This is a genomic window from Actinoplanes sp. NPDC049599 (genome assembly GCF_044465625.1).
Lineage (GTDB): Bacteria > Actinomycetota > Actinomycetes > Mycobacteriales > Micromonosporaceae > Actinoplanes.
Genome location: NZ_JBITLX010000028.1, coordinates 57,672 through 114,112, shown reverse-complemented (window position 1 = coordinate 114,112; position 56,441 = coordinate 57,672). Strand labels below are relative to the sequence as shown.

The window sequence follows — 56,441 nt, the reverse complement described above, 5'->3', positions numbered from 1 at the left end:
GCGGGCCGCGCTGGCCGGCCTCGCCGCGGCCGGGGTCGCCCTCGGCGTCGCCGAGATCGTCGCCGTCCTCACCGGCCCGCTCTCCTCGCCGCTGTTCGCGGTCGGCGGCGTGGTGGTCAACAACGTGCCCGCGCCGGTCAAGGACGCGGGCATCGCGATCTTCGGCACTCACGACAAGACCGCTTTGATCACTGGCACGGCGATCCTGCTGGCCTGTTACGCGGCGTTGCTGGGGGTGCTCGCGCTGCGCAGCCGGGCGGCGGCGCCAGTGGGCATCGCGGCGTTCGCGGTGATCGGCGTGACGGCGGCGGTGACGCGGAACGACGCGGGTGTCGCGGCGGCGTTGCCGACGGTGGTCGGTGCGGTCGCGGCGTTCTTCGCGCTCCGTCATCTCCTGCGCGCGGCGGTCGAGGCGGAGCCTGCGCCCGTGGGCGGGGTACGGCCCGCTTCTGTGGGCGGGGTAGGGCCCGCTTCTGTGGGCGGGGTAGGGCCCGCTCTTGCGGGCGGGGTCGCGCCCGCGGGCGCCGAGGCGTCCGGGTCTGCGTCTGCGTCTCCCTCTGCGTCTGTGGATCGGATCGGGTCCTTGTCTGCGGAAGGGGTTGGTGCTGCTTCTGCCGCCGGGGTTGGATCCGGATCAGGGGCGGGTTCCGGGGCCGGTGATGGTTCTGCCGGCGGCGTCGTGACGGTTCCGGCCGATGCCCGGCCGGCGGTCTCTCCGAGCGCTTACCGGGAGGGCGGGCGCCGGCGGTTTCTTGTCGGGCTCGGCGCCGCGGCCGGGGTCGCGGCCGTCGGCGGTTTCGGCGGGCGGCTGCTGACCTCCCGCCGGGCCGTGACCGCTGCCCGCAACGCCGTGGTGTTGCCGCCCGCCGCGCCGGCCGTTCCCGTTCCCGCCGGCGCCCAGGTCGACGGCGCGGTTCCCTACGTCACCTCGAACGCCGACTTCTACCGGATCGACACCGCGCTGTATCCGCCGCAGGTCGACCCGGCGAGCTGGGAGCTGCGGATCCACGGAATGGTGCGCAACCCGATCACCATCACCTGGGAGCAACTGCTGCAGCGGCCGATGGTGCAGCGATACGTCACCCTGGCCTGCGTCTCCAACGAGGTCGGCGGTGACCTGATCGGCAACGCGCTCTGGCTGGGCACGCCGATCAAGGACCTGCTCGACGAGGCGCAGCCGCTGCCCGACGCCGACCAGGTGGTGCAGCGCTCGACCGACGGCTGGACCTGCGGCACCCCCACCGCGGTGCTGCGCGACGGGCGGGACGCGCTGCTCGCGATCGGGATGAACGGCGAGCCGCTGCCGGTGCTGCACGGCTTCCCGGTGCGCATGGTCGTTCCCGGTCTTTACGGCTACGTCTCCGCCTGCAAGTGGATCACCGAGATCGAACTGACCCGGTTCTCCGACTACGACGCGTACTGGGTGCCGCGGGGGTGGTCCGCGCTCGGGCCGATCAAGACCGAGTCCCGCATCGACACCCCGCGCGACGGCGCCAAGCGCAAGGCGGGCCAGGTCACGGTGGCCGGGGTGGCCTGGGCGCAGCACCGGGGCATCACCAAGGTCGAGGTTCAGGTCGACAATGGCCCGTGGGCGCCGGCGACGCTCGCGCCGGTCGTCTCCCTCGACACGTGGGTGCAATGGTCGTATTCGTGGCCGGCGACCGCGGGGGAGCACACCCTGCGGGTGCGCGCCACCGACAAGGATGGTCAGACCCAGACCAGCACGCCCGCCCCGCCGGCGCCGGACGGTGCCACGGGATGGCATTCCGTGCAGGTCACGGTGGACTGAATCACGTCACGCGAAAGCCGCACTTCCCGTCCGACGACAGCGGCAAGTTCGCTCATACGGTGGCTTGCATGTCCACCAACGCGGCTCAACCGCCGCTGAACACACCGAAGCGGCTCCCCGCAGGGAACCGCTTCGGCACATGTGTGGTGATGCCGCGCTTCGTCCGGCGTCAGGCCGCCGGTGCTTGCCGTTGTGCAGGCACCGTCGACTTGTGGGGCCGGCCGAGGCGGGCTTCGAGCCGGGCCAGGTCGACGCGCCCGTGAGTCCGATCGGCAAGGTCCTCCCAGCCGACTGCGAGCAGCCGCAGCCGCTCCGCTTCGCTGAAACCTCCCCAGACGCCGTACGGCTCACGGACCGCCAGCGCGTGAGCAGCGCATTCCGCCCGGACCGGGCAGGCTCCGCACATCGTCTTGGCCTTCGCCTCACGACGATTGCGGGACGAGCCACGCTCACCGTCCGGGTGGAAGAACTGGGCGCTGTCACGCCCTCTGCACAGGCCGAGTCGCTGCCAGTCCCACAGGTCGGCGATGGGCCCGGGCAGTCTACGTACGTTCGACATCAACACCCTCCTCCCGCGCGGCACCGCGGAGTGTTGTCATGAGGGGCCTGGCTCAGGCCTGCCGCCGGTGTACCCAGGGGCAAGCCCGATCACACACGACTCGTCGATGTCTTCGTCAGCCGTATCCCATCGGTGCCACAAGCTGTGCCGATGTTTCCTATTTTTTCCATCTAAAGCGCGTAATGCTGCGGCCGTTGCGTGATCTCCTCTGAGAGAGAAGGAGGATCACTGTGCGTACCGTCCTCGTGTGCGTCCGAACCCCACTTGCGGCCCAGACCGTCGCCTCTACCGCGGCCCGGCTCGGCATGACCGGGGTCGTGCGGACGGCGGTCAGCGAGACCGAGGCCATGATCCGACTGGCTGAAAGGCCGGCCGAGGTTGTCCTGGCTGACACCGCCGTGACCCGTCCCGACAGCGTCGGTTTCACCCGCCGCGTCCTCGCCCGTGCCCCACAGGCACAGGTCGTCCTCTTCGGCGCCGAAGACCCCCGGGTCGCCGCTGCCGCCGTCGCCGCCGGCGCCCGTGGAGTCATCCGCGGCGTCGAGCATGATCTGGTCAGTGTCGTCGCCAAGGCGTTGCTGCTCCTGCTGCTGCCGGTGCGGCCGCAGGGCATGCCGATCAACGGCGCGAACGCCCAACCGGCAACGGTCGGTGGCGCCGGGCGCAACAACAACTCGGCAACGGCCCGCGGCCTGCACCGCGACGGGCTGGCCATGGCCGGCACGCCGAACGCGGCCGGCATGCCGGCGATGCTGCCGAACTCACCGATGGTCCCGGCCCAGCGCGGCGACGGGTCGGACATCGACCCGGCGACCGGGCGCCCGATGGTCTGGCCGGGCAACGACACCGGCCGAACCGACGGCGCCACGGGCCGGCGGCTCACGCTCACCGAGCGCGAACTGCAGGTCCTGCGAGGCATGGCCGACGGCAAGAGCAACGCGGAGATCGGCCGCGAACTCTTCGTCTCGGAAGACACGGTCAAGACCCACGCCCGCCGCCTCTTCCGCAAACTGGGCGCCCGCGACCGAGCGCACGCGGTAGCCGCCGGCTTCCGCGCCGGCCTGGTCGCCTGACCGGAACCGACAACGAAACGGCACAATCCGCGCGTGGTGCGCGTGGTGCGCGTGGTGCGCGTGGTGCGCGTGGTGCGCGTGGTGCGCGTGGTGCGCGTGGTGCGGGCGGGTGTGTATGAGGCGCATGCGCTACGTGGTGCGTGCGTTGCGCGTGGTGCCTGCGGGGTTCATGTGACGCATGCGCCGCGTGCGGCGCCAGCGCGGGTGCATGCGACTTGTGCGCTCCGCGTTGGTGCGTGCGCTGCGTGCGCTGACCGCAGTGCGCGTGGTGAGTCACCGGAGCCTGACGCACGTGCGCGTGACGCCAGTGAGGCACCGGACGTGCGTTGTGCCCGCGGAGCAGGCGGTGCTTCCGGCTGCGGTACAGATGATCGTGCGGTGCGCGTGAGGCGTGGTGCGGGTCATGCCGCGGTGTGCGTGATACGCGAAGGGCGACAAACACGGCCAGCCGCCCACCGGCCACGCCAACCCACCCTGCGAACTTCAGCCGACCGAGCCCGGCACCAGACATCTATCGGAACCAACAGCTTGAGGGCGGACTCGTTCAGCTCTGCTCGTCGTCGGTGCCCTCGGTGAGGGTGTCGTGCACACCGTCCGCATACCCGCGCGCGTATTCCCACGTCACGTAGTGGTCCGGGTCCGGGTCGTAGGCCGGCTCGTGCACCCGGGGCCGCCCGTTGCTCAGCAGATGGCGCAGGTTTCCCCGCAGCAGATCCCAGTCGAAGTAGTGCGGTTCGTGGCAGTCCTCACACTCGATCACCAGGCCACGGATCCCCGTCGGACTCAGCAGCGCCTGGTAGATCTCCAGGTCGGAGAGGTCCTCAAGAACGTCCTGCCGCTCGGCCTCGGTCAGCGGGTCGGTCTCGGCGTCCTCCGAGAGGTCGTCGAGTCCGGCGGCCGGGTCGGCGGGGTCGCCGTTGAACGGGTCGATCGGCTCTTCTTGCACGATGTCTACCGTACCCATGTCGGGGCACTGTGTGCTGGCCCGCACGCGCTGTCCGCCCGACAGATGCCCCTAGCTGGATGGGTAGGATGAAACACTCCGCCTCTTCGCTAGGGATGATCTGTGGATAACGAGTCCGCCCGCACGGTTCCGTTGGGTCTCACCTTCGACGACGTGCTCCTGCAGCCGGGCGAATCGGACGTCGTGCCGAGCCGCGTCAACACCATCACCCGGATGACCCGCAACGTCGAGCTGTCCATCCCGCTGCTCTCCAGCGCCATGGACACGGTCACCGAGGCGCGGATGGCGATCGCGATGGCCCGTCAGGGCGGCATCGGTGTGCTGCACCGCAACCTCTCGCTCGAGGATCAGGCTTCCCAGGTCGACCTCGTCAAGCGGTCCGAGTCCGGGATGATCACCAACCCGGTCACCTGCAGCCCCGACGACACCCTGCGTGAGGTCGACGCGCTCTGCGGCCGCTACCGCATCTCCGGCCTGCCGGTCGTCGACGCCGAGGGCGTACTGGTCGGCATCGTCACCAACCGTGACATGCGCTTCGTCACCGACCACAGCGTCAAGGTGCGTGAGGTCATGACGAAGATGCCGCTGATCTCCGCGCCGGTCGGCGTCAGCAAGGACGAGGCGCTGGCGCTGCTGCAGCGGCACAAGGTCGAGAAGCTGCCGCTGGTCGACGACTCCGGCCGGCTGCGCGGGCTGATCACGGTCAAGGACTTCACCAAGAGCGAGCAGTATCCGAACGCCGCCAAGGACCCGCAGGGCCGGCTCCGGGTCGCCGCCGCGGTCGGTGTCGGCGACGACGCCTACAAGCGGGCCCGGCTCCTGATCGACGCGGGCGTCGACGTGGTCATTGTGGACACCGCGCACGGTCACCAGCGTGCGGTGCTGGAGATGGTCGCGCGGCTCAAGAAGGACACCAGCACGGACATCGTGGGCGGCAACATCGCGACGTACGCGGGAGCCAAGGCCCTGGTCGAGGCCGGCGCCGACGCGGTCAAGGTGGGCGTGGGCCCCGGCGCGATCTGCACCACCCGGATCGTCGCGGGTGTCGGCGTGCCGCAGATCACCGCGGTGATGGAGGCCTCGCGGGCCTGCCGCCCGGCGGGGGTTCCGGTCATCGCCGACGGCGGCATCCAGTATTCGGGCGACATCGCCAAGGCGATCGTGGCCGGCGCCGACACCGTGATGCTCGGCGGGCTGCTGGCCGGTTCCGAGGAGAGCCCCGGCGACCTGATCTTCATCAACGGCAAGCAGTTCAAGACCTACCGCGGGATGGGCTCGCTGGGCGCCATGCAGTCCCGTGGCCAGGCGAAGTCGTACTCGAAGGACCGCTACTTCCAGCAGGACGTCACCGAGGACAAGCTGGTGCCGGAAGGCGTCGAGGGCCAGGTGCCGTACCGGGGTCCGCTCTCCCGGGTGGCCCACCAGCTGATCGGCGGGCTGCGCGCGGCGATGGGTTATGTCGGAGCCGAGACGATCCCGGACTTGCAGGACAAGGGCCAGCTCATCAGGATTACCGCTGCGGGTCTCAAGGAGAGCCACCCGCACGACATCCAGATGACCGTCGAGGCTCCCAACTACCACTCCCGTTAGAAGGATGATCCGACATGCGTGACGTGGTGGAAATCGGTCTCGGCAAGACCGCCCAGCGCGGGTACCACCTGGACGACATCGCGATCGTCCCGAGCCGGCGCACCCGCGACGTGGACGACGTGTCCACCGAGTGGAAGGTCGACGCGTACCCGTTCAAGATCCCCTGCGTCGCGCATCCGTCGGACGCCACGATGAGCCCGCACTCGGCGATCGCCCTGGGCCGCCTCGGCGGCCTGGGCGTGCTCAACGCCGAAGGCCTGTGGACCCGCTACGAGGACCCGACGAAGATCCTCGAGGAGCTCGCCGGGCTCGACGAGGAGGCGGACGCGACCAAGCGCCTGCAGGAGGTCTACTCGGAGCCGATCCGGCCGGAGCTGATCGCCGAGCGCGTCCGCACCATCCGCGAGGGCGGCGTCACGGTCGCCGTCCGGGTGTCACCGCAGCACACCCTCGCGCTGGCCCCGGTGATCCTCGACGCGGGCGTCGACCTGCTGGTCATCCAGGGCACGCTGGTCTCCGCCGAGCACGTGTCCACCACGGACGAGCCGCTCAACCTCAAGGAGTTCATCGCCGACCTGGACCTCCCGGTGATCGTCGGCGGCTGCACGGACTACAAGACCGCCCTGCACCTGATGCGCACCGGCGCGGCCGGCGTGATCGTCGGCATCGGCGCCGACGAGTGGTCCACAACGGACACGGTGCTCGGCATCCGCGTACCGATGGCAAGCGCGATCGCCGACGCGGCCGCCGCCCGCCGCGACTACCTGGACGAAACCGGCGGCCGCTACGTGCACCTGATCGCGGACGGCGGCATCCAGACCTCCGGCGACATCGCCAAGGCAATCGGCTGCGGCGCGGACGCGGTCATGCTGGGCGAGCCGCTGTCCTTGGCCGAGGGCGCCCCGGCCGGCGGCGCCTGGTGGCACTCGGCGGCAAGCCACCCGAAACTGCCCCGCGGCGGCTTCTGCATCGCCGGCGAGCCGGACGGCTCTCTCGAGGAGCTGCTCTACGGCCCGGCCCAGCGCCCGGACGGCCAGCTGAACCTCTTCGGCGGGCTGCGGCGCGCGATGGCCAAGTGTGGCTATCACGACGTCAAGGAATTCCAGAAGGTGTCGTTGGTCCTCGACCGCTGAGGATCAAAATCCAATTCCTGTCGTGCCTGGTTGCATGGTGCTGACCGTCGCTCCCGCCGAACGCGGGGTGGTTGCAGGGTGGGCTCGGGGCGCCCTTGCTGCCTTGCCGTAGGCCTGTGTCTCGTTGCACGGCCATTCTTGTGGCGCTGGGGCGCGCTGCGTCGCGTCGGCCGACGTCCGCTCTGTCACCGCTGCCCGGCCATGCCTCGCGCTGCGGTGGGTCTGCGGGGCGCCGGGATGCTCAGGTCGACGGTTGGTGGGTGGGTCGTCTTGGGGGTTTCTTTGGTGCGCGGCTTCGGGGGGCTTTCGCGTCGGGGACGTAACGTCGGTGCCGTGATGCACAGAGGGCGTATGCGCAGGGTGGGTGCCGCCGGTGCCGTGGTGATGGTGCTGGTTTCGGCGGGGTGTACCGGGGATGGGGATCCGGCGCCGGCGCCCTCGGTTTCGGTTGCGCCGCCAAGTTTTGCTCCGGGGGCCGGGGGAGCGGGTGATCCGTATTTTCCGACGTATGGCAATGGTGGGTATGACGTCGGGGGTTATGACCTCAAGCTGACCTATGCGCCGGCCTCCGGGCGGCTTGCGGGGACTGCGACCATCACGGCCACCGCCACCCAGGATCTGTCGGCGTTCAATCTGGACCTTGCGCATCTTGTCGCGAGCAAGGTGACGGTTGACGGGCAGGCCGCCACCAGCACGGCCGACGGGGATGAGCTGGTGGTCACCCCGGCGGCCGGGATCGTCAAGGGGCGGGCCTTCACCGTTGTTGTCGACTACGGCGGCAAGCCGCAGGCGCTCGACAACGAGACGCTGGGTGTCGGCGGGTGGCTGCGGACCGAGGACGGCGCTTTTGCCCTCGGGCAGCCCGAGTCCGCCAGCACCTGGTTCCCGGTCAACGACCATCCTTCCGACAAGGCCACCTTCGCGCTTTCGATGACCGTGCCGGACGGGCTTGAGGTGCTCAGCAACGGCGTGCCGGGTGAGCGGGTCACCGACGCCGGGAAGACCACCTGGCGGTGGGCCGAGAGCAAGCCGCTGGCCAGTTATCTCGCGTTTGTGGCGATCGGGCAGTACCGGGTGCGGACCGGCACGCACGACGGCAAGCCGATGATCATCGCTGTTCCGGACTCGCTTCCCGCCGACGGGCCGGCCGCCAAGTCGCTGGAGCGCACCGGTGAGGTTCAGGATTTCCTGGTGACCCAGTTCGGGCCGTATCCGTTCGACTCGTCCGGCGGGGTGGTGCTGGATGACGACCGGGTCAGCTATGCGCTGGAGACCCAGTCGCGGCCCGTGTACGGCAGCACCTTCTTCATCGGCCCGCCGAACGTCACGGTGGTCGCCCACGAGCTCGCGCACCAGTGGTACGGGGACAGCGTCGCCCTCGCCCGCTGGCAGGACATCTGGCTCAACGAGGGCTTCGCCACGTACGCGGAATGGCTCTGGCAGGAGCACGAGGGTGACCGGACCGCCCAGCAGTCCTTCGACCGGGTCTACTCGGGATTCAACTGGTCGGTGCCGACCGGCGACCCCGGCCCGCAGCGGCTCTTCGGCGACGCCGTCTACCAGCGCGGCGCCATGACGGTGCACGCCCTGCGCCGCACGATCGGTGATCCCGCGTTCTTCGCCCTGCTCAAGTCGTGGCCGGCCGAGCACCGCGACGGCAACGTCCGGACCGAGGACTTCGTCGCCGCCGCGGAACGGGCCGCCGGCAAGGATCTGGGTGACTTCTTCGAGGCGTGGCTCTTCGGCACGGAGAAGCCGCCGCTGCCCTGACCGTCCTATTTGTGCACGAGTTCGGGATGCTTGGCCAGGTACGCCGCCGGGTCGCCGTTCGCCACCGCGCGCAGGAAGCCGCGACCGGTCGCGTTGAGCTGCTCGCCGATGTAGCCGCCGCCGCTGTAGACGGCACCGCCGGGCAGGCCGACCATGGTCAGCTTGCCGGGGGCGAGGTTGCGCAGCGCGTACGCGTACTCGATCGGGGTGCGCTCCCCGCTGAAGACCAGGGTGTCGCCCAGCGCCGTCAGCACCGACTGCAGTTTGGCCTGGTCGGTCGCGAGACCGGCGTCCTCGGCCTTGGTCAGCAGCGCCTTGACGAGCTGGCGCTGGTGCCGCTGGCGGGTGTAGTCGCCGCCGGCCGTGTACCGCTGCCGGGCGTAGTCGATCGCCTGCCAGCCGACCAGCTCGCGGGTGCCGGGCAGGTAGGTGGCCTGCGGGCCGACGTATCCGCCGCCGCCCGAGCGCAGCGTGCGGGCCGTGCCGTCGGGGCGGCGGTGCTGGGAGACGACCTTCTGATCGATCTTGAGGGTGACCCCGCCGAGCGCGTCGGTCAGCTTGCTCAGGCCGTTGAAGGTGAGCACCGCGCCGGCGTCGAACTCCTTGATGCCGGTGTACTTCGAGATGGTCCGGGCGAGCAGTTCGTAGCCCTGCGCCACGTTCGGCTTGTCGGTGCCCCGGACCTTGGCGCCGTCGCTCATCGCCTCGGTGAGCTTGTGCCGGCCGCCGCCGTAGCCGTTCTTGGCGAACGCCGGCACGTCCACCCGCAGGTCCCGGGGCAGCGAGTAGAGGTAGCCGCGTTCCAGGCCGGCGTCGACGTGCAGCAGCATGATGGCGTCGGAGTGCGGCTGCCAGTCCGGGATGGACACCCGGGTGTCGACCCCGAGGATCAGCAGGTCGAGCGGGCCGGTGATGTCGGCGCCGGGGGACGGGGCCGGGCTCGCGGAGGTGGGCAGCGCCGAGGGCACCGCGCCGGGCTCGGCCGCCGGTGGGGGCTCGTCGGATCCGCCGCGCAGCGCCAGGACGACGCCCCCGGCCAGCAGCAGCACCACGACGACCCCCGCCGCTGCCCAGAGCAGCCTGTTAGTCCGCATGCTGGAACAGTAGGGGACGGTCACCACCAGCTCAACGCCCCGATGATCTCGCGTGATGGAACGGGGCATGGAAATATGGAAGATCGGCCGTACGCTGACCGCCGCGATTGCCGAGGCGGCGGTCGGACACGGGGAGGCACGGCCTAGATGAAGCACGTCACACGGCGGGTGACCGTCGGTGCGCTGTCAGCTGCGGTAGTAGCGACGATGGCGGGAGTATCGACGTGGGCGCTCGCGGGTGAGACCCCTGCCGACGCTCCGGTCCGGCTGATCGTCAGCACCAAGTCCGGTGCCGACACGACGGCGCCGCTGCGCACCGTCTCGTCCATGGGTGTCCGGGCGCTCGACACCGCCGGCCCGGCGCAGCAGGCGATGGCCACGCTGCGCGCGCAGACCCTCGAGGTCTCCCAGGCCCGCAGCGAGAAGGTCATCGCGGCGCTGCGCAGCGACCCCTCGGTGGCGTACGTCGAGGTGGACCACGTGCGCAAGGCCTCCGAGGTGAGCCCGAACGACCCGATGTACACCGACGGCCACCAGGGTGAGCTGGACCAGGTCCGGCTGCCCGCGGCGTGGGAGTCCGGCACCGGGGGCGCCATCAAGATCGCCGTGCTCGACACCGGCGTGACCGCGGCCCGCGACCTGAGCGGCGCGGTGATCGGTGGCTGGAACTACGTCGGCAACAGCAGCAACACCGCCGACGACTTCGGCCACGGCACCCGGGTCGCCTCGATCATCGCGGCCCGCGGCAACAACAACGCCGGGATGGCGGGCGGCTGCTGGTCCTGCGTGATCCTGCCGGTGAAGGTGCTGGACAAGAACGGCAGCGGCTACGACAGCAACGTCGCCAAGGGTGTCATCTACGCCGCCGACAAGGGCGCCAGCATCATCAACATGTCGCTCGGCGGCACCGCGTACAGCAAGACCCTCTCCGAGGCCGTCGCGTACGCGAACCGCAAGGGCGTGCTGGTCGTCGTCGCCGCCGGAAACGCGGGCCTGACCTCGGCCAAGAACACCAAGATGTACCCGGCGGCGCTGACCGACGTGCTCGCCGTGGGCGCCACCGCCAAGGGCTCCGACGAGCGCGCCGACTTCTCCAGCTTCAACAAGGCCGGCGACACCTGGGTGGACATGGCCGCCCCCGGCGTCATCACCGCCATGGACCCGGCCGGCGTCTACCACACCGACCAGGAGGGCACCTCGTTCGCGGCGCCGATGGTCGCCGGTGCGGCCGGTCTGATCAAGACGGCGCACCCGTCGTACACCGGCTGGTCGATGCAGCGCGCGCTGCTCTCGTCGGCCCGCCCGATCGCGTCCGACGGCTGGTCCAAGTACGGCATGCTCGACGCGGCGAAGGCCCTGACGATCGACACCGACGTCACCCCGCCGACCATCACGGGCGTGTCCTCGCCGGGCTCCGGCAGCCGCAACCACGGCACGATCACGGTCACCCCGACCGGGATCAAGGACAACGCGTCCGGCATCCGCAACGTCTACCTGTACGCCGACGGTGTCTACAAGGCGCAGGACTACACCGCGCCGTACTCGCTGAAGTACAACAGCGCGGGGCGCAACGGCACGGTCAACCTGCAGGTGCGGGTCTTTGACAAGGCCGGCAACCGGACCGACTTCGACCGCTCGATCATCGCCGACAACACCCTGCCCACGGTGAAGATCGCCAGCGGGCCGAAGAACAAGGCGAAGGTCAAGGGCACCGTCAAGATCACGGCGACCGCCTCCGACAAGTACGGGGTGCGCCGGGTCGAGCTGCTGATCCAGGGCAAGGTCATCCAGAAGGACGCCACCTCGCCGTACGCCTTCTCCTTCACGGCCTCGAAGTATCCGAAGACGATGAAGGTGCAGATCCGGGCGATCGACAACGCCGGCAACGTCAAGTACGACACGGCGCGCACCTACACGCGCTGACCCGTCCGTTCGGAAGCCCTCGCCGCGCTCGCGGCGGGGGCTTCCTGCTACCCGATCGCACCTGATCCGGTCCGGCGTTTCACCGTCGCGGCACCGACCGTGGTGACATGAATCTGCGTGCGCTGACTGTCGGTGTCCTGGTGGGTGGCATCACGCTGGCGGGCGGCTGCCCGGCCGGCGCGGCGCCGGCGGACCAGCCGGCGGACCAGCGGGCGGACCAGCCGGCGGTCTCGCTGGTCGTGGGCCTGCGCGCCGCCACCGACGTGGTCGCCACCCTGGAGCGCAGCGTCGACGTGATGGACAGCGAGCCGCTCGCCGGCGCGGTCACCGTCGATGTGCCGGCCGACCAGGTCGCCGAGGCCACCGATGTGCTGCGCGCCGATCCGGCCGTGGCCTACGTGGAGCGCGACGGGATCGCCCGGGCCGCCACGGTTACCCCGGACGACCCGGCCTTCGCCGCCCAGTGGGGCATCAAGAAGGCCGGCGTCGACACCGCCTGGGAGACCACCCGGGGCTCCGGCGCGATCATCGTCGCCGTGGTCGACACCGGCGTGAAGGTGCTGCCCGACCTCGCCGGCCGGGTGCTGCCCGGCCGCGACTTCGTCAACAAGGACAGCAACGCCACCGACGACCAGGGCCACGGCACCATGACCGCGGGCGTGATCGCGGCCCGTGGCGACAACGGCACCGGGATCGCCGGCATCTGCTGGACCTGCCAGATCCTGCCGGTCAAGGTGCTCGACGCCCAGGGCTCCGGGTCGTACAGCGACATCGCGGCGGGCATCCGCTGGTCGGCCGACCGGGGCGCGGACATCGTCAACCTCTCGCTGGGCGGCGACTCCGACAGCCGGTTGCTGCGCGACGCGGTGGCCTACGCGACCGGCAAGGGCGCGCTGGTGATCGCCGCCGCGGGCAACGAGGGCAGCGCGGTGCCGCACTTCCCGGCTGCCATCCCGGCCGTGCTGGCGGTGGGCGCCTCGACGACCTCCGACAGCCGCTACTCGTGGTCCAACTACGGCAGCAGCTGGGTCGACATCGCCGCGCCCGGCTGCAACCCGGCGCAGGCCCGCAACGGCGTCGTCGGCCAGTTCTGCGGCACGTCCTCGGCCACCCCGGTGGTCGCCGGCATCGCCGCGCTGCTCGCCTCGACCACCCCGACGCCGACCGCCGCGACCATGCGCACGGCGCTGACCAGCTCGGCCGACAAGATCTCCGGCAGCTGGGTGCCGACGTCGGCCGGCCGGGTCAATGCCGCGGCCGCGCTGGCCTCGCTGCCGGTCACCGACGACCACGTGTCGCCGGCCACCTCGTTCCTGGCGCCCAGCGGCAACGCGCTGGTGCGGGGCACGGTCGCCGTCTCGGCGTCGGCCACCGACGACATCGGTGTCGCCAAGGTGCTGCTGCTCGCCGACGGCGTGGTGGTCGGTACGGACCGGGTGGCGCCCTACGGGTTCGCCTGGAAGACGTCGGGCCGGGGCGGGTCGGTGACGCTCGGGCTGCGGACGTACGACCGGGGCGGCAACGTGATCAGCGCCACCCGCCAGGTCATGCTCGACAACTGGGGCCCCGCGATCCGCATCACCGGCCCGGCCAGCGGCACCCGGCACGTCCGCAAGACCCGGTACGTCGCCGCCACGGCCGCCGACACCCACGGCGTGACCCGGCTCGAGCTGCTGGTGGACGGCAAGGTGACCCAGCGGTACGTCGGCAGCACCCGCAGGTTCGCGGTGCAGACCTGGAAGCACGGCGCCGTCATGACCGTGCAGGTACGCGCCTACGACAAGGCCGGCAACGTGCGGTACGCCCCGGCCCGGAAGTGGTACCGCTGACGCCGGTAAACTCGCGCCTCATGAGCACACCCCGCCCGGTTCTCGTCGTCGACTTCGGTGCCCAGTACGCCCAGCTGATCGCCCGCCGGGTCCGCGAGGCCCGGGTCTACTCGGAGATCGTGCCGCACTCGATGCCGGTCGCGGAGATGCTCGCCAAGGACCCGGCGGCGATCATCCTGTCCGGCGGACCGTCCAGTGTGTACGAGCCCGGCGCCCCGTCGCTGGACCCGGCGATGTTCGACAACGAGGTCCCGGTCTTCGGCATCTGCTACGGCTTCCAGGCGATGGCCCAGGCGCTGGGCGGCACCGTCGCGCACACCGGTTCCCGGGAGTACGGCCGCACCCTGCTGTCCCCGGTCGCCGAGGCCGGCACCCTGCTCCGGGAGCTCCCCGCGGACCTGCCGGTCTGGATGTCGCACGGCGACTCGGTGACCGAGGCCCCGGCGGGCTTCGCGGTCACCGCCTCCTCGCTGGGCGCCCCGGTGGCCGCGTTCGAGGATCTGGTCACCCGGCGGGCCGGGGTGCAGTTCCACCCCGAGGTGGCGCACACCCAGCAGGGCCAGGAGATGCTCCAGCGCTTCCTGTACGACATCGCCGGGCTCGAGCCGACCTGGACCTCGTCCAACATCATCGACGACCAGGTGGCCGCGATCCGCGCCCAGGTCGGCGACAAGCAGGTCATCTGCGGGCTGAGCGGCGGCGTCGACTCGGCGGTCGCCGCGGCGCTCGTGCACAAGGCGATCGGCGACCAGCTCACCTGCATTTTCGTCGACCACGGCCTGCTGCGCGCCGGCGAGGCCGAGCAGGTCGAGAAGGACTACGTGGCGGCGACCGGCATCCGGCTCAAGGTGGTCGACGCCGCCGACCAGTTCCTCGGGCACCTGGCCGGGGTCACCGACCCGGAGCAGAAGCGGAAGATCATCGGCCGCGAGTTCATCCGGACCTTCGAGGCGGCGGCCCGCGAGCTCGACGCCGAGCGGCACATCGAGTTCCTGGTCCAGGGCACGCTCTACCCGGACGTGGTGGAGTCCGGCGGCGGCACCGGCACGGCCAACATCAAGTCCCACCACAACGTCGGCGGCCTGCCGGACGACCTGCAGTTCGCGCTGATCGAGCCGCTGCGCACGCTGTTCAAGGACGAGGTGCGGGCGCTCGGCGCCGAGCTGGGCCTGCCCGAGGAGATGGTGCAGCGGCACCCGTTCCCGGGCCCGGGCCTGGCGATCCGGATCATCGGCGCGGTCGACCGGCAGCGGCTCGACGTGCTGCGCGCGGCCGACCTGATCGCCCGCGAGGAGCTGACCGCGGCCGGCCTGGACCGCGACGTGTGGCAGTTCCCGGTGGTGCTGCTGGCCGACGTGCGCAGCGTGGGCGTGCAGGGCGACGGCCGCACCTACGGGCACCCGGTCGTGCTGCGGCCGGTCTCCAGCGAGGACGCCATGACGGCGGACTGGTCGCGCCTGCCGTACGACCTCATCGCCAAGATCTCCACCCGGGTCACCAACGAGGTGCCCGAGGTCAACCGGGTGGTCCTCGACGTGACGAGCAAGCCCCCGGGCACCATCGAGTGGGAGTAGGGCCGGTCAGCCGGCCGGCGGCGGCGGGGGCTGACCCCAGGTGGGGTCGGCCGGGTCGCGCCACACCGGCTCGGTCGGTGCGGGCTCCTCGGGCATCAGGAACCAGGCGATCGGGTACGCGAGCACCGCCGCGCCCCAGGTGAGGGCGGCGAGCACGACGAACCCGACCCGGATCAGCACCGGGTCGACGGCGAGGTAGCGGCCGATCCCGCTGCACACGCCCGCCACGATGCGGTCGTCGAGCGGGCGCCGGAGCTGCTTGTACGGAGCAACGGTCGGTGTGTTCATATGCCAAGGATGGGCCGCGGACCCACCCGGCCGCCTCGGTGAGAGCCCCGATTCCGACCCTGATTCGGCTCGCCCGGATGGGTGATTCGCGGGCTTTGCTGTGTGTTACTGCCCGCGTGCACTCGGTGCGGAGAACCGCCCTGAACAGCGATTACTGTGGGCTATCGTCCTGTCAGGAATCCGACAGTCGTCGCGTGCAGGTAACATAAACCGGGCAAGATGCCGCCCGTGACCCCCGCACTTGAGCCGCTGCGCAGGATTGCGGCATATGCCGTCGCGACCGATCCCCAAGGTCGCGTCCTTCTCGTTCGTGCCTCGACCCGGTCCGGCACCCCGGGTGTGTGGTCCCTGCCCGGCGGTGCCGTCGACCACGGGGAGGACCCGAACCACACCGTGGTCCGGGAGACCGCCGCGGAGACGGGCCTCTCCGTCGCCGTCGCCGGCCTGCGCGACGTGCTCGCCGACATGCGGTCGCTGCCGCACCGCGGCGTCACGATCCACACCGACCGCCTGGTGTACGAGGTGACGATCCGCGGCGGCAACCTCTGCGACCGGGTGGGCCAGCCCACCGACCTGGCCCGCTGGCACACCCTGGAAGAGGCCGAGAAGCTGCGCCTGCGGCCCTTCACGGCCGCCGCCCTGGGCCTGTCCGCCGCCTCGGCCGACCTGCGGCCCGAGGAGGTGCCGGACTTCCCGTCGTTCTACGCCGTGGCCGGCCCGGACGGGCTGCACCGCGCGCAGCGCTTCGCCGCGTACGCGATCGCCACCGACCCGGACGACCGGCTGCTGCTCACCCGGATCGCCCCGGGTTACCCCGGCGCCGGCTGCTGGCACCTGCCCGGCGGCGGCACGGACTACGGCGAACAGCCCGGCACCGCGCTGATCCGGGAGCTCGTCGAGGAGACCGGCCAGCAGGGGCGGCTGGTGGCGCTGCTCGGCGTGGCCAGCCACCGCGACGCGGCCTCGCTGGGCCCCGAGGGTTACCCGATCGACTGGCACGGCGTGCGCGCGTTCTACCGGGTCGTCGTCGACGCGCCCACCGACGTGATCGTCGGGGACGTCGGCGGCTCCACCTCCGAGGCCTGCTGGATGGCTCTCAAGGAGGTCGCCCAGCTGCCGGCCGACCGGCTGACCGAGGTGACAGCCGAGGCGCTACGGGCGGCGCGGCTAGCCTGAGGGGCGTGAAGGTCAGACGAATCGGCGCGTACGGCCTGTGCCGGGACGACGCCGGCCGGGTCCTGCTCGCCCGCAACTCACGCCTGTCGACGTTCCCCGGCCTGTGGACGCTGCCGGGCGGGGGCGTCGAGCAGGGTGAACACCCGGACGACACGGTGGTCCGGGAGTTCGCCGAGGAGACCGGACTGACGGTGAGCGTGACGGGCCTCCGTTCGGTTACCGCGGACGTGTTCCGGCTGCCGGGAACGGATACGTGGGAGCACACCGATCGGATCATCTACGACGTGCGGCCGGACGGCGGCAGCCTGCGCAACGAGGCCGAGGGCACCACGGAACTGGTGGACTGGGTGGACCCGGCCGGCCTGCCGCTGATGCCGTTCACCGCGGTGGTGCTCGGGCGGGACGGGACGCCTTCGGACGTACCGGATGATCCGGCCGAAAGGGTCGCACCCACGCCGGGTCGCGGGCAGCGCTTCGGCGCCTACGGCCTGGTCACCGACCCGGCCGGGCGGATCCTGCTGAGCCGGATCGCGGAGGGTTACCCGGGTGCGGGCCTCTGGCACCTGCCCGGCGGCGGCACCGACCACGGCGAGCTGCCGGAGGTGGCGCTGGCCCGGGAGATCCTGGAGGAGACCGGGCAACTCGGACGGGTGACCGGGCTGCTGGGCACCTCGCACCGGCACGACCCGGCCGCGCGCGGCCCGGAGGGGGTGCCGGTCGACTGGCACGCCGTCCGGGTGCTCTTCCGGGTGCAGGTCGACGAGCCGAGCGCCCCGGTGGTCCTGGAGGCCGGCGGCTCGACGATCGAGGCGGGCTGGTTCGATGCCGCCACGGTGGGTAATTTACCGCTGACGGAGGTGACCCGGGATGCGGTGCTCCGGCTGACCGCGGAAACGGCGCACCGATGATCGCCCTGGAACGGCTCGGTTAGACTCGTCACAGGGCCAGGCAGTGAACGCGCCTTCCTCGCCCACAGGAGGATGAAAACTCCAGAGGACGTCGTTGCACACGATGGTCGATGAGGTCTGCGAGGTCTATCGCCAAGACCGCCCGGCTATGCGATTGTGTAACCCGCCCAAATGACTGTCCGTAGACGTACGGGCGAAGGGCAGCACCCCGTGACGGCTCATGCCGGCGGGCACCCGACCCCAGTTGGAGGAGCACGTGCCGAGAACCCCTTGGCGCCGGCGTCGCACGACGGATAGTCCCCGTCCCGCCGGACGTCGTTGGGCAGGCCGGCTGCGCCGTGGCGGAACGCTCGCCCGGCAGGCCCTGTTGGTGCGCGTGGGGCGCAGGTCCGGCGATGCCGGGCGAGCTGCCACCGCCACCCGGGCCGAGGTGATCTACACCGGCACGGAGCTCGTACCGTCCCCGTTCGGCCGCGGCCGCACGGTCGCCACGTCCGGCAGCCACGGCCCCGCGGTCCTGGCCCCGCCCTTCGTGGTCGAGGCGGACTCCGCCTCCCTGCTGCCCGGCGCGCACACCATGCGCCGCCGGGTCAGCTTCGCGCTGGTCAACGCGTGCACCCTGGCCAGCCTCGGGCTGGGCCTGATGGCGATCTTCCTGGCCATGCAGGGCGACGTCCGGATCGCGGCCGCCTGCCTGGTGGCCTGCGTCGGCTTCGACGGGCTCGACGGGGCGCTGGCCCGCAAGCTGGGCGTCTCCAGCCCGTTCGGCGCGCAGATGGACTCGCTGGCCGACATGTGCTCGTTCGGCCTGGCCGCGCCCGTGGTGGTCTACGCCGCGCTCGCGCACACCGTGCCGACGGCGGTCGCCGCGGTCGCCTGCATCCTGGTGGCCGGCTGCGCCGCGATCCGGCTGGCCCGGTTCAACGTCTCGCCCAAGGACGGCAAGTTCTTCTCCGGCGTGCCGACGACCATGGCCGCGGCGGTGCTGGCGCTGACCGTGCTCATCGGGCTGCCGCTGCCGGGCATCGCGGTGCTGGGCGGCGTGGCGCTGCTGGCGTTCGCGATGGTGTCCAGCTTCCCGTACGCGAAGCTGGCCCGGCTGGTGAAGCTCCCGCCGTGGCTCTGGCTGCTGCCGATCGTGGGCGCGTTCGTCGACCCCCGGCTGACCTTCGTGCTGCTCGTGGGCGCGTACCTGGTCAGCGGACCGGTGATGTGGATGCGCGCCAAGCGCGTCTGACCCCGTAAGACGGAAAAGGGCCGGCCCGCGAGGGCCGGCCCTTTCGCGTCGGTGCTACTTCCAGCGGGCGATGACCGAGCTCGCGCCGATGACCTTGTCGCCGACCGCGACGACCGCCTCGGCCCGGTCCGCCGGCAGGTAGACGTCGGTGCGCGAGCCGAACCGGATCAGGCCCATCCGCTCGCCGCGCGCCACCAGGGTGCCGACCGGGGTACGCTGCACGATCCGGCGGGCGATCAGGCCGGTGCGCTGGGCCACCACTACGGTGCCGTGGTCGGTGTCCAGCACCGTGTACGCCGCCACGTTGTGTTCGGCCGCCGCGGTCATGGCGTTGGCGTAGCCGCCGTCGATGACGAAGTAGTCCGTCACCCGGCCGGCCACCGGCACGCGGTTGACGTGCACGTCCAGCACCGACAGGAACACCGCGACGCGCAGGAACTCACCGGCGCCCAGCCGCTCGTCGGTGAGCCGCTCCACCGACAGCACCCGGCCGTCGCTGGCCGCCACGACGGCGTTCGCCTCGGTCGGCACGTCGCGCTCCGGGTCCCGGAAGAACGCCGCGACCGGGGCCGCCGCCAGGGCCGGGAGCAGCCACAACTTCGACTTCGGCCGGAGCGTGCGGGCGAGCCCGGCCAGCCCGAGCGCGATGCCGGCGGCGGCGACGCCGTTGGAGTCGATGTGCATGCCCCGGGTGACCGGCACGCTCGACGGCCGGTACGCCGGCGCCAGCGTCGCGGCCACCGCGGTGTCCGCCTGGCTGAAGCGCAGCTTGTGCACGCGCAGCGGCGGCTGGTTGCGGGTCACCAGGTCGGTGCCGACCCCGTAGAGGGCGCTCTGCCGGAAAAGCTCGGCGGCGGCGCCACCGGTGCGGCCGGGCACCGCCGGGGTCGCCACGGCGACGACAGCGCCCTCGGCGAGGTATTTGCTCAGGCCCTCCAGCAGCGCCCGGGCCTCCTCGGCGGTGCCGGTGAGCGGCTCGCCCAGGATGACCACGTCGGCCGGGTCGGCCTCGCCCAGCGAGTCGACGATCCGGACCCGGTCGGCGATCCAGCTGCCCAGGCCGGTGATGTGGTCCCGGAGCAGCTCGGCGGTGCTGCGCTCGCCGGCGACCAGGGTCAGGGTGTCGCCCGGCAGCAGCGCCTCGATGGCGGCGGCCACCACGGTCGAGGCGTGGTCGGCGCCGATCACCAGGGCGGTCGTGGCGGCGTTGTGGCGGGCGAACTCGGCGGTGAGGGCGCGCGCGGCGCGCGGCCCGACGCCGGTCACGGGTGCGGTGGACACGGCGGGAAACGGCGTCATGGCGGTGCGGGCTCCTCGCGCTGTGGGATTTCCTCTGCTTGAAGAGCATATTGCGCCGGTCGCGGGCCTCACCCGTTGGTGTGGCCCGCGACCGGCAGTGGTTGCTCAGCTGCGCTGCGGCGCGCCGTCCGGATCCCCGTCGGCGCCGAGATCCACCCGGGTCACCTCGGCGGTCGGCTCGTCGGTCTCCTCGGGCTTCGGCGCCGGCGGCGCCGAGGCCGGTGCGGCCGGTGCGGCGGCCGGCGGGCTCGAGACCGGGTGCTTCAGGTACGCCGGGTGCAGGTCGACCCGGTCCGCCGGGTTGTCCAGCAGCTCGCGCACGATGTCGGCGTGCATCTCCGGCGGCAGGTCACCGGGGGTCTCCACCTGCGCCTCGGCCTGCACCGGGGCCGGCACCTCGGTGCGCCGGCCGGAGCGGATCGCCCCGAGCAGCCCGATCGCGCCGAACAGGATCAGCCCGCCGGCCACCAGCCAGCCCGCGGCGGGCAGGTGCACGGTCACCACCTGCGCGATCGCCCACCAGATCGCGACGAGCAGGAAGACCAGCCCGAAACTCAGCGAGATGCCGTCGGTACGGTGCGGCCTCATCGGGTCACCTCCAGGTCACCGGTGTTCAGTTCGACGGTCAGCCGCAGCGAGCCGCCGCCGGCGCCGTCCGGTCCCAGGTCCGTGACCTCCTGCGAGCCGAGGTCCTGACCCTCCCACTCGCGGCCGAAGATCCGGGCCCGGCCGCCGTCCATCCGTACGGTCGTGGTGGCGTCGACGTTGTCCGGCAGCAGGATCTTGATCTGGCCGACCTTCATGGTCACGGTGGTGGCCTGTTCCTTGCCGGCGAAGTCGACCGCGCGCAGGTCCAGGGTGGCCGAGCCGATGGTGAAGTCGTAGCGGTCCGCGACCGCGCCGATGCTCTGCGGCCGGTAGGAGCTGTTGCCCAGCTCGCCGCCGAAGGTCTCGGCCCCGCTCGAGATGCCCAGGCCCAGGCAGGCCAGCAGCGCGAGGGCGATGAGCCCGCGGGCCCGGCCGAACCAGGCGCCGACGACCAGGCCGAGGCCGATCGTGGCGAGCGCCGCGGCGAAGTAGGCCGAGACGGTGATGTCCGCGCCGGAGACGTCGATCATGGCCAGCAGGCCCATGACCACCACGACCATGAAGAACGTGATCCGGCCGAGCTTGGAGCGTTCGCGGCGGGGCTTCGGCGGGCGGGGCGGCCGCGGCGGCATGGGCGGCATGGGCGGCCGGTTGCCGCTCTGGGCCCACGGGCCGTGCGGGGCGAACGGCGGGCGGTAGCCACCGGTCGGCGGCCCGAACTCGGGCGGCCGGGGCGGCGCGTAAGCGGTGCTGGGTGGCACGTAAGCCCCCTGGGTGTAGTTGGGCGGAGTCGGTGGCAGGGGCGCGGTCACCGGTTCGCCGGCCGGTGCGGCCGCGGCCGGGAACGGGGTCGTGGCGGGCGCGTCCGGCGCGTCCGGAGCCGTGGCCGGGGGGTAGGTGGCCTGCGGAAACGGGGCCGGACCCGCCGCCGCGGCGGACCAGGCGCCGGCCGCGGCGGCACCGGGTGCGGCGGACGGCGGCGCGCCGGCGGCGTTCGCCCGGCTGCCGCGCTTGAGCAGCAGGCCGCCGCAGACCAGGACCGCCGCCGCGAGCAGGGTGGCGCGGAACCCGTCGCGGACGATGAAGGCGAAGGTCAGCGCGGCCGCCCCGCCCAGCAGCACGATGGACAGCGGGGCCGTCGCCGAGCGGCCCCGGCCGAGCAGGGACTCGATCGGCGAGGCGGTGTCGCCCTCGGCCGGGATGAGCAGCCAGCCGACCAGGTAGATGAGCACGCCGACGCCGCCGAAGAAGCCCAGCACGGCCAGCAGCACCCGCCACAGCACCGGGTCGGTGTTGGTGGCGTTGGCGATCGCGCCGGAGACCCCGGCGACGTACCGGCCGCGGGTGGGGCGGATCAGCTTCTCCCGGACGAAGGTGGGCCCGCTGTCCGGTGCGCCGAACCACGGCGGCGGCTGCGCACCGGGCGGCGGCGTGCCACCCGGGGGCGGCGGCGGAGTGGCGCCGGGCGGAGGAGCGGCGCCGGGCGGCAGGTCGGCCACCGGCGGGGCGTCCGCGGCGGGCGGCTCGTAGGCCGGAGGCAGATCGGCCGGCGGCGGAGACGGAGCCGGCGCCGGCGGCGGGACGGCGGAAGGTGCCGGAGCGTCCTGCGACGACCCGGCAGCTTCGCGGGACTGGGCAGCTTCGTCGGTCATGCCTTTGATACTGGTGCTCCGGCCACCCGAACCGCCTCAGGCGGTGACCCTGAGGCCACCCTGAGATCCGGCGGTGCCGGGGATGGGGGAGTTTCCCCGTGGCCCGCGACCCCCGCCGCGTGTGACGATCGAACAGGCCGCAGCCCCTGCGCGCCGGAAGCCTGGAGGAGGAAGCGATCACCGTCACCGCCGCACCACCGACATCGCGCCGGCTGTACCGGCCGCGCGACCACCGGGTGATCGCCGGTGTCGCGTCCGGCCTGGCCCGCCATCTCGGCGTCCCGGTGACCGCGGTCCGCATCGCCCTCGTGCTGCTGCTCGGCTTCAACGGCCTCGGCCTGCTGCTCTACGCGGTCTTCTGGGCGGTGCTGCCGCAACAGCTCTCCACCGGTGAGCGCACCCGCCGGGACCTCGGCCTGCTGCTCCCGTTCGGGGCGATCGGCCTCGGCGTGATCCTGTTGCAGGGCCTGCTCTTCGGCGACAACGGCGTGGCCGGCACCGCGGGCTGGCTCATCGCGGTCACCGCGGTGGGCGCGGGCGTGATCTGGCACCAGTCCGATCCGACCCGGCGCGGCCAGTGGGCCGAGGCCAGCCCGCAGGCGCCGTGGCTCGCCGCCGTGGTTGCGGAGAGTGACCGCCGGTCGTTCCTGTTCCGCTTCATCGGCGGCGGCGTCCTGGTCGCGGTGGGCGTGATCGGCATCCTCGCCGTGTACGCGCCGGCGGGCAATCTGAGCGCCGTCTTCAACGGCGTGATCTTCGCGCTGGTCGGCCTGCTCGGGGTCGGCGTGGTGGTCGCCCCGCTGCTCTGGCGCACCTTCAGCCAGCTCCGCTCCGAGCGCGAGGGTCGCATCCGCGAGCAGGAACGTGCCGAGGTGGCCGCCATGATCCACGATCAGGTGCTGCACACCCTGGCGCTGATCCAGCGCAACTCCACGGACATCAAAGAGGTCCAGCGGCTGGCCCGGGGCCAGGAGCGCAGCCTGCGCAACTGGCTCTACAAACCGACCGCGTCGCCCACCGAGCGGTTCGCCGCCGCGCTCGAGCAGGCGGCCGCGGAGGTCGAGGACACGTACGCCATCTCGGTGGAGACCGTGGTCGTCGGCGATACGCAGTGTGACGATTCGGTCGCCGCCCTGGTCGCCGCCGCCCGGGAGGCCCTGGTGAACGCGGCCCGGCACGCCGGGGTCCAGACCGTGTCGCTCTACGCCGAGGTGGAGGCCGAGGAGCTGAGCGTGTTCGTCCGCGACCGCGGTGCGGGCTTCGACCTGACGGCGGTGGAGGATACAAGACACGGCGTCCGTGGGTCGATCATCGGGCGGATGCGGCGGCACGGCGGCAAGGCCGAGATCCGCAGCGCCCCCGGCGACGGCACCGAGGTACGCCTGACGCTGCCGGTCACCCGGGAGAGCGTCACCGCCGGAAAGGAGACAGCACGATGACCGAGCCTGTAGCCGAGGAGACCCGGCGGCTGACCGTGTTCCTGGTCGACGACCACGCGATGTTCCGGGCCGGCGTGCGCGCCGAGCTGGGCGCGTACGTGGAGGTGGTGGGCGAGGCGAGCACGGTGGCCGAGGCGATCACCCGGATCGCCGCGACCCAGCCGGACGTGGTGCTGCTGGACGTGCACATGCCCGACGGCGGTGGCCGGGCGGTGCTGGACGCGATGCGGCGCAGCCATCCCCAGGTCAAGTTCCTGGCGCTGTCGGTCTCCGACGCCGCCGAGGACGTCATCGGCCTGATCCGGGCCGGCGCCCGCGGCTACGTGACCAAGACGATCTCGCCGGACGAGCTGGCCGCCGCGGTCCGGCGGGTGGCCGACGGTGACGCCGTGTTCAGCCCGCGGCTGGCCGGGTTCGTGCTGGACGCGTTCGCCTCGCGGCCCGACGTGCCGGTCGCGGACCCCGAGCTGGACCAGCTCACCAACCGCGAGCGCGAGGTGCTGCGGCTGCTGGCCCGGGGGTACGCGTACAAGGAGATCGCCAAAGAGCTCTTCATCTCGATCAAGACGGTGGAGACGCACGTGTCGAACGTCCTGCGGAAGCTCCAGATGTCCAACAGGTACGAACTGTCCAGGTGGGCGGCGGATCGGCGGCTCGTCTGACCCGCCTCCTCCGTCCGGTAGGGACGATTTGTCCCATCTAGCAGCAAACCGGACATCGGCCTTACAGAAAGTTATCGGACTACTACCGCGATTCCGAAACCCCTGGTCAGGAGCCTTTTGCTGACCGAAAGGACGATCTTCAAGGCGCTCTGGCGGCGCATCTGGCTAATATCGGCTTGATAACGGCGCCGCCAGGGCCTAGGGGCTCTGTGCGAAGGTGTCCTCTACTCACACAACCCCTCGTGAGCGCCCTTGAAGGAGTAACTCCCATGCTCGGGAATCGCCCATGGAAGATGGCGGTCGGCGCGACCGCCATCGCCTTGTTGGCCGCCGGTTGTTCAGGGGGTGGGTCGGAGGACACCGACACCGCCTCCAAGAGCATCGTCGTTGGTATCGGAGAGCCGCAGCACCTCATTCCGTCGAACACGACGGAGACCGGTGGCGCCCAGGTTCTCGCCGCGTTGTTCTACCCGCTCGTCGACTTCGACGAGCAGAGCAAGCCCGTCGAGGTTGGCGCCGAGTCGATCACCTCCGACGACAACAAGCTCTGGACCGTGAAGCTGAAGTCGGGCTTCACCTTCAGCAACGGCGAGCCGGTTGTCTCGGACAACTTCATCGACGCCTGGAACTACGGTGCGTACGGGCCCAACGCCCAGGGCGCGTCCTACTTCTACGAGCGCATCGAGGGCTACGCCGACCTGCAGTCGGTGGACCCGGACGGCGAGGAGGGCCCGAAGAAGGCCCCCGAGCCGAAGGCCAAGACGCTGACCGGCCTCAAGAAGGTTGACGACTCCACCTTCACGGTCACCCTGTCGGCGCCCTTCGCCGGCTGGGAGTCCGTCATGGGCTACACCGCTTTCCTGCCGCTGCCGAAGGCCGCCTTCTCCGCCCCCGGCGTCATCGCCGACGGGTTCGAGGACGCGATCATCGGTAACGGTCCCTTCAAGATGAAGGGTGTCTGGGAGCACGACTCGCAGATCGTGACCGAGAAGGTCGACGGCTTCAAGGGCAACGTCCCGAAGGTCGACGCCGTCACGTTCAAGATCTACCAGGACCAGAAGGCCGAGTACGCGGACCTCACCGCGGGCAACGTCGACGTGCAGACCTCGATCCCGATCGAGAGCCTCGCCGCCGCCCCGGGCGACCTGGGTGACCGCTTCCAGAAGAGCCCGAGCTCGTCGTTCCAGTTCGTCGGCTTCCCGACGTTCCAGGAAGAGTTCAAGAACGTCGACGTCCGGCGCGCGATCTCGATGGCGATCAACCGCCAGGAGATCACCGACCAGATCTTCCTCGGTTCGCAGACGCCGGCCACCGGCTTCGTGTCCCCGGCGGTTGCCGGTTACCGCGAGAACACCTGTGGTGACAACTGCAAGTACGACGCCGCCGCGGCCAAGACCCTGTACGACGCCGCCAAGGGCCCGAAGAAGATCCAGGTCACGTACAACGCCGACGGTGGCCACAAGGCCTGGGTCGACGCCATGTGCAACCAGATCAACAAGTCCCTGGGTGTCGAGTGCACCGGCGTGGGCGAGCCCAAGTTCGCCGACCTGCTCACCAAGGTCGAGAAGAAGGAGCCGGTCGGCCTCATCCGCCTCGGCTGGGTCATGGACTACCCGCTGATGGAGAACTACCTCGGCCCGCTGTACGCGACCGGTGGTTCCTCCAACTACTACGGTTACAGCAACCCGGCGTTCGACAACCTGGTGAAGGAGGGCTCGGCGGCGAAGACGACCGACGAGGCCATCACCAAGTGGCAGGCGGCCGAGGACATCCTCGCCAAGGACATGCCGGTCATCCCGCTGCGGTTCGGCCAGAACGTCTACGGCCACTCCGAGAAGGTCAAGAACGTCACGGTCGACATCTTCACGAAGGTTGACCTGTACAAGATCGAAGTCAACAGCTGATCTAGCCGTAAGTGCAGTGGTGGCGCCACGGATGATGTGAAACCGTGGCGCCACCGCTGTGTTCCCCCAACTGAAGCCGCCGCGCTCACGACGCCCGGCGGCGCATCTTCCGCGGAAGAGGCTAAATCCGTATGTTCCGCTATATCGTGCGGCGCCTACTCCAGATGGTCCTGACGTTCTTCGGGGCCACCTTCATCGTGTATGCGCTGATGTTCGCCAACCAGGACGACCCCCTCCAGGCCTTGGCGGGCGAACGACCCATCACCGAGAACGTTCGGCAGGTGCTGACGGAGCGTTACCACCTGAACGAACCCTTCCTTGTGCAGTACTGGTACTACATGAAGGGCCTGCTCACGGGCGACTTCGGCCAGTCGCTGACCGGCCGCCAGATCGACGACATGATGTCCCAGGCCTGGCCGGTGACCATCAAGCTCGGTCTGATGTCGATCGTCATCGCGGCCACCGTGGCCCTCGTCGCCGGCGTCATCTCCGGCATCCGGCGCGGCGGCATCTTCGACAACGTGACCCTGGTGATCACGCTGATCATCCTGGCGCTGCCGATCGTGGTGCTCGCCCCGATCACCCAGCTGATCTTCGGCATCAAGCTCGGGTGGTTCCCACCCACAGCCGGCGCTCATCCATCGTTCTGGGCACTGCTGCTACCGGCCATCGTGCTGGGCAGCATCGTCATCGCCACCGAGCTGCGGGTCACCCGCTCGTCCGTGGCGGAGAACCTGCGCTCCGACTACGTTCGCACGGCCCGCGCGAAGGGTCTGTCCCGCAAGCGGGTGATCGGCGTGCACGTGCTGCGCAACTCGCTCATCCCCGTGGTCACGCTCATCGGTGTCGACATCGGCGGCCTGATGTCCGGCGCCATCGTCACCGAGCGCATCTTCAACATCCCAGGCGTCGGGTTCAACCTCTTCCGAGGCATCACCACGGAGGACGGGCCGCTGGTGGTCGGTTTCGTCAGCATTCTCGTCATCGTCTTCCTGGTCGTGAACCTGCTGGTCGACCTGCTGTACGCCGCCCTGGACCCGAGGATTCGTTATGAGTGACCTGGAATCGGTAGTAGCGGCGCAAGGCCCCGGCGGCGGACAGGTCTCGGAGCCCCGGCACGCCGACAAGCGCGACAAGCCCCGCAGCCTCGCCGGCGACGCCTGGATCGACCTGCGGCGCAACAAGATCTTCTGGATCGCGGCGATCCTGGTCGTGATCATCGTGGCGATGGCGCTGTTCCCGTCGCTGTTCACCTCGGCGAACCCGCGCGACTGCGCGCTCAGCCGGCAGCACGACCCGGCCAGCGGCTCGGCCTTCTTCGGTTACGACTTCCAGGGCTGCGACGTCTACGCCAAGACCATCTACGGCGCCCGCGCGTCGATCCAGGTCGGCGTGCTCGCCACCCTGCTGTCCGGCGTGATCGGGCTGATCTTCGGCCTGGCCACCGGCTACTTCGGCGGCTGGGTCGACGCCCTGCTGTCCCGCTTCATCGACATCGTCCTCGGCGTACCGTTCCTGCTCGCCGCGATCGTGCTCGCCCGGCGGCTGACCGCCGACGCGTCGAGCACCGGTGTCGTCGCGGTGACCGTGACCCTGGGCGTGCTGGGCTGGACCACCGCGGCCCGGATCATGCGATCTTCGGTGATCTCGTCGAAGAACCAGGACTACGTCGCGGCCGCCCGCATGCTGGGCGCGGGACCGGGCCGGCTGATGCTGCGGCACATCCTGCCCAACTCGATCGCGTCCTTCATCGTGGTGCTGACGATCCTGCTCGGCGCCAACATCGCCAGCGAGGCGACGCTGTCCTTCCTCGGCATCGGCCTCAAGGGCGACGCCATCTCCTGGGGCATCGCGATCTCCGAGGCCGGTTCGTACGTGCGGGTCGCGCCGGAACCGCTGATCTGGCCCTCGGTCTTCCTGGCGGCCACGGTGCTGGCCTTCATCATGCTCGGCGACGCGGTCCGCGACGCCTTCGACCCGAAGCTGCGGTGAGGCAGAGATGACCGACATTCAGGCGCAGATCGACGTCCTACCCGGCCTCGATCCGCGCGCTCCGCTGCTCGAGGTCAACGACCTGCACGTGGAGTTCCGCACCCAGGACGGCGTCTCGCGTGCCGTCAACGGCGCCAACTTCCTGCTCGCGCCCGGCGAGACCCTGGCGATCCTGGGGGAATCCGGCTGCGGCAAGTCCGTGACCGCGCAGGCGATCATGGGCATTCTGGACAGCCCGCCCGGCTTCATCACCAAGGGCGAGGTCAAGTACCGCGGCATCGACCTGCTCAAGCTGCCGGAGAACGAGCGGCGCAAGGTCCGGGCCAACCAGATCGCGATGATCTTCCAGGACGCCCTGTCGGCGCTGAACCCGGTGTTCACCGTCGGCTACCAGCTCGCCGAGCTGTTCCGGGTGCACCGGGGGATGTCCCGCGGTGACGCCAAGCGGCGCTCCATCGAGCTGCTCGACCAGGTCCGGATCCCGGCCGCCAAGGCCCGGATCGGCGACTATCCGCACCAGTTCTCCGGCGGTATGCGCCAGCGCGTGATGATCGCGATGGCGCTCGCCCTGGACCCCGAGGTGCTGATCGCCGACGAGCCCACCACGGCGCTCGACGTGACGGTGCAGGCGCAGATCATGGGCCTGCTGGCCGAGCTCCAGCAGCAGCGCAACATGGGCCTCATCCTGATCACCCACGACATGGGCGTGGTCGCCGACGTCGCGGACCGCATCTCGATCATGTACGCCGGCAAGGTCGTCGAGGAGGCGCCGGTCTACGACATCTACGCGCGCCCGGCCCACCCGTACGCGAAGGCGCTGCTCGAGTCGATCCCGCGGCTCGACATGAAGGGCCAGCAACTCAATGTCATCAAGGGCCTGCCGCCGGCGCTGACAGCCATCCCGCGAGGCTGCGCGTTCAACCCGCGGTGCGCCTACGCCCAGGACGTCTGCCGGCAGGACCCGGCGCCACCGGCGTACATCGTCGCGCCGGGCCGTACGGCCCGCTGCCACTTCTGGAGGGAGGTCGTCGGCAATGAGTGACCGCAACGACGTCGTGCTCGAGACCAAGGGTCTCGTCAAGCACTTCCCGATCACCCAGGGCATCGTCTTCAAGTCGAAGGTCGGCGCGGTCCGCGCGGTCGACGGCGTGGACATCCAGCTGCGCCGCGGCGAGACCCTAGGCGTGGTCGGCGAGTCCGGCTGCGGCAAGTCGACGCTGGCCAAGCTGCTGGTCGGGCTGGAGAAGCCGACCGCGGGCGCGATCAACGTACGCGGCGAGAACATGGTCACCCTCAAGGGCGGCGCGCTGCGGCGGGCCCGGCGCAACATCCAGATGGTGTTGCAGGACCCGTACACCTCGCTGAACCCGCGGATGACGGTCGGCGACATCATCGGCGAGCCGTTCGAGATCCACCCCGACGTCACGCCCCGCAAGGGCCGGGCCAAGGCGGTGCAGGACCTGCTCGACACGGTCGGCCTCAACCCCGACCACGTCAACCGGTACCCGCACCAGTTCTCCGGCGGCCAGCGCCAGCGCATCGGCATCGCCCGCGCGCTGGCCCTGAAGCCGGAGATCATCGTCTGCGACGAGCCGGTCTCCGCGCTCGACGTGTCCATCCAGGCCCAGGTCATCAACCTGCTGGAGGGGCTGCAGAACGAGTTCGGGCTGTCGTACATCTTCATCGCCCACGACCTGTCCGTGGTCCGGCACATCTCGGACCGGGTCGCGGTCATGTACCTGGGCAAGATCGTGGAAGTCGGCAACGACGCGCAGATCTACGAGCAGCCGACCCACCCGTACACCCAGGCCCTGCTCTCCGCGGTGCCGGTCCCGGACCCGAGGTTGCGCGGCATGCGCGACCAGATCGTCCTGGAGGGTGACGTGCCGTCGCCGGCCAACCCGCCGTCGGGTTGCCGGTTCCGCACCCGGTGCTGGAAGGCCGAGTCGATCTGCGCCGAGCAGGAACCCCTGCTGCAGATCCGCGAGCGGTCCCCGCACCCGAGCGCCTGCCACTTCGCCGAACCCCGCGACGTCGTGCACGCGGTCTGAGTGCCGCGCGAAAAGGGACCTGCCGATCCGGCAGGTCCCTTTTCCGTACGCGCTGAGCGGCCGGGATGTGCAGGATCGTGTCAGCCCCGTCCAGAGCTGACCGGTCGAGCGGGAAGTAGCCCTGCTCCGGGGTGGTGTCGGTGCGCTTGCGGCCGGCCTCGACCGCCGTCGCCGCGGTCAGGCCCCAGGCGGCGAACCGGCGTTGCAGCCGGCCCTCGTAGGTGTCCGGCTCGGGTTCCGCCAGCCCCAGCACGTCGCTGCGGCCCAGGCTGCCGGCGATGACGGCGTACCGGTCACCCACCAGCGACCCGACGATGGCGCCGGCCGGATGCCAGGTGAGGTCCATGTCGGCGAGCCGCCAGCGGCCCGGGCTGCGCTGCAGGTGCTGGTTGTGCGCGAAGACCAGCGTCGGCCCCCGCTGCTGCTCGACGGTCCGGATGTCCAGCAGGTTCTGGGCCATCAGCGCGTCCCGGGTGGCGAGCAGCCGGCACACCCGCGCGGTCCGGTCGAGGTGCTCGGCGGCCTGCCTGTGGTAGCGCAGCAGCCCGAGCCCGGCGGTGAGCCGGGTGCGGGCCCGGAACCAGCCGGCCCGCGAGGTCTTGGCGATCAGCTCCGGCGCCCGCCCGTAGAGCAGCGTGAGCATGTCGTCGGCCAGCGCCCGCAGCTTCTCGGCCGCGGCGGAGGCGCCGACCGAGGCGGCCGCATCCATGATCGCCTCAGTCCGGCTCCACAACTCGTTGCGCAGGGCGCCGAAGACCGGCTCCTGGTGGGTCGGCTCACCGAGGCCCAGCAGCTCACATGACGCAGTCACGAAGACACTGCGACCGGCCGACCTGGCGCTCCGCGCGTACCTCTCGCTGATCCCGGCCTACGGGCATGCGGCGGCGGGCATCCTCACCCCGGCCCGGGACAGCGCCACCGGCTACCGGCTCTACCGCGCCGGCGACATCCGCGACGCCGAACTCGCCCACCTCCTGCGGCGCGGCGGCTACCCGCTGGGCCACATCGCCACGGTGGTCCGGCAGATCCGTACGGCGGGCGACACCGCCACGCTCTCCCGCGCCCTCGACGACTGGCAACAGGCGCTGACCAAGCAGGGCCTCGCAATGCTCCACGCGGCCGCGCAGCTCAGCCACTACCTCCAGCCCAGCCGGCCTGAGCCGCACCCCGGAAACGGGACAGCAGAGCCGCCCCCGTCGATATACCGTGCCCGCTGTGGATCACCAACCTGCGCAGAGCTTCCCCCCGGCGCCGCCCTACCCGCCGGGACCACCACCCTGGAACGGCAAGACCAACGGCTTCTCCATCGCGGCGCTGACCCTGTCCCTGTTCGGCTGCGTGGGCCTGCTGAGCGTCGTCTTCGGCATCATCGGCCTGCGCCAGTCCCGCCGCAACGGCGACCGCCGCGGCCGCTTCTACGCGATCGCGGCGCTGACCATCTGCGGCATGTGGCTGTTGGCGATCGCGGTAGCGGTGATCGTGAACCTGTCCAAGGGCCCGGACCGCGACGCAACCGGCGCGGTCCGCGGGGAGCGCTCGATCAGCATCGAGAAGCTGCAACCGGGCGACTGCCTGAAGAACATCATCGCGGAGACGGGCAGCTACGTGGACGTGGTGCCGTGCACCACGGGCCACAACAGCGAGGTCATCGGCCGGATCACGCTGCCGGCGGGTGGGTGGCCGGGCGAGGAGGAAGTCAAGAAGGCCGGCGAGGCCGGCTGCGAAAAGCTCTTCGAGCAGTACGCGGGCAGCAAGCTCGCGGCGGCGGGATCCACCATCCTCACCGAAACGCCGGACGTGCTGGACTGGCCGGAGGAACGCGGCGTCCTGTGCATCGCCTACCACCTGCGCAAGTCAACGGCCTCCTTGCGCGGCTGACCGCTGTTTCCTTGCGCTGGTTGCAGGGTGGGCTTTGGGGGCGGGCCTGGCTACTCGGCGCGAGTTGGGCCCAGCAGGTCCCATTTGTTGCCGGCGACGTCGAGGAAAACCGCCACCCGGCCATAGGGCTCATCGCGCGGTTGCGTCACGAAGCGCACGCCGGCGTCCGTCATCCGCTTGTGCTGGGCGGCGAAGTCATCCGTGCGCAGAAAGAAGCCGACCCGCCCGGCCGTCTGATTCCCCACGACGGTCTGCTGGTGGTCACCGTCGGCCTGCGCCAGCAGAATGCCGGTCTGCCCACCCGGGGGACGCACGACAACCCACCGCTTCGCCCGCCCGTCGTTGGTCAGCGAAGGTGAATCCTCCACGAGCTCAAAGCCCAGCGCCCCAACAAAAAACTCGACAGCAGAGTCATAGTCGTCAACAACCAGAGCCACCAGTTCAACTCGCACCCGCGCACCCTAACCACCCAGGCCCCACCGCCCGACAGAAGAAGGCGTCACCAAGCCGCAACGGCCCCGCCGCAAGCCGCCTGGTGCTACCGGGGCTGGCCGCGCTGAGGGGCACCACATGCTGTTGGGGCGCCGGTGGCGCTTTCCGCAGGGAGGGTGACCCCAAGGCCACCCTGCAACCAGCGCAAGCGGTTCTAGAGCGGTCCTCGCCCCGCCCGGAGCAGCAGCAGCGCCACCTGGGTGCCGTCCGGGCCCAGCGCCTCGCGGAAGCGTTCGACGATTTCTCGTTCGCGGGAGAGGACCAGGCGGGTGCCGCCCGAGGCCATGCGGGTGCGGCCGACGTGCTGGGACAGCCGGGAGCGTTCCAGCCACAGGTCGATCAGGGCTTGGTCGATCTCGTCGATGCGTTCGCGGATCGCCTTGATTTCTTCCGCGGCCGGTTCGGCGCCGGCGCCGGTCTGCTGGTCCATCAGGTCTGCGCTCATGTCGTGCTCCTCGGGTGCTGATGTCCCGGTCGGCCCGGCCCGGGCAGCATCAAGCCCCGGGCTCGGGAGCCCGGGGCTTGATGTAGGTCTGTCGTTCAGACGCGTCCTACGGTCGCCGGAGCTCCGGGTCCGTAGTAGAAAAATCGCGTCTGCTGGATCACGAAGCGAGTATGTACCCGGTCCGGGCCGCTTCGCAAGAAAACGGCCCGAACCGTGGGACGCGGCCTGATCAGCCGATCTTGGTGATGCGGTTGGCCGGGCCGGGGGCCACCGGGGCGCCCGCGCCGAGGTAGCCGACCAGGGCGTCGACGTCGAAGCCCGGTGCCGTGGTGCGGCCCGTGCCCAGCGTCAGGTTGGTGAAGCCGTCGCCGCCGTTGGCCAGGAAGTCGTTTGTGGTGACCTGGTAGCTGGCGGCGGGGTCGATCGGGGTGCCCTTCAGGGCCAGCGCGGTCACCTTCGCACCGGCCGGGGCGGTGCTGTTCCAGGAGTAGGTCAGCCCGGCCGACACCTGCAGGATGCGCTGGGTGGTCTGCCCGCCGAAGCCGACGAACTGCTGCTCGAGCACGTTCTTGAGCTGCGCGCCGGTGAAGGTCTGGGTGACCACCAGGTTGTTGAACGGCTGGACGGTGAACGCCTCGCCGTAGGTCACCTGGCCGTTGGCCTCGCCGCCGGACGACTGCTCGGCGTCGAAGTCGGCGCGGATGCCGCCCGGGTTCATCAGCGCGATCTGCGCGTTGCTGCTCGCGGTCCAGGCGAGCTGGGCGTCGGCGATCACGTCGCCGAGCGCGGACTCACCGTTGGCGCCGGCCGTGCGGGTGATGTCGGCGGAGATGCTGCCGACGACCTTGTTGGCGATCGGCGCGACCGCGGTGCGGTACTTGTCCGCGACCTTCTTCGCCTGCGGGTCGACCGTGTCCGGGTTCTTCAGGAAGACGCCGGCGGCGTTGCGGAGCCAGCCGCCGTTGCCGTCGGGGACGCCGTTCTCCACTACCACGTTCTTGGCGGTGACCTCCGCGAAGCGGCCGGTGCGCTGGTTGATCGCGTAGTCGATGTCGGTGACCAGCTGGCCGTTGGTGCCGGCGCTGGTGACCACCGACGTGCCCTTGGAGTTCGGCAGGGTGCACGTGTAGAAGCGGTGCGTGTGGCCGGAGACCACCAGGCTGAACTCGGGATTGAGGCCCGCGACGATCGGCACGATGGGCCCGGAGAAGGCGTTGCAGTCGGAGACGCCGGGCACCGGCACCTGCTCGGAGACGTTCTGCTGGCCGCCCTGGTGCACGAGCAGCACCTGCGCCTTGACGCCGAACAGCTTCAGCAGGTTGCCCCACTTGTTCGCGGTCTCGATCTCGTTCGCGAAGCGCACGCTCTGGATGCCGGCCGGGTTCACGATGCCGGCGGTGCCCTCCAGGGTCAGGCCGACGAAGCCGACCGGGGTGCCGTTGACGAACTTGATGTCGATCGGCGGCAGGATCGGCAGGCCGGTCTTCTTGTTGATCGTGTTCGCGGCCAGGTAGCTGAACTCGGCGCCCCGGAAGCCGTCGCCGTCCTGGCAACCGTCGGTCGGGTGGCAGCCGCCGCGCTGCATCCGGAGCAGCTCGTCGACGCCCTCGTCGAACTCGTGGTTGCCGACCGAGCTGATCTGCAGGCCGATCTCGTTCATCAGCTCGATCGTCGGCTCGTCGTGGAAGGCCGCGCTGACCAGCGGCGTCGCGCCGATCAGGTCACCGGCGCCGACGGTGAGGGTCTTGCGGCCCTCGGCGGCGGCCTCGGCGCGCAGCTTCTTCAGGTATGTCGCCAGGTATTCGACGCCGCCGGCGGGGACGCCGTTGACCACGGCACCGCTGCCGCCGGGCGGGTCGATGGCGCCGTGGAAGTCGTTGTAGCTGAGGAACTGTCCCTTGACCGTCTTGCCGGACGGTCCGTAAGACACGCTGGCCGGCGCCATGCCCGGCAGATACTGGGCGACAGGCGGGCCGGCGGGTGCTGCGTCGGGCTTGGTCATCGGCAAGGTGGCGACGACGGCCAGGGCGAGGGCGGGTGCGGCGAGATGACGCAGCACTGCCCAGCCGCGGCGGCGGGGGTGGTCCATAGTATTCGGTCTCCCGGTCGGGTTACGGATCAACCAACGCCACACAGCTTGCGGTATCGATGCTGGTCAGCGCTACCGCTGAGAAGCGACATGTTGGTTGCGGCCGGGCGTCGGCGACCGTCCGGGAAGAATTGTCGGTGCTGCGGCATAGACTTGTCCGGCGATGCGAGCCCTTCCGGAAAATTCTCAGCCCCTGTTTACGATGCCGCCTGTCCAGGAGGGTGAAAAGCCTGGTCAGAGCGATGCGCCCCGGCGGCAGCCGGCCCGCCGGCTCGATCCGGAGTCGCTGCTGGTCGGGCTCAATCCGCCGCAGCGCGACGCGGTGACCCACGCCGGGTCACCGTTGCTGATCGTCGCGGGGGCCGGCTCGGGCAAGACCCGGGTGCTGACCCACCGGATCGCCTACCTGCTGGCCGCGCGGGAGGTGCACCCCGGCCAGATCATCGCGATCACCTTCACCAACAAGGCCGCCGGTGAGATGAAGGAGCGGGTGGCCGCCCTGGTCGGTCCCCGGGCCCGGCTGATGTGGGTGTCGACGTTCCACTCCGCCTGCGTGCGCATCCTGCGGGCCGAGCACGAGCACGCCGGGCTGAAGAGCACCTTCTCGATCTACGACGCCGACGACTCGCGCCGGCTGATGCAGCTGGTCGCCCGCGAGCTCGACCTCGACCCGAAGCGCTACACGGCCCGCAGCCTGGCCGCCCAGGTGTCAAACCTGAAGAACGAGCTGGTCGAGCCCGAGGAGTTCAAGGACAAGGCGAAGGGCCCCAACGAGCGCGCCGTCGCCGAGGCCTACGAGCTCTACCAGCGCCGCCTCAAGGAGGCGCACGCGCTCGACTTCGACGACATCATCATGGCCACCGTGCACCTGCTGCAGTCGCACCCGCACGTCGCCGAGGCCTACCGGCGCCGGTTCCGGCACGTGATGGTCGACGAGTATCAGGACACCAACCACGCGCAGTACATGCTGGTCAAGGAGCTGGTCGGCCCCGCGAACGGCGAGCTGGAGCCGGGCGAGCTCTGCGTCGTCGGCGACGCCGACCAGTCGATCTACGCGTTCCGCGGCGCGACGATCCGCAACATCCTGGAGTTCGAGCGCGACTATCCGGACGCCCGCACGATCCTGCTGGAGCAGAACTACCGCTCCACCCAGACGATCCTCTCCGCGGCCAACGCGGTCATCGACCGCAACACCTCCCGCAAGCCCAAGCGGCTCTGGAGCGACCAGGGCGCCGGTGAGCAGATCGTCGGTTACGTCGCCGACACCGAGCACGCCGAGGCCGACTGGGTGGCCCGCGAGATCGACCGGCTCACCGACAACCACGAGGTGCGCCCGGGTGACGTGGCGGTCTTCTACCGCACCAACGCGCAGTCCCGGGTCTTCGAGGAGGTGTTCATCCGGGTCGGCCTGCCGTACAAGGTGGTCGGCGGGGTGCGCTTCTACGAGCGCAAGGAGGTCCGCGACGCGCTGGCCTACCTGCGCGCGGTGGTCAACGACGACGACACGGTGAGCATCCGCCGGGTGCTGAACACTCCCCGCCGCGGCATCGGTGACCGGGCCGAGGCCTGCGTCGAGGCGCTGTCCACACGCGACCGCATCTCGTTCGGCCAGGCGCTGCGCGGTGCCAGGGACGCCCCGGGCATCTCGACCCGCGCGGCCAACAGCATCGGCGACTTCGTCCGGCTCCTCGACGACCTGCGCGAGCAGTCCCGCACCGCGCCGCCGGAGGAGGTGCTGGAGGCCGCTCTGCAACGCTCCGGCCTGCTCTCGGAGCTGGAGGAGAGCCTCGACCCGCAGGACCAGGGCCGGGTGGAAAATCTCCAGGAGCTGGTCAGCGTCGCCCGGGAGTACACCGAGCGGGTGGAGGCCCAGGCGGCGGAGGACGACGAGGCGCCGGCCGCGACGCTGGCCGGGTTCCTCGAGCAGGTGGCGCTGGTCGCGGACGCCGACCAGATCCCCAGTGACGACCCCGAGCATCAGGGCGTGGTCACGCTGATGACCCTGCACACCGCCAAGGGGCTGGAGTTCCCGGTGGTGTTCCTCACCGGTCTGGAGGACGGTGTCTTCCCGCACATGCGCGCGCTGGGGGACAACGGCGAGCTGGAGGAGGAGCGCCGGCTCGCCTACGTCGGCATCACCCGGGCCCGGCAGCGGCTCTACCTCTCCCGCGCGGTGACCCGGTCGGCGTGGGGCCAGCCGCAGTACAACCCGCCCTCGCGGTTCACCGACGAGCTGCCGACCGAACTGGTGCGCTGGGAGCGCACGGCGGGGTCGTACACATCCTGGTCCGGGACCGGCGGCGGCGTGGGCGGTCGGGCCGGTGGCGACCGCGGTCGCGGCGGCGGTTTTTCCGGCGGAACGCCCAAAGCCCAGCAACTGGCCCAGCGGCTGGGCGTGGACGCAAGCAGGCTGACGACGGCCAGCGAGATGAAGCAGGCGCCCAAGGTCGCGGCCGGGGACAGGGTGAACCACCAGCGGTACGGGCTCGGCCGGGTGGTGACCGTGGACGGCCAGGGGCCGGGGGCGCGCGCCCAGATCGACTTCGGCGACCAGGTGATGTGGCTGGTGCTCCGGCACGCCCCGATCGAGAAGATCTAGCGGTTCACTCGGCGGCCGCGGTGCAGCCGGTGATGGTGACGCCGTGGTCGTGCATCCAGGCGATCGGCTCGATCGGGTTCTGGTACGCGCCCTCGTGCACCTCGAAGTGCAGGTGCGGCCCCGTCGAGTGGCCCGTTGAGCCCTCGTTGCCGATCTGGTCTCCGGCCGTCACGTGCTGCCCGACCGTCACGGTGATCGCCGACATGTGCCCGTAGTGGGTGAGGTAGCCGTTGCCGTGGTCGATGAGCACGGCATTGCCGTAGCCCTCGGCGGGTCCGGCGGCCGTGACGATGCCCGCGCCCGCGGCGCGGATCCGGGTGCCGTCCGGTGCTGCCAGGTCCACCCCGGCGTGCAGACGGCCCCAACGCGGGCCGTAGCAGGACGTTGTGGCGGCTTCCGGCAGCGGGTTGACCCACAGCGGCAGCGGCTTCTCCTTGCGGGCCTGGGGGACGAACGAGAGCCCCTCGTCGACGGCCTGCACATCGAGCGCCAGGGCGTCCGCCGACGGCGTGGCGGACTGCACCGGGGCCGCGGACGGCGTCGGGGTGGCCGCGAAGGAAGGCGCCGGGGTGGAAGCCGTGGGTGCGGGCAGGGCCTGGGCGGCCACCTGGGTGCGTGGCTGGGCGGCCGCCGGCGCGGACGAGGCGCCGTCCGTCGCCACGGTGACGCCGGCCACTCCTACGCCGGCGACCAGGGCCGCGGCGACCGCATAGCGGCCCTTTTCGGTGACGGGCGTGCTGGGGGCGCGATGGCTGTGCAGCGGCGTCGTTCTGCGGTGGCGACCGCGGACGTTCCGGTTGGCACGATGCTGCACGACGGGATGATCCTCCAGGTCTCGGTGTCCGACATCTGCCTGTCGGCACCGACCCGCGGATCGTGAGGGGAGTGCGCCCGGTGCAACCGGCCCGGTTGCGGGACGGTTGCGGCAATGGAGAACCGCCGGACCTGGGTGCGGTCCGGCGGCGGGTGGAGCTTTGCTCAGGAGGCGGCGAGGTCGCCGTACACCGACTCGATGCGGAGCTTGATGTCGACGCCGTGCTCGCGCAGGAAGACGATCGGGTCGGTCGGGGTGCCGTTCTCGTGCACCTCGATGTGCAGGTGCGAGCCGTACGAGTAACCCGTGATCCCGACCTCGCCGATGACCTGGCCGGCCTTGACGACGTCGCCGGCCTGGACCATCAGCCGCCGCGAGTGCGCGTAGATCATCTCGGTGCCGTCGCTGTGCCGGATGGTGATGGCGTACCCGTAACCGCCGCTGTAGCCCGCGGCGGTCACCTCACCGGCGTGCACCGCCTTGTACGGGGTGCCCTCGGGCGCCGCCAGGTCGATGCCGGCGTGCAGCTTGCCGAAGCGGACGCCGTAGGGCGAGGTGAACTGGTATTCCTCGAGCGGGAGCAGCCAGGCGTCGGCCTCGGCCTGCTCCTCGGAGATCTTGGTGCTGACGTCCCTGTTCTCACCACGGGAGGCACGCTCGCCGTCGCCGCGCTCGGCGAGGGCGTCGCCGGTGGTCGCGGCCTGTTCGAGGTTCTGCAGGACCGTGGGGTTGATGTTCTTGGCGTCCGGGAGCTGCGAGGCGGCTCCCAGAGCGACTACTCCGGCGCCGACGAAGGCCGAGGTGACGACCACGGCATAGCGGCTGCGCGGAGGAGTGGGTACACGGCGACGGCCGCGATAGCGGTCGGGCTCAGACGACAAGCGCTGACGCACGAACAACCCTCCGTCGGTGGCAAAGAGCGGCAGCCACCGGGCGGGGGAACAAGTGCTGAACGGTGGTTTGCCGGGCGGTCGGTCCGGCGTTAACCGGTTGACAGCCGTGGGCCACGGTAACGAAACGCAACGCCGGGTACAAGTCGAAGCGCCAATTCCCTGACACTTACCTGTCGGCTTTAGGGGGCGAATGTCCGAGTTGGTGGCAATTCTGATTGGGAAGGCTGTTGGCTCTCCGTAACTGTGCGTCTAACCCAAAGTCATGTGATGTGGAATACGTCAATTGGTGCTTGCAAGTGCCGCCACGATGGTCCCGGTCGCGGCGGGTAGTACGGAGCGGCGGCTTCCACGGTTCAACGGTGCCGGGTTACCGTTCGTTCAGGTGGCAGTTTCCGGGTCGGCCGGCAGTGCAGCCGGTGAGCGCCGAAGGGGTCGCAGATGCAAGCACGGATCAGGGTCGTCGTGGCCAAACCAGGGCTGGACGGGCACGACAGGGGCGCGAAGGTGGTCGCCCGGGCGCTGCGGGACGCCGGTATGGAAGTCGTCTACACGGGCCTGCACCAGACGCCCGAGCAGATCGTCGAGACCGCCATCCAGGAGGACGCCGACGCGATCGGGCTGTCGGTGCTCTCCGGTGCGCACATGACGCTGTTCCGCCGGGTGCTGGAACTGCTCGCGGAACGTGATGCGGCCGACATCGTGGTATTCGGCGGCGGCATCATTCCGGCCGACGACATTTCCGAGCTGGAGCAGCTCGGCGTCGCGCATATCTTCACGCCGGGCGCCACGACCGCATCGATCATCGAATGGGTGCGCGCCAATGTGGCCACGCCGGTAGCGTGACCAATCGCATACAAGGAGTCAAAAAGCGTTAAGGGAGAGGCCGGACGCACCCCTCACACGTCCGGCCTCTCTATGCACGATGCCCCGCCGCCACCCCTCGACCGACAGGGCATCGGCCGCTTTTGTCGTCGCTCAGCGTCCCGACATCACACTCAACGACGCCTCCGTACCGGGGTTACGCGATTTGGTACGACTTTTTCGGCGGCTTCGTCCCGCCGCATCCGGTCCGCCCGGCGCCGGGACCGCGCCCATGTGTGGTCTTGCACACCGTGCACCCGCGGCGGCGCTCCCGGCAGCGATGTGGCTAGGCTGCGAAATGAGGCCTCAGGGCCGACATTTCTCTCACGCTGGCGGCGACGCAACGACGCGCCGCGGACATCAGGTCGGGACGCAGGTACGCGGCTTGCCGGGGCAAGCGTCGCGAGCGAAAGGAGACACGTGGACCTGTTCGAGTATCAGGGGCGCGACCTGTTCGAACGGCACGGGCTGCCCGTGCTGGGCGGCGGCGTCGCCGAGACCCCGCAGGAGGCCCGCGCGATCGCCGAGCGGCTCGGCGGCAAGGTCGTGGTCAAGGCGCAGGTGAAGGTCGGCGGCCGCGGCAAGGCCGGCGGCGTCAAGCTCGCCGACGGCGCGGACGAGGCCGAGGCCCGCGCGACCGACATCCTCGGGATGGACATCAAGGGCCACACCGTGCACAAGGTGATGCTCGCCGAGACCGCGGACATCAAGGACGAGTACTACTTCTCCTACCTGCTCGACCGGGCCAACCGCACCTTCCTGTGCATCGCCAGCGTCGCCGGCGGCATGGAGATCGAGACGGTCGCCGAGGAGGACCCGGAGCGGGTCGCCAAGATCGCCATCGACGCCAGCAAGGGCGTGGACGAGGCCACTGCGCGCGAGATCGTCGCCGCCGCCAAGTTCCCGGCCGAGGTCGCCGAGCAGATCGTCGACATCGCCGTGAAGCTCTGGCAGGCCTTCGTGGCCGAGGACGCCACGCTGGTCGAGGTCAACCCGCTCGCCAAGGTCGGCGACGGCCGGGTGCTGCTGCTGGACGCGAAGATCACCCTGGACGAGAACGCCGGCTTCCGGCACCCCGACCACGAGGCGCTGATCGACCAGTCCGCGGTGGACCCGCTGGAGCAGGCCGCCAAGGCGAAGAACCTCAACTACGTCAAGCTCGACGGCGAGGTCGGCATCATCGGCAACGGCGCCGGCCTGGTCATGTCGACGCTCGACGTGGTCGCGTACGCGGGCGAGGGACACGGCGGCGTCAAGCCGGCCAACTTCCTCGACATCGGCGGCGGCGCCAGCGCCCAGGTCATGGCCGACGGCCTCGAGATCGTGCTCGGCGACCCGGCGGTCAAGTCGGTCTTCGTGAACGTCTTCGGCGGCATCACCGCGTGCGACGAGGTCGCCAACGGCATCGTCCAGGCCCTCGCCCTGCTCGGTGAGCGCGGCGAGGCCGTGACCAAGCCGCTCGTGGTCCGCCTCGACGGCAACAACGCCGAGGCCGGCCGGGCGATCCTGGACTCGGCGAACAACCCGCTGGTGCAGCGGGTGGACACCATGGACGGTGCGGCCGAGCGCGCCGCCGAGCTCGCGGCTGCGGGGAAGTGACGACATGGCTATCTGGCTCACCAAGGACTCCAAGGTCATCGTCCAGGGCATGACCGGCGCGGAGGGCTCCAAGCACACCCGCCGGATGCTCGCCGCGGGCACCAACGTGGTCGGCGGCGTCAACCCGCGCAAGGCGGGCACGACGGTGGACTTCGACGGCACCGAGTTGCCGGTGTTCGCGAACGTCGGCGAGGCGATGAAGGAGACCGGCGCCGACGTGTCGGTCATCTTCGTGCCGCCGGCGTTCACCAAGTCGGCCGTGCTCGAGGCGATCGACGCCGAGATCCCGCTGGCCGTGGTCATCACCGAGGGCGTGCCGGTGCAGGACTCGGCCGCGTTCTGGGCGCACAACGTCGCCCAGGGGGAGAAGACCCGGATCATCGGACCGAACTGCCCCGGCATCGCGTCGCCCGGCGCCTCCAACGCCGGCATCATCCCGGCCGACATCACCCCGGGCGGCCGGATCGGCCTGGTCAGCAAGAGCGGCACGCTGACCTACCAGCTCATGTACGAGCTGCGCGACATCGGCTTCTCCACCGCGGTGGGCATCGGCGGCGACCCGATCATCGGGACCACGCACATCGACGCGCTCAAGGCGTTCCAGGAGGACCCGGACACCGACGCGATCGTGATGATCGGTGAGATCGGCGGCGACGCCGAGGAGCGGGCCGCCGAGTTCATCAAGGCCAACGTGACCAAGCCGGTGATCGGCTACATCGCCGGCTTCACCGCCCCGGTCGGCAAGACCATGGGTCACGCCGGCGCGATCATCTCCGGTTCGGCCGGCACCGCCGACGCCAAGAAGCAGGCCCTCGAGGCCGCCGGCGTCAAGGTCGGCAAGACCCCGAGCGAGACCGCGCGGCTCATGCGCGAGGTCATGAGCTGATTTTGGTACGGCCACCGGCGCGCCGCGGCACGGACGATCCACGTCCGCACCGCGGCGCGCCGCCGTATCCGGCCACCCCGCGCTGCTGGGCCCGGGTGGTCCAGGGATGTGCCGGCCCGCGTTGCCGGGCCCGGGTGGTCCAGGGATGTGGCGGCCCGCGTTGCCGGGCCCGGGTGGTCCGGGGATGTGCCGGCCCGCGTTGCCGGGCCCGGATGGTCCGGGGATGTGGCGGCCCGCGCCCGGGCGTGGATGCATTGTTCCGGTGGCATCCGCCGCGGCAGCCGCGCGGGGTGACAGGCGCCGATCGGGGCCCCGGCCTGGGCGATCTTCGCCGGCCGGCACTTGGCGCGCCGGTCGATTCCTGCGCTTTCCCGGTGCTCCCGGGCGGCGCGTCGTCGTTTCTGCATCGCCGCAGGCCGTCCGGCGTGGAAAAGTAGGCCGCGATGCCGACCACCCCCGACCGTCGTGACGGTCGATCCGCCGGCTCGGAGGACCAGTTCGAAGCCGCCGAGGCCATGCACCTTGCCGCCCGTGAGACGGTCTCGGTGCGTCCCGCGGCGCCCGGCGACCGCCGGACGGTCCGGGTCGACCCGGCCGACCGCGCCACCGTGCGGATCGATCCCGGCAACCACGAGACGGTCAAGCTCCCCGGCCAGCGCCGCCCGCCGCCGGGCCGGCGCCGGGCCCCGCTGCCGGTCGCCGCGGCCTTCGCGACCTGCTGGGCCGCGTTCGTCGCGTACGTGCCGGTGGCCGCGGTGATCGGGCTGGCGCGCACGCTGGAGGGCCAGGGCGGGCTGGGCGGTGCCACGCACGCGGGGCTGGCCGGGTGGCTGCTCGGGCACGGCGTACCGATCGGCACCTCCATCGGACCGCTCGGGCTGGCGCCGCTGCTGCTGACCCTGCTGGCCGGCTGGCGGCTCAACCGGGCCGGCCTGCACGTCACCCGCGCGATCGGGGCCCGGCGCAGCGGCTCGCCGCGGGCCGCGTTCCAGGTGGCGGGCATGATCGGCCTGACGTACGCGATCCTCGGCGCGCTGGCCGCGCTGATCGTCGACGGCCGGGGCACCGAGGTGTCCGCGGGCCGGGCGGCCTTCCACTGCTTCCTGGCCGGCCTGGCGTTCTCCCTGATCGGCTCACTGCGCAGCACCGACGCCCTGGTCGTGATCGCCCGCCGGATCCCGCCGGCGCTGCGCCACGGCCTGCGCACGGGCGTCGTGGCGGCGCTGCTGATCCTCGCCGCGGGTGCGGCCTTCGCCGGGCTCTCCGTCGCGGTCGGCGGGGGACAGGCGGCGGACATGATCTCGGCGTACCGGACCGGTGTCGCGGGCCAGGCCGGCATCACGCTGGTCAGCCTCGCCTACGGCGCGAACGGCGTGGTCTGGGCGGCGGCCTATCTGCTCGGCCCCGGCTTCCTGCTGGGCGCCGACTCCGCGGTGCGGGTCACCGAGGTGACCGTCGGCCCGCTGCCCACCGTGCCGCTGCTGGCCGGCCTGCCGGACGGCCCGGTCGGGGCGAGCGGCGCGGCGCTGCTGGCGGTGCCGGTGCTGGCGGCGATGGCGGCCGGCTGGCTGCTGACCCGCCGGCTGGTGAACCTGCACCACGTGGTCGAGGGCCACCTGGTGCACGGCCGCAAGCCGGGCGACCCGGCGCCGGCGGAACCGAGCTGGTCGCTGGTGCTGGGCGCGGCGGCCCTGTCCGGCCCGGTGGCGGGGCTGGTGCTGGGGCTGTTGTCCTGGATGTCGGGCGGCTCGCTGGGCGACGGCCGGCTCTCCGAGATCGGCCCGGTGCCGTGGCAGGTGGCGCTGGTCGCGACGATCGTGGTCACGGTCTCGGCGGGCATCGGCGCCGCGGCGGGCCGCGCCTTCCGCGCCCCGGCCCGCGGCTGAACCGCCGACGGACCGCGAAGGCGCCCGACGGACCGCGAAGGCGCCCGACGGACCGCGAAGGCGCCCGACGGACCGCGAAGGCGCCCGACGGACCGCTAAGGCGCCCGACCGAACGCTAAGGCGCCCGACCGAACGCTAAGGCGCCCGACCGAACGCAAAGGCGCCCCTGCCTGGGCAGGGGCGCCTTTGGTCAACCGATGATCAGCTGCCGAAGTTGTAGGCACCCGTCGACGCGGCGATGATGTTGATGACGATGCCGAGCGCGGCTACGCCGAAGGCGATGTAGGCGAGTGTGGGCGGCTTGCCGACCTTGCGGGCCTCAAGCAGGCACAGCACGCCGAAGACGATGCCGAGCGGGGTGCAGCAGAGGGCGAACACGATGCCGAGGACGCCCCAGAGCGTCACCTTGTCGTTGCCCGGCGCTGCGGGCGGCTGCTGACCGTAGTAGGGCGGTGGCGTCACAGGACAATCCTCCAGGTAAATCCGCATGGTGCGGTGATGTGCAAACTGAGCGCCCACGCGGGCCATCACGTGAGCGGCCCGCAGCCTAACCGATGATCAGCGGTTTGCGCTGTCCGCGAATCGACCCGTTTGCCGCTGCGAGCAGGCACGGCGATAGGGTGCTCGGGTGACAGACCCCGCGCCCGCCCGCCTGGTCGTCCTCGTCTCCGGCTCCGGCAGCAACCTGCAGGCCCTCCTTGACGCCGCCGCGGATCCCGCGTACGGCGCGCGGGTGGTCGCGGTCGGTGCGGACCGGGACGGCATCGCCGGGCTCGACCGTGCGGCCGCCGCCGGTGTGCCGACGTTCGTCGACTCCGTCAAGGCCTACCCCACCCGGGACGCCTGGGACGCCGCCCTGACCGGTCACGTCGCCGAGCACAAGCCCGACCTGGTGATCTCGGCCGGCTTCCTCAAGCTGGTCGGCAAGGAGTTCCTGGCCGCCTTCGGGGACCGCTACGTCAACACCCACAACGCGCTGCTGCCGTCGTTCCCGGGCATCCACGGCCCGCGGGACGCGCTGGCCTACGGCGTGAAGATCGCCGGCGCGACCCTGTTCTTCGTCGACGCCGGCGTCGACACCGGCCCCATCATCGCCCAGGTCAGCGTGCCCGTGCTCGACGGTGACACGGAGGAGACGCTGACCGAGCGGATCAAGGACGCCGAACGCCGCCAGCTGGTCGAGTACGTCGGCCGGCTGGTGCGCGAAGGCTGGACCATCACGGACAGAAAGGTCTCGATTCCATGAGCGCCGACGAGGGCCGCCGCCCGATCACGCGGGCGCTGCTGAGCGTGTACGACAAGACCGGCCTGGTCGAGCTCGCGCAGGCGCTGCATGCCGCCGGGGTGCAGATCGTGTCCACCGGCTCCACCGCGTCGACCGTCGAGGCAGCCGGGGTGCCGGTGACCCGGGTCGAGGAGCTGACCGGCTTTCCCGAGACGCTGGACGGCCGGGTCAAGACGCTGCACCCGAAGGTGCACGCCGGGCTGCTCGCCGACCTGCGGCTGGACACCCACGCCGGGCAGCTCGCCGAGCTCGGGATCGAGCCGTTCGACCTGCTGGTCAGCAACCTGTACCCGTTCACCGAGACGGTGGCGTCCGGCGCGAGCGTGGACGAGTGCGTCGAGCAGATCGACATCGGCGGGCCGGCGATGGTGCGCGCCGCGGCGAAGAACCACCCGTCCGTGGCGGTGGTGACGTCCGTGGCGGCGTACCCCCTGGTCCTGGAGGCCGTGCGGAACGGCGGTTTCTCGCTGACGCAGCGCAAGCTGCTCGCCGCTCGCGCGTTCGCCGACATCGCCGAGTACGACGTCGCGGTGGCCAACTGGTGTGCCACCACGCTGGCGCCGAGCGAGTGGCCGGAGTTCGCCGGGCTGGCGCTCAAGCGCGAGAGCGCGCTGCGGTACGGCGAGAACCCGCACCAGCAGGCCGCGCTCTACCTGGACCCGAACGCGCCCGCGGGGCTGGCCCAGGCCGAGCAGCTGCACGGCAAGGAGATGTCCTACAACAACTACGTCGATGCGGACGCCGCCTGGCGCTCGGCGAACGACTTCACCGAGCCGTGCGTCGCGATCATCAAGCACGCCAACCCGTGCGGCATCGCCGTCGGCGCGGACGTCGCGGAGGCGCACCGCAAGGCGCACGCCTGCGACCCGGTGTCGGCGTTCGGCGGGGTCATCGCGGTCAACCGGCAGGTGACCGCCGAGCTGGCGAACCAGCTCGACGGCATCTTCACCGAGGTGATCGTCGCGCCGTCGTTCACCGACGAGGCGCTCGCGGTGTTCCGCGAGAAGAAGAACCTGCGGGTGCTGGTGGCCCCGGAGTGGAACCCGCCGCCCGCCGAGATCAAGCAGGTCGGCGGCGGCGTGCTGGTGCAGCTGGCGGACCGGATCGACGCCGCCGGCGACGACCCGGCGAACTGGACGCTCGCCACCGGCGCGCCCGCGTCCGCCGCGGAGCTGGCCGATCTCGCCTTCGCCTGGCGGGCCATCCGCAGCGTCAAGAGCAACGCGATCCTGCTCGCCCGCGACGGCGCGACCGTGGGCGTCGGCATGGGCCAGGTCAACCGGGTCGACTCCGCGCACCTCGCGGTGAGCCGGGCCGGTGCGGACCGGGCCAAGGGCAGCGTGGCGGCCTCCGACGCGTTCTTCCCGTTCCCGGACGGGCTCGAGGTGCTGATCGCCGCGGGCGTCAAGGCGGTCGTGCAGCCGGGCGGCTCGATCCGCGACAACGTGGTCATCGAGGCGGCCGAGAAGGCCGGGATGACCGTCTACCTGACCGGCACGCGGCACTTCTACCACTGATGGACGTCGTCCGGAACGAGGTCTTCTCCGGCCAGGACTGGGCTCTCGCCGAGGTGGAACGCGCACACTACGAGGACTGCGCGTTCCACGACGTCGACTGGTCCGAGGCGAAGCTGTCCGGGTGCACGTTCACGCACTGCGAATTCGGCAACGTGCGGTTCAACGCCGCCGAGCTGAGCAACTGCGCGATCACCCAGTCGGTGCTGCGCCGCTGTTCGTTCTTCGACGCCACGCTGACCGGCTGCAAGCTCACCGGCTCGCAGTTCCTCGACTGCGGGCTGCGGCCGGTGACCATCGACGGCGGTGACTGGGGTTTCGTCTCGCTGCGCGGGCAGAACCTCACCGCCGCCAGGCTCGGCGGGCTGCGGCTGCGTGAGGCCGACTTCACCGGCGCCGACCTGACCCGGGCCGACCTGCGCGGCGCCGACCTGTCGCACGCCCGGCTCAAAGATGCCGTGCTCAAGGGCGCGGACCTGCGGGGAGCCGACCTGGACGGGGTGGCGCTGCACGGGCTCCGGCTGGACGGCACCAAGATCGACATGGCCCAGGCGGTGCAGTTCGCCACCGCCTACGGCGCGAAGGTCAGCGGCTGAGGAGTGGTTTACCTCGCCCCGGACGGCCCTGCCCGGTAATGCGCCGTTAACCGACTGATACGGTCCGGAAAATGGGTCCCGCAGACTGGGAGTGAGAGACATGGGCAAGAAGGTCACCGTCGTAGGCGCCGGTTTCTACGGGTCCACGACCGCACAGCGTCTGGCCGAGTACGACATCTTCTCCACCGTGGTGCTCACCGACATCGTCGAGGGCAAGCCCGAGGGCCTTGCGCTCGACCTCAACCAGTCCCGCCCGATCGAGGGCTTCGAGACCAAGGTCGTCGGCGCCACCACCGGCCCGAACGGCGAGGGTTACGAGGCCATCGAGGGCTCGGACGTGGTCGTGATCACCGCCGGCCTGCCCCGCAAGCCGGGCATGAGCCGGATGGACCTGCTCGGCGTCAACGCCAAGATCGTCCGTTCGGTCGCCGAGAACATCGCGAAGTACGCGCCGAACGCCGTGGTCATCGTGGTGTCCAACCCGCTGGACGAGATGACCGCGCTGGCCCAGATCGCCACCCAGTTCCCCAAGAACCGGGTGCTCGGCCAGGCCGGCATGCTCGACTCGGCGCGCTTCACCAACAACGTCGCCGAGGCGCTCCAGGTGCCGGTGAGCAGCGTCAAGACGCTGACGCTGGGCTCGCACGGCGACACCATGGTGCCGGTGCCGTCGCAGTCCTCGGTCAACGGCAAGCCGCTGGCCGACCTGCTCCCGGCCGACAAGGTCGAGGAGCTGGTCACCCGCACCCGCAACGGTGGTGCCGAGGTCGTGGCGCTGCTCAAGACCGGTTCGGCGTACTACGCACCCTCCGCCGCCGCGGCCCGGATGGCCAAGGCCGTCGCGGAGGACTCCGGCGCGGTCATGCCGGTCTGCGCGTGGGTGGACGGCGAGTACGGCATCTCCGGCGTCTACCTGGGCGTCGAGGCCAAGATCGGCGCCGCGGGCGTGCAGCAGGTCGTCGAGACCGACCTCACCGACGCGGAGCTGGCCGGCCTCAAGGAGGCCGCCGAGGCGGTCCGCGCCAAGCAGGCGGACGTCGCGGATCTCTGATCCGAACGCGGAAAGGCCGGGGCCCGCTGGGGCTCCGGCCTTTTCCGTCCTCAGAGGTTGCGGGGACGCAGCGCGGCGACCGGGATCTCGATGGGCCACGGGCTGTCGGTGCTGACCACGTCGGTGAAGGTCCCCGACGGCTCGTACGCTTCCGCGTCGCCGTTGAGCCGGTAGGTCTGCACGGTGAGGCCGCCGTCGGTCTCGATCAGCCAGTAGTGCGGGATGCCGGCCTTCGCGTAGAGCGCCGGCTTGAGCACCCGGTCCACACTCTGCGAGCCCGGCGACACGATCTCCGCCACCAGCACGACCTCGTCCGCCAGGAAGCTGCCGGTGCGCCGGCGGGCCGCCTCGAACGTGGTGACCAGCACGTCCGGGATGAACATCCGGTTCGGGCTGAGCTCCACGTCGTTGGCCTGACTCACGAAGAGATGCTCCGGACAGGTCTGCTCGAGCAGGACGCCGAGACGCATGGCGATGACCTGGTGGACGCTGGTCGGCGAGGGGGACACGTGCAGTGCTCCATCGATGAGTTCGCGGCGGACGCCGTCATCGGGCAGGGCATAAAGGTCGTCGACGGTCCAGCCGTCCGCGGGTGGCAGCCCGCTGATCGCGGCGGTCATGGGGAACCTCCTCCACGGAAATCGCAACCTCGGTCACATCTTACGAGCGCCGGGAAGGGTCCGGGCCCGTGCGCCTCGAGCTTCATTCTTTCGTAAGACAATACGGCTGGCCCAGATGCGACACCGCCAACCACGAGTCACGGGTCGCGGCCGTGGCAAGCGCCGCCTCCCGGCTTTCCCGGGCCAGGTCGGTGTCCATGTCGTGGCCGTAGGCCAGGCCCGGGTCTATCAGTTGCACGGCGTGCACCAGCAGGTCCCCCGTGATCAGCATCGACTCGGCTCCGGACTCCACCAGCACCGACTGATGCCCCGGGGTGTGCCCTGGCGTGGAGACGATCCGTACGCCCTCGCCCAGCCGGGTGTCACCCGAGACCACCCGCAGCCGCCCCTGCTCGCGCAGCGGCCGCAGCAGCGTGTCCTGCTGGCGTGCCGCGGCGAAGGCGTCGACCTCCGCCTGCTGGACGATCACCTGCGCCTCGGTGAACGGCGAGTCCGCCGGCACCGCCCAGCCGATGTGGTCGGTGTGCAGGTGGGTCAGCACGATCGCCTCGACCTCCGCCGGCCGGATGCCGGCCGCCGCCAGCTCCGCCGGCAGGTGCCCGGGTACGGGAGCCCAGTCGGCGGCGAGCGAGTGTGCCGGCCCGATCCCGGCGTCGACGAGGGTGACCGGGCCGCTCTCGCCGTACCGGATGGCGAAGCTCCGGAAGCGCAACCACCAGCGGCCGTCGGCGGCTCGCGCGGCCGGGTCGCGCGCGTCGGCGGCGGCCCACTGCGCCGCGGTGGCCTCCGGGAGCGCGTCCTCGCGGCGGTCGAAGTGCGGCCCCTCGGCGTCCTGCAGGGCGATGACGGTCAGCGGGCCGATCTTCCGGATGGCAGACATCCCGCCATTCTGGCCGGGTGGGGCGCGTCGTGGGGGGAGGGTAGGGAGAGGCCGGGAGGCGATCTTCAACCGACCTGCAGTACGCTCGTACTGCTAGAAGCACGTGTCCCGGAGAGGAGCGCCGGTCGATGGCGAAGATCAAGGTCAACAACCCGGTCGTGGAGCTCGACGGCGACGAGATGACCCGGATCATCTGGAAGCAGATCCGCGAGCAGCTGGTGCTGCCGTACCTCGACGTCAACCTCGAGTACTACGACCTGTCGATCCAGTACCGCGACGAGACCGACGACCAGGTGACCATCGACGCGGCCAACGCGATCAAGCGGCACGGCGTCGGCGTCAAGTGCGCGACCATCACCCCGGACGAGGCCCGCGTCGAGGAGTTCGGCCTCAAGAAGATGTGGCGGTCGCCGAACGGCACGATCCGCAACATCCTCGGCGGCGTGGTCTTCCGCGAGCCGATCATCATGTCGAACGTACCCAGGCTGGTGCCGGGCTGGACCAAGCCGATCATCATCGGCCGGCACGCGCACGGCGACCAGTACAAGGCGACCGACTTCGTGGTGCCGAGCGCCGGCAAGCTGACCGTCACGTTCACGCCCGAGGACGGCTCCGCGCCGATGGAGTTCCACGTCGCGGACTACCCCGGCGGCGGCGTCGCGATGGCGATGTACAACTACGACGACTCGATCCGCGACTTCGCGCGCGCCTCGTTCCGGTACGGCCTGGCCCGCAACTACCCGGTCTACCTGTCGACCAAGAACACGATCCTGAAGGCGTACGACGGCCGGTTCAAGGATCTGTTCGCCGAGATCTTCGAGACCGAGTTCGCCGAGCAGTTCCAGGCCGCCGGCCTCACCTACGAGCACCGGCTGATCGACGACATGGTCGCCGCCGCGATGAAGTGGGAGGGCGGCTACGTCTGGGCGTGCAAGAACTACGACGGCGACGTGCAGTCCGACACCGTCGCGCAGGGCTTCGGCTCGCTCGGCCTGATGACGTCCGTGCTGATGACCCCGGACGGCAACACCGTCGAGGCCGAGGCCGCGCACGGCACGGTCACCCGGCACTACCGGCAGTGGCAGAAGGGCGAGAAGACGTCGACGAACCCGATCGCGTCGATCTTCGCCTGGACCGGCGGCCTCAAGCACCGCGGCAAGCTGGACGAGACCCCGGCGGTCACCGAGTTCGCCGAGACGCTGGAGCGGGTCTGCGTGGAGACGGTCGAGGGCGGTCAGATGACCAAGGACCTCGCGCTGCTGATCTCCCGGGACGCCCCGTGGCTGACCACGGACGAGTTCATGAACGCCCTGGACGAGAACCTGGCGCGCAAGCTCTCCTGATCCCCGTACCCGGAAAGGGCCGTCGGCAGGTGCCGGCGGCCCTTTTTGGAGAATGTGCCGAAGGGCGCGTTTGACCGGCGTAACTTCGGGTAGGACAGCTCGTTTGTCTTGATAGAACGGATGACGGTCGCGCAGTGCTTCCCAGTCGCCCGCCGGTCTGGCCGCCTTGTCCCGGGCGCCGATCGGTCTGGGGATCGCGCGCGATCAGTGGGTGATCTGCGCCTGCCGTCCCTTCCCAGCGGGGGGCCTTGTCCCGGGCCCCCCGCCCCCTAAGTTTCCCCTGGTCAGCCCGCGTCGCGGAGGGCCTGGGCGGCGGTTTCGGGGACGATGTCGTTCACGAAGGCGCCCATCGCCGACTCCGAGCCGGCCAGGTACTTCAGCTTGTCCGCCGCGCGCCGGATGCTGAACAGCTGCAGGTGCAGGTAGCCCAGCTCGCGGCCCGCCCCGACGACCGCCTGGTGCCAGGCCGAGATGTACGGCATCGGCTTGCCGAACAGCGCGTCGAAGCGGCCCAGCACGTCCAGATACAGCGGCCCGAAGGCGTCACGCTCCGCGTCGGTCAACCCCGGCAGGTCCGCTACCTGGCGGTGCGGGGCGATCTGCACCTCGTACGGCCAGCGGGCCGCGGCCGGCACGTACGCCGTCCAGTGCTCGTTCGCCGCCACCACGCGGACCTGGGCCTTGCGCTCCGCGGCCAGCACGTCCGCGTACAGGTTGCGGCCGCCGGTGCGCTCGGCGTGCTGGTGTGCGGCCCGCAGCATCGCCTGGGTCCGGGCCGGCACCGTCGGGTACGCGTAGATCTGCCCGTGCGGGTGGCTCAGCGTCACGCCGATCTCGATGCCGCGGTTCTCGAACGGGAACACCTGCGCGACCCCGGGCAGCGCCGACATCTCCGCCGTCCGGTCCGCCAGCGCGTCGAGCACCGTGCGCACCCGGCCCGGCGGCAGCGAGCCGAACGAGCTGGTGTGGTCGCTGGTGAAGCAGACCACCTCGCAGCGCCCCACCCCCGGCCGGACCGGCACCATGTCGGTGAGCCCGGTGATCTCGTCCGGCTTGACCCGGTCGCTGAACGACGGGAACTGGTTCTCGAAGACCACCACGTCGTAGTCGGGCGCCGGGATCTCGCTGGCGAACTCCGGCGTCGACGGGCAGAGCGGGCACTTGTCGCTGGGCGGCAGGAACGTCCGGGTCTGCCGGTGCGCGGCGACCGCCACCCACTCGTCGACCAGCGGGTCGTAGCGCAGCTGCGAGGTGGGCGGCGGCGGGGGCAGCCGGCGGGTGTCCGGCCACTTGCCGCGGTCCGCGTCCCGGGTCTCGTCGAAGTAGATGAGCTCACGGCCGTCGGAGAGCCGGATCGCTGTCCGCTGAGAGATCATTGGGCGCTTACCACCATCAGTTCGTTCACCTGTTCCGCCAGGACCGCACGTGCGGTCTCGTCCAGCTGGTCATCCGTGATCACCACGTCGGCGCGGTCCAGCGGCACGATCGAGGAGATGCCCACGGTGCCCCACTTGGTGTGGTCGGCGAGCACCACGAGCCGTTCCGCCGCCTCCACCAGGGCCCGGTTGACGTCGGCCTCCATGAGGTTCGGGGTGGTGTAGCCGGCCCGCTCGCTCATCCCGTGCACGCCCAGGAACAGCATGTCCAGGTGCAGGGTGCCGATCGCGGCGACCGCCACCGGGCCGACCAGGGCGTCCGACGGGGTCCGGGTGCCGCCGGTCAGCACCACGGTCTGGTCCGGGCGCCCGGCCCGGTAGAAGACGTCGGCGACCGGGATGGAGTTGGTGACCACGGTGAGCGCGGGCACGTCCACGAGCCGCTGGGCCAGGCCCGCGGTCGTGGTGCCGGCGGACAGGGCGATGGCGTCACCGGGGGAGACCAGGGCGGCGGCGCGCATGGCCATCGCGGCCTTCTCGGCGCGCTGGCGCACCGACTTGGCCGCGAAGCCCGGCTCGTGCGCCGAACCGGGGCTCACCGTGGTCGCGCCGCCGTGTACCTTCGCCAGCAGGCCACGGTCGGCCAGGGTCTCCAGATCACGGCGGATCGTCATGTCGGAGACGCCGTACTCGGTGGCCAGTTCGCTGACCCGGACTCCGCCGGCGGCCCGGACCCGATCGAGGATCGCGGCCTGACGCTGCTGTGCCAACATCAGCACTCACCGTCGCTACGTCGGTCTAACCGCACGAATTCGAACACGTGCGAACACTACCCGCTGATCGGGTGTGCGCAAAAGGGTGCTGTGTCAGATACCTCGGCCCCGCTTGTGCAGGGCGGAGAGCACGTTCTCCACCTTCACCGCGCCGGTCATGGCCGCCAGCGCGATTGCCGTCCGCGGCTCCTTCCAGTTGGCGCGGACCGCCTCCTTGCTGAACTGCCAGGCCTGGCTGCGGTTGCCGGTCGCCGCCGACCAGCAGGCGAGCTGTCCGTAGACGCGGGCCGCGCCGGGGCGGCAGCCGCTGATCTCCGGGTGGCGTTGCATCATCCAGCGCAGCGAGGAGATCTTGGTGGCGTACTCGTAGGCGTAGTGCGAGGTGCGGCCCCACAGGACCCGGACCAGCGGCTCGTCCACGTGCACGATCGGCGCCCGGCGGGCCGCCCGCAGCAGCAGGTCCCAGTCCTCGTTCTGGCTGCCCGGCGCGTCCTCGGCGACCAGCCCGATCGCCGAGTCGGCCAGGGCCTCGCGGCGGATCAGGAACGACGACGAGTGCAGCATCGCCATCCGGGAGCGGGCCAGCTCGTCCACCGTCACCCGGCTGCGCCCGGCCAGCCGGGGGGTGGTCTTCCCCTCGTACTCGACCGCGATGGCACAGGTCGCCATCTCGGAGTCCGGCTCGGCCAGCAGGGCGGCCACCTGCCGGCGCAGCTTGTCCGGCGTCCACTGGTCGTCGTCGTCGCAGAAGGCCACGTACTCGCTGTCCAGCGCGAGGATGCCGGTGTTGCGGGCGCCGGCCAGCCCCGAGGTGCGCCAGTTCGTCAGCACCAGCACCTGGGTCTGCTCGGTGGCGGCCAGCAGGTAGTCGGGCTCGGTCTGGTCGTAGACCACCACGACCTTCAGCTCGCCCGGGTAGCGCTGGGCGCGCACCCCGGCGATCGCCTTGCGGACCAGCTCGGGGCGGTTGCGGGTGGGGATCACGACACCGACGGACGGCCAGTTCATCACGCCTCCTGGGGCACTGCGGGGTTGAGCGGGTAGCCGTACGCGCGCAGCATCGGGGCGCACACCGCGCCGACGAGCCGGCGCTGGCCGCTGGGCAGGGCGCGGACCCAGGCGTCGTCGCGGCGCAGCGGCAGCCGGCCGACGCTGAAGCGCATCGGGTTGCCGGCCGCGCTGTGGCCGACCCGCAGGTCCGCGTAGCCGTCGCCGAGGAAGGCCAGATCCGCCTCGGTGGCCGGGACGCCGGCGTACTCGGCGAGCTCGCGCAGGGCGGCGCGCGGGTCGGTGAGGAACTGTTCGTAGCGGATCCGGCGAACCGGCACGCCGCGCCGGGAGAGCAGGCCGAAGGCCGCGTTGTGCGCGTTCCACAGCAGCGCCGAGCGGCCGGGGGAGTAGCGGGTCATCTCGTCGCCGCCGTCGGACTCCGGCCGGGCGACGGTCTTGGTCCAGGAGTACGCCACCCCGCGCGCGTCCCGCACCACGTGCACGACCCGCAGGTCCACATCGTCCGCCCAGCGCAGCACGTGCGCGAGTGCGCTGTGCTTGGAGGAGTCGACGACCACCTCGGCGCCGGAGACGGTGGCGGCGGCCGCGTACACCTTGGCGTAGAAGCTCGCGTACTCGCGGACGTCCGCGCGCTGGGCCGGCGGCAGCTGGGCGCCGGCCAGCCGCGGGATGTGCCGGGTGCGCTCGACGACGTCCCGCAGCGCGTGCACCCGGTCGACGTCCACATTGCCCCAGTGGCCGAAGGCGTGCTCGCCGACCCGCTTCCAGAACGTGCAGGTAGCGAACCGGGCGCCGCAGCCGCACCGCTCGTTGTCGCGGATGTCGCGCTGCCAGAGGTGGACGATCTCGCCCAGCGCGCACACGGAGGGCAGCTCGCCGAGCAGGCGCTCGACGAGAGTCGTCCCGCTTCGTCCCAATCCACCCAAATACAGAATCCGTGCCACTTTCGCCCGCCTTCGCTCGTTTCGCTCCTATAACGAGCGAGCAAGGCTGAAGGAGGCGTGGCATGACCATCGAGGCATTCGACCGGGTACATCTCGACGGCACCGGATTCGA

Annotated in this window: 49 protein-coding genes and 1 pseudogene (2 of these 50 cut by a window edge); 30 read left to right on the top strand and 20 right to left on the bottom strand. The window is 70.9% G+C overall.

From position 1 onward, the window contains the following. Nucleotides 1-1,789, top strand: partial view of a molybdopterin-dependent oxidoreductase gene (locus tag ACIBQZ_RS34880; protein ID WP_396093107.1) — the 3' portion only. 14 nt of this gene lie to the left of the window's left edge; the window shows 1,789 of its 1,803 coding nt (coding positions 15-1,803); its start codon lies off the left edge, out of view; it ends in the stop codon at nucleotides 1,787-1,789. Between the two features lie 169 nt (nucleotides 1,790-1,958). Here ACIBQZ_RS34880 and ACIBQZ_RS34875 read toward each other — a convergent pair whose 3' ends face one another. After that, nucleotides 1,959-2,348, bottom strand: a complete 390-nt coding sequence (locus ACIBQZ_RS34875; protein ID WP_212986734.1) for a WhiB family transcriptional regulator — start codon at nucleotides 2,346-2,348, stop codon at nucleotides 1,959-1,961. Nucleotides 2,349-2,578: 230 nt separating this feature from the next. On the opposite strand from ACIBQZ_RS34875, the gene ACIBQZ_RS34870 reads away from it, so the two are divergent. Then, nucleotides 2,579-3,421, top strand: coding sequence for a response regulator transcription factor (locus ACIBQZ_RS34870; RefSeq protein WP_396093106.1), 843 nt, complete (start codon nucleotides 2,579-2,581; stop codon nucleotides 3,419-3,421). A gap of 544 nt (nucleotides 3,422-3,965) precedes the next feature. Here ACIBQZ_RS34870 and ACIBQZ_RS34865 read toward each other — a convergent pair. After that, on the bottom strand, nucleotides 3,966-4,367 hold the full coding sequence (locus tag ACIBQZ_RS34865; RefSeq protein WP_396093119.1) for a DUF5319 domain-containing protein: 402 nt from the start codon (nucleotides 4,365-4,367) through the stop codon (nucleotides 3,966-3,968). A 120-nt stretch (nucleotides 4,368-4,487) separates the two neighbouring features. Here ACIBQZ_RS34865 and guaB point away from each other — a divergent pair, with 120 nt between their 5' ends. From guaB to ACIBQZ_RS34850, 3 genes are all read left to right on the top strand, one after another. Next, entirely contained in the window at nucleotides 4,488-5,975 is a 1,488-nt protein-coding gene (guaB, locus tag ACIBQZ_RS34860) for an IMP dehydrogenase (RefSeq protein WP_396093105.1), read from the top strand. Nucleotides 5,976-5,989: 14 nt separating this feature from the next. Further along, complete coding sequence (locus ACIBQZ_RS34855) at nucleotides 5,990-7,108, top strand: GuaB3 family IMP dehydrogenase-related protein (protein WP_396093104.1); 1,119 nt, start codon at nucleotides 5,990-5,992, stop codon at nucleotides 7,106-7,108. A gap of 351 nt (nucleotides 7,109-7,459) precedes the next feature. After that, on the top strand, nucleotides 7,460-8,878 hold the full coding sequence (locus ACIBQZ_RS34850) for a M1 family aminopeptidase (protein WP_396093103.1): 1,419 nt from the start codon (nucleotides 7,460-7,462) through the stop codon (nucleotides 8,876-8,878). A 5-nt stretch (nucleotides 8,879-8,883) separates the two neighbouring features. Here ACIBQZ_RS34850 and ACIBQZ_RS34845 read toward each other — a convergent pair whose 3' ends face one another. Beyond that, nucleotides 8,884-9,972 (bottom strand): LCP family protein, encoded by a 1,089-nt coding sequence (locus ACIBQZ_RS34845; protein WP_396093102.1) that lies wholly within the window; start codon nucleotides 9,970-9,972, stop codon nucleotides 8,884-8,886. A 147-nt stretch (nucleotides 9,973-10,119) separates the two neighbouring features. Between ACIBQZ_RS34845 and ACIBQZ_RS34840 the strand changes: the two genes are divergently transcribed. The 3 genes from ACIBQZ_RS34840 (at nucleotide 10,120) to guaA (ending at nucleotide 15,298) form a co-directional block, all read left to right on the top strand. Further along, complete coding sequence (locus ACIBQZ_RS34840; RefSeq protein ID WP_396093101.1) at nucleotides 10,120-11,895, top strand: S8 family serine peptidase; 1,776 nt, start codon at nucleotides 10,120-10,122, stop codon at nucleotides 11,893-11,895. Nucleotides 11,896-12,002: 107 nt separating this feature from the next. Beyond that, nucleotides 12,003-13,724 carry a S8 family serine peptidase gene (locus ACIBQZ_RS34835; protein WP_396093100.1) on the top strand — a complete coding sequence of 574 codons (1,722 nt, stop codon included), beginning with the start codon at nucleotides 12,003-12,005 and terminating at the stop codon, nucleotides 13,722-13,724. Between the two features lie 20 nt (nucleotides 13,725-13,744). Then, nucleotides 13,745-15,298 (top strand): glutamine-hydrolyzing GMP synthase, encoded by a 1,554-nt coding sequence (gene guaA, locus ACIBQZ_RS34830; RefSeq protein WP_396093099.1) that lies wholly within the window; start codon nucleotides 13,745-13,747, stop codon nucleotides 15,296-15,298. Between the two features lie 6 nt (nucleotides 15,299-15,304). On the opposite strand, the gene ACIBQZ_RS34825 is transcribed toward guaA, so the two are convergent. Next, complete coding sequence (locus tag ACIBQZ_RS34825; RefSeq protein ID WP_396093098.1) at nucleotides 15,305-15,586, bottom strand: PspC domain-containing protein; 282 nt, start codon at nucleotides 15,584-15,586, stop codon at nucleotides 15,305-15,307. A gap of 228 nt (nucleotides 15,587-15,814) precedes the next feature. On the opposite strand from ACIBQZ_RS34825, the gene ACIBQZ_RS34820 reads away from it, so the two are divergent. From ACIBQZ_RS34820 to ACIBQZ_RS34810, 3 genes are all read left to right on the top strand, one after another. Then, nucleotides 15,815-16,762, top strand: coding sequence for an NUDIX hydrolase (locus ACIBQZ_RS34820; RefSeq protein WP_396093097.1), 948 nt, complete (start codon nucleotides 15,815-15,817; stop codon nucleotides 16,760-16,762). A 5-nt stretch (nucleotides 16,763-16,767) separates the two neighbouring features. After that, nucleotides 16,768-17,670: an NUDIX domain-containing protein gene (locus tag ACIBQZ_RS34815; RefSeq protein ID WP_396093096.1), complete on the top strand. Its 903-nt coding sequence runs from the start codon at nucleotides 16,768-16,770 to the stop codon at nucleotides 17,668-17,670. Between the two features lie 256 nt (nucleotides 17,671-17,926). Next, nucleotides 17,927-18,907 carry a CDP-alcohol phosphatidyltransferase family protein gene (locus ACIBQZ_RS34810; RefSeq protein WP_396093095.1) on the top strand — a complete coding sequence of 327 codons (981 nt, stop codon included), beginning with the start codon at nucleotides 17,927-17,929 and terminating at the stop codon, nucleotides 18,905-18,907. 54 nt (nucleotides 18,908-18,961) lie between these two features. Here ACIBQZ_RS34810 and ACIBQZ_RS34805 read toward each other — a convergent pair whose 3' ends face one another. From ACIBQZ_RS34805 to ACIBQZ_RS34795, 3 genes are all read right to left on the bottom strand, one after another. Beyond that, on the bottom strand, nucleotides 18,962-20,206 hold the full coding sequence (locus ACIBQZ_RS34805) for a phosphatidylserine decarboxylase (protein WP_396093094.1): 1,245 nt from the start codon (nucleotides 20,204-20,206) through the stop codon (nucleotides 18,962-18,964). A gap of 105 nt (nucleotides 20,207-20,311) precedes the next feature. After that, nucleotides 20,312-20,794 carry a phage holin family protein gene (locus tag ACIBQZ_RS34800; RefSeq protein ID WP_396093093.1) on the bottom strand — a complete coding sequence of 161 codons (483 nt, stop codon included), beginning with the start codon at nucleotides 20,792-20,794 and terminating at the stop codon, nucleotides 20,312-20,314. After that, complete coding sequence (locus ACIBQZ_RS34795) at nucleotides 20,791-22,446, bottom strand: PspC domain-containing protein (RefSeq protein WP_396093091.1); 1,656 nt, start codon at nucleotides 22,444-22,446, stop codon at nucleotides 20,791-20,793. Before ACIBQZ_RS34795 ends, ACIBQZ_RS34800 begins: the two co-directional genes overlap by 4 nt. Nucleotides 22,447-22,622: 176 nt before the next feature. Here ACIBQZ_RS34795 and ACIBQZ_RS34790 point away from each other — a divergent pair, with 176 nt between their 5' ends. From ACIBQZ_RS34790 to ACIBQZ_RS34760, 7 genes are all read left to right on the top strand, one after another. Next, entirely contained in the window at nucleotides 22,623-23,885 is a 1,263-nt protein-coding gene (locus ACIBQZ_RS34790) for a PspC domain-containing protein (protein ID WP_396093117.1), read from the top strand. Continuing rightward, complete coding sequence (locus ACIBQZ_RS34785; protein ID WP_396093090.1) at nucleotides 23,882-24,547, top strand: response regulator; 666 nt, start codon at nucleotides 23,882-23,884, stop codon at nucleotides 24,545-24,547. The genes ACIBQZ_RS34790 and ACIBQZ_RS34785 overlap by 4 nt, the downstream gene beginning before the upstream one ends. A gap of 269 nt (nucleotides 24,548-24,816) precedes the next feature. After that, entirely contained in the window at nucleotides 24,817-26,451 is a 1,635-nt protein-coding gene (locus tag ACIBQZ_RS34780) for an ABC transporter substrate-binding protein (protein ID WP_396093089.1), read from the top strand. 131 nt (nucleotides 26,452-26,582) lie between these two features. Continuing rightward, complete coding sequence (locus tag ACIBQZ_RS34775) at nucleotides 26,583-27,509, top strand: ABC transporter permease (protein WP_396093088.1); 927 nt, start codon at nucleotides 26,583-26,585, stop codon at nucleotides 27,507-27,509. Next, nucleotides 27,502-28,443, top strand: coding sequence for an ABC transporter permease (locus ACIBQZ_RS34770; protein ID WP_396093086.1), 942 nt, complete (start codon nucleotides 27,502-27,504; stop codon nucleotides 28,441-28,443). The genes ACIBQZ_RS34775 and ACIBQZ_RS34770 overlap by 8 nt, the downstream gene beginning before the upstream one ends. A 7-nt stretch (nucleotides 28,444-28,450) precedes the next feature. Next, nucleotides 28,451-29,485 (top strand): ABC transporter ATP-binding protein, encoded by a 1,035-nt coding sequence (locus ACIBQZ_RS34765; RefSeq protein ID WP_396093085.1) that lies wholly within the window; start codon nucleotides 28,451-28,453, stop codon nucleotides 29,483-29,485. Further along, entirely contained in the window at nucleotides 29,478-30,494 is a 1,017-nt protein-coding gene (locus ACIBQZ_RS34760; protein WP_396093084.1) for an ABC transporter ATP-binding protein, read from the top strand. Before ACIBQZ_RS34765 ends, ACIBQZ_RS34760 begins: the two co-directional genes overlap by 8 nt. 163 nt (nucleotides 30,495-30,657) lie before the next feature. Here ACIBQZ_RS34760 and ACIBQZ_RS34755 read toward each other — a convergent pair. Continuing rightward, nucleotides 30,658-31,203: pseudogene (locus ACIBQZ_RS34755) on the bottom strand (erythromycin esterase family protein); the annotation flags it as partial. A 506-nt stretch (nucleotides 31,204-31,709) separates the two neighbouring features. On the opposite strand from ACIBQZ_RS34755, the gene ACIBQZ_RS34750 reads away from it, so the two are divergent. Then, entirely contained in the window at nucleotides 31,710-32,372 is a 663-nt protein-coding gene (locus tag ACIBQZ_RS34750) for a septum formation family protein (RefSeq protein ID WP_396093083.1), read from the top strand. A gap of 50 nt (nucleotides 32,373-32,422) precedes the next feature. Here ACIBQZ_RS34750 and ACIBQZ_RS34745 read toward each other — a convergent pair whose 3' ends face one another. The 3 genes from ACIBQZ_RS34745 to ACIBQZ_RS34735 all read right to left on the bottom strand — a co-directional run bounded on the left by ACIBQZ_RS34745 (nucleotide 32,423) and on the right by ACIBQZ_RS34735 (nucleotide 35,398). Further along, nucleotides 32,423-32,824: a VOC family protein gene (locus tag ACIBQZ_RS34745; RefSeq protein WP_396093082.1), complete on the bottom strand. Its 402-nt coding sequence runs from the start codon at nucleotides 32,822-32,824 to the stop codon at nucleotides 32,423-32,425. 194 nt (nucleotides 32,825-33,018) lie between these two features. Continuing rightward, entirely contained in the window at nucleotides 33,019-33,309 is a 291-nt protein-coding gene (locus ACIBQZ_RS34740; RefSeq protein WP_203773738.1) for a chorismate mutase, read from the bottom strand. A gap of 229 nt (nucleotides 33,310-33,538) precedes the next feature. Beyond that, nucleotides 33,539-35,398 carry a bifunctional metallophosphatase/5'-nucleotidase gene (locus tag ACIBQZ_RS34735; RefSeq protein ID WP_396093081.1) on the bottom strand — a complete coding sequence of 620 codons (1,860 nt, stop codon included), beginning with the start codon at nucleotides 35,396-35,398 and terminating at the stop codon, nucleotides 33,539-33,541. A 163-nt stretch (nucleotides 35,399-35,561) separates the two neighbouring features. On the opposite strand from ACIBQZ_RS34735, the gene pcrA reads away from it, so the two are divergent. Then, nucleotides 35,562-37,997 carry a DNA helicase PcrA gene (pcrA, locus tag ACIBQZ_RS34730; RefSeq protein WP_396093080.1) on the top strand — a complete coding sequence of 812 codons (2,436 nt, stop codon included), beginning with the start codon at nucleotides 35,562-35,564 and terminating at the stop codon, nucleotides 37,995-37,997. A gap of 4 nt (nucleotides 37,998-38,001) precedes the next feature. On the opposite strand, the gene ACIBQZ_RS34725 is transcribed toward pcrA, so the two are convergent. Both ACIBQZ_RS34725 and ACIBQZ_RS34720 read right to left on the bottom strand, forming a co-directional pair. Then, the gene (locus ACIBQZ_RS34725; RefSeq protein WP_396093079.1) at nucleotides 38,002-38,811 is read right to left on the bottom strand and encodes a M23 family metallopeptidase; all 810 of its coding nucleotides are present in this window, start codon (nucleotides 38,809-38,811) and stop codon (nucleotides 38,002-38,004) included. 164 nt (nucleotides 38,812-38,975) lie between these two features. Beyond that, a complete protein-coding gene (locus ACIBQZ_RS34720) occupies nucleotides 38,976-39,704 on the bottom strand; it encodes a M23 family metallopeptidase (RefSeq protein ID WP_396093078.1) in 729 nt (242 codons plus the stop codon). 438 nt (nucleotides 39,705-40,142) lie between these two features. Here ACIBQZ_RS34720 and ACIBQZ_RS34715 point away from each other — a divergent pair, with 438 nt between their 5' ends. The 4 genes from ACIBQZ_RS34715 (at nucleotide 40,143) to ACIBQZ_RS34700 (ending at nucleotide 44,936) form a co-directional block, all read left to right on the top strand. Continuing rightward, entirely contained in the window at nucleotides 40,143-40,547 is a 405-nt protein-coding gene (locus ACIBQZ_RS34715; RefSeq protein WP_396093077.1) for a cobalamin B12-binding domain-containing protein, read from the top strand. 438 nt (nucleotides 40,548-40,985) lie between these two features. Next, nucleotides 40,986-42,164 (top strand): ADP-forming succinate--CoA ligase subunit beta, encoded by a 1,179-nt coding sequence (gene sucC / locus ACIBQZ_RS34710; RefSeq protein WP_396093076.1) that lies wholly within the window; start codon nucleotides 40,986-40,988, stop codon nucleotides 42,162-42,164. 4 nt (nucleotides 42,165-42,168) lie between these two features. Further along, complete coding sequence (gene sucD / locus ACIBQZ_RS34705) at nucleotides 42,169-43,050, top strand: succinate--CoA ligase subunit alpha (RefSeq protein ID WP_396093075.1); 882 nt, start codon at nucleotides 42,169-42,171, stop codon at nucleotides 43,048-43,050. A gap of 443 nt (nucleotides 43,051-43,493) precedes the next feature. After that, nucleotides 43,494-44,936 carry a DUF6350 family protein gene (locus tag ACIBQZ_RS34700; protein WP_396093074.1) on the top strand — a complete coding sequence of 481 codons (1,443 nt, stop codon included), beginning with the start codon at nucleotides 43,494-43,496 and terminating at the stop codon, nucleotides 44,934-44,936. A 201-nt stretch (nucleotides 44,937-45,137) separates the two neighbouring features. Here the strand turns inward: ACIBQZ_RS34700 and ACIBQZ_RS34695 are convergent, their stop codons facing one another. Beyond that, the gene (locus tag ACIBQZ_RS34695; protein ID WP_396093073.1) at nucleotides 45,138-45,398 is read right to left on the bottom strand and encodes a DUF4190 domain-containing protein; all 261 of its coding nucleotides are present in this window, start codon (nucleotides 45,396-45,398) and stop codon (nucleotides 45,138-45,140) included. A 166-nt stretch (nucleotides 45,399-45,564) separates the two neighbouring features. On the opposite strand from ACIBQZ_RS34695, the gene purN reads away from it, so the two are divergent. The 4 genes from purN (at nucleotide 45,565) to mdh (ending at nucleotide 49,382) form a co-directional block, all read left to right on the top strand. Next, the gene (gene purN, locus ACIBQZ_RS34690) at nucleotides 45,565-46,182 is read left to right on the top strand and encodes a phosphoribosylglycinamide formyltransferase (protein ID WP_396093072.1); all 618 of its coding nucleotides are present in this window, start codon (nucleotides 45,565-45,567) and stop codon (nucleotides 46,180-46,182) included. Then, nucleotides 46,179-47,738, top strand: coding sequence for a bifunctional phosphoribosylaminoimidazolecarboxamide formyltransferase/IMP cyclohydrolase (gene purH, locus ACIBQZ_RS34685; protein WP_396093071.1), 1,560 nt, complete (start codon nucleotides 46,179-46,181; stop codon nucleotides 47,736-47,738). The genes purN and purH overlap by 4 nt, the downstream gene beginning before the upstream one ends. Next, nucleotides 47,738-48,331, top strand: a complete 594-nt coding sequence (locus tag ACIBQZ_RS34680; protein ID WP_396093070.1) for a pentapeptide repeat-containing protein — start codon at nucleotides 47,738-47,740, stop codon at nucleotides 48,329-48,331. The genes purH and ACIBQZ_RS34680 overlap by 1 nt, the downstream gene beginning before the upstream one ends. Nucleotides 48,332-48,431: 100 nt before the next feature. Continuing rightward, nucleotides 48,432-49,382, top strand: coding sequence for a malate dehydrogenase (gene mdh, locus ACIBQZ_RS34675; protein ID WP_396093069.1), 951 nt, complete (start codon nucleotides 48,432-48,434; stop codon nucleotides 49,380-49,382). A 50-nt stretch (nucleotides 49,383-49,432) separates the two neighbouring features. Here mdh and ACIBQZ_RS34670 read toward each other — a convergent pair whose 3' ends face one another. Both ACIBQZ_RS34670 and ACIBQZ_RS34665 read right to left on the bottom strand, forming a co-directional pair. Beyond that, a complete protein-coding gene (locus ACIBQZ_RS34670) occupies nucleotides 49,433-50,002 on the bottom strand; it encodes a Uma2 family endonuclease (protein WP_396093068.1) in 570 nt (189 codons plus the stop codon). Between the two features lie 82 nt (nucleotides 50,003-50,084). After that, a complete protein-coding gene (locus ACIBQZ_RS34665) occupies nucleotides 50,085-50,882 on the bottom strand; it encodes an MBL fold metallo-hydrolase (RefSeq protein ID WP_396093067.1) in 798 nt (265 codons plus the stop codon). A gap of 128 nt (nucleotides 50,883-51,010) precedes the next feature. Here ACIBQZ_RS34665 and ACIBQZ_RS34660 point away from each other — a divergent pair, with 128 nt between their 5' ends. After that, nucleotides 51,011-52,225: an NADP-dependent isocitrate dehydrogenase gene (locus ACIBQZ_RS34660; protein ID WP_396093066.1), complete on the top strand. Its 1,215-nt coding sequence runs from the start codon at nucleotides 51,011-51,013 to the stop codon at nucleotides 52,223-52,225. A gap of 284 nt (nucleotides 52,226-52,509) precedes the next feature. Here the strand turns inward: ACIBQZ_RS34660 and galT are convergent, their stop codons facing one another. The 4 genes from galT to ACIBQZ_RS34640 form a co-directional block, all read right to left on the bottom strand. Further along, entirely contained in the window at nucleotides 52,510-53,601 is a 1,092-nt protein-coding gene (gene galT, locus ACIBQZ_RS34655; protein ID WP_396093065.1) for a galactose-1-phosphate uridylyltransferase, read from the bottom strand. After that, the gene (locus ACIBQZ_RS34650; protein WP_396093116.1) at nucleotides 53,598-54,374 is read right to left on the bottom strand and encodes a DeoR/GlpR family DNA-binding transcription regulator; all 777 of its coding nucleotides are present in this window, start codon (nucleotides 54,372-54,374) and stop codon (nucleotides 53,598-53,600) included. The genes galT and ACIBQZ_RS34650 overlap by 4 nt, the downstream gene beginning before the upstream one ends. Nucleotides 54,375-54,467: 93 nt before the next feature. Continuing rightward, nucleotides 54,468-55,382 carry a glycosyltransferase family 2 protein gene (locus tag ACIBQZ_RS34645; RefSeq protein ID WP_396093064.1) on the bottom strand — a complete coding sequence of 305 codons (915 nt, stop codon included), beginning with the start codon at nucleotides 55,380-55,382 and terminating at the stop codon, nucleotides 54,468-54,470. Continuing rightward, the gene (locus ACIBQZ_RS34640; protein WP_396093063.1) at nucleotides 55,382-56,329 is read right to left on the bottom strand and encodes a sulfotransferase; all 948 of its coding nucleotides are present in this window, start codon (nucleotides 56,327-56,329) and stop codon (nucleotides 55,382-55,384) included. The genes ACIBQZ_RS34645 and ACIBQZ_RS34640 overlap by 1 nt, the downstream gene beginning before the upstream one ends. A gap of 62 nt (nucleotides 56,330-56,391) precedes the next feature. Here ACIBQZ_RS34640 and ACIBQZ_RS34635 point away from each other — a divergent pair, with 62 nt between their 5' ends. Next, on the top strand, nucleotides 56,392-56,441 hold the 5' end (the start) of the coding sequence (locus ACIBQZ_RS34635; RefSeq protein ID WP_396093062.1) for a WecB/TagA/CpsF family glycosyltransferase. It continues 733 nt past the right edge of the window; 50 of the gene's 783 nt are visible here — the first part of the coding sequence; it begins with the start codon at nucleotides 56,392-56,394; its stop codon lies off the right edge, out of view.

Bases quoted from the DNA above. Each gene is read 5' to 3' on its own strand.
- sucD (WP_396093075.1), top strand. From the start codon at position 42,169: ATGGCTATCTGGCTCACCAAGGACTCCAAGGTCATCGTCCAGGGCATG.
- ACIBQZ_RS34700 (WP_396093074.1), top strand. From the start codon at position 43,494: ATGCCGACCACCCCCGACCGTCGTGACGGTCGATCCGCCGGCTCGGAG.
- ACIBQZ_RS34650 (WP_396093116.1), bottom strand. From the start codon at position 54,374: ATGTTGGCACAGCAGCGTCAGGCCGCGATCCTCGATCGGGTCCGGGCC.
- ACIBQZ_RS34795 (WP_396093091.1), bottom strand. From the start codon at position 22,446: ATGACCGACGAAGCTGCCCAGTCCCGCGAAGCTGCCGGGTCGTCGCAG.
- galT (WP_396093065.1), bottom strand. From the start codon at position 53,601: ATGATCTCTCAGCGGACAGCGATCCGGCTCTCCGACGGCCGTGAGCTC.
- ACIBQZ_RS34800 (WP_396093093.1), bottom strand. From the start codon at position 20,794: ATGAGGCCGCACCGTACCGACGGCATCTCGCTGAGTTTCGGGCTGGTC.
- ACIBQZ_RS34670 (WP_396093068.1), bottom strand. From the start codon at position 50,002: ATGACCGCCGCGATCAGCGGGCTGCCACCCGCGGACGGCTGGACCGTC.
- ACIBQZ_RS34875 (WP_212986734.1), bottom strand. From the start codon at position 2,348: ATGTCGAACGTACGTAGACTGCCCGGGCCCATCGCCGACCTGTGGGAC.
- purH (WP_396093071.1), top strand. From the start codon at position 46,179: ATGAGCGCCGACGAGGGCCGCCGCCCGATCACGCGGGCGCTGCTGAGC.
- ACIBQZ_RS34660 (WP_396093066.1), top strand. From the start codon at position 51,011: ATGGCGAAGATCAAGGTCAACAACCCGGTCGTGGAGCTCGACGGCGAC.
- ACIBQZ_RS34765 (WP_396093085.1), top strand. From the start codon at position 28,451: ATGACCGACATTCAGGCGCAGATCGACGTCCTACCCGGCCTCGATCCG.
- ACIBQZ_RS34845 (WP_396093102.1), bottom strand. From the start codon at position 9,972: ATGCGGACTAACAGGCTGCTCTGGGCAGCGGCGGGGGTCGTCGTGGTG.
- ACIBQZ_RS34735 (WP_396093081.1), bottom strand. From the start codon at position 35,398: ATGGACCACCCCCGCCGCCGCGGCTGGGCAGTGCTGCGTCATCTCGCC.
- ACIBQZ_RS34840 (WP_396093101.1), top strand. From the start codon at position 10,120: ATGAAGCACGTCACACGGCGGGTGACCGTCGGTGCGCTGTCAGCTGCG.
- ACIBQZ_RS34855 (WP_396093104.1), top strand. From the start codon at position 5,990: ATGCGTGACGTGGTGGAAATCGGTCTCGGCAAGACCGCCCAGCGCGGG.
- ACIBQZ_RS34850 (WP_396093103.1), top strand. From the start codon at position 7,460: ATGCGCAGGGTGGGTGCCGCCGGTGCCGTGGTGATGGTGCTGGTTTCG.
- guaA (WP_396093099.1), top strand. From the start codon at position 13,745: ATGAGCACACCCCGCCCGGTTCTCGTCGTCGACTTCGGTGCCCAGTAC.
- ACIBQZ_RS34760 (WP_396093084.1), top strand. From the start codon at position 29,478: ATGAGTGACCGCAACGACGTCGTGCTCGAGACCAAGGGTCTCGTCAAG.
- ACIBQZ_RS34835 (WP_396093100.1), top strand. From the start codon at position 12,003: ATGAATCTGCGTGCGCTGACTGTCGGTGTCCTGGTGGGTGGCATCACG.
- mdh (WP_396093069.1), top strand. From the start codon at position 48,432: ATGGGCAAGAAGGTCACCGTCGTAGGCGCCGGTTTCTACGGGTCCACG.
- ACIBQZ_RS34680 (WP_396093070.1), top strand. From the start codon at position 47,738: ATGGACGTCGTCCGGAACGAGGTCTTCTCCGGCCAGGACTGGGCTCTC.
- ACIBQZ_RS34770 (WP_396093086.1), top strand. From the start codon at position 27,502: ATGAGTGACCTGGAATCGGTAGTAGCGGCGCAAGGCCCCGGCGGCGGA.
- ACIBQZ_RS34775 (WP_396093088.1), top strand. From the start codon at position 26,583: ATGTTCCGCTATATCGTGCGGCGCCTACTCCAGATGGTCCTGACGTTC.
- ACIBQZ_RS34715 (WP_396093077.1), top strand. From the start codon at position 40,143: ATGCAAGCACGGATCAGGGTCGTCGTGGCCAAACCAGGGCTGGACGGG.
- pcrA (WP_396093080.1), top strand. From the start codon at position 35,562: ATGCGAGCCCTTCCGGAAAATTCTCAGCCCCTGTTTACGATGCCGCCT.
- ACIBQZ_RS34665 (WP_396093067.1), bottom strand. From the start codon at position 50,882: ATGTCTGCCATCCGGAAGATCGGCCCGCTGACCGTCATCGCCCTGCAG.
- ACIBQZ_RS34805 (WP_396093094.1), bottom strand. From the start codon at position 20,206: ATGACGCCGTTTCCCGCCGTGTCCACCGCACCCGTGACCGGCGTCGGG.
- ACIBQZ_RS34740 (WP_203773738.1), bottom strand. From the start codon at position 33,309: ATGAGCGCAGACCTGATGGACCAGCAGACCGGCGCCGGCGCCGAACCG.
- ACIBQZ_RS34785 (WP_396093090.1), top strand. From the start codon at position 23,882: ATGACCGAGCCTGTAGCCGAGGAGACCCGGCGGCTGACCGTGTTCCTG.
- ACIBQZ_RS34780 (WP_396093089.1), top strand. From the start codon at position 24,817: ATGCTCGGGAATCGCCCATGGAAGATGGCGGTCGGCGCGACCGCCATC.
- ACIBQZ_RS34645 (WP_396093064.1), bottom strand. From the start codon at position 55,382: ATGAACTGGCCGTCCGTCGGTGTCGTGATCCCCACCCGCAACCGCCCC.
- ACIBQZ_RS34825 (WP_396093098.1), bottom strand. From the start codon at position 15,586: ATGAACACACCGACCGTTGCTCCGTACAAGCAGCTCCGGCGCCCGCTC.